General features: G+C 63.0%; 52 protein-coding genes, 1 tRNA gene and 2 pseudogenes (1 of these 55 running past the window's edge). 28 read left to right on the top strand and 27 right to left on the bottom strand.

The window, feature by feature from the left end:
• The first annotated feature begins 271 nt into the window (after positions 1-271).
• From NLY43_RS24635 to NLY43_RS24620, 4 genes and pseudogenes are all read left to right on the top strand, one after another.
• A complete protein-coding gene (locus tag NLY43_RS24635) occupies positions 272-1,231 on the top strand; it encodes an alpha/beta fold hydrolase (RefSeq protein WP_023704020.1) in 960 nt (319 codons plus the stop codon).
• A gap of 164 nt (positions 1,232-1,395) precedes the next feature.
• Positions 1,396-1,551, top strand: coding sequence for a hypothetical protein (locus NLY43_RS24630; protein ID WP_023704021.1), 156 nt, complete (start codon positions 1,396-1,398; stop codon positions 1,549-1,551).
• Positions 1,552-1,554: 3 nt separating this feature from the next.
• Positions 1,555-1,794 carry a DUF1127 domain-containing protein gene (locus NLY43_RS24625; RefSeq protein ID WP_023686421.1) on the top strand — a complete coding sequence of 80 codons (240 nt, stop codon included), beginning with the start codon at positions 1,555-1,557 and terminating at the stop codon, positions 1,792-1,794.
• Positions 1,795-1,920: 126 nt separating this feature from the next.
• A pseudogene (locus NLY43_RS24620) lies at positions 1,921-2,750 on the top strand (helix-turn-helix transcriptional regulator).
• 12 nt (positions 2,751-2,762) lie between these two features.
• On the opposite strand, the gene hisN reads toward NLY43_RS24620, so the two are convergent.
• Together hisN and NLY43_RS24610 are read right to left on the bottom strand one after the other, a co-directional pair.
• Entirely contained in the window at positions 2,763-3,536 is a 774-nt protein-coding gene (hisN, locus tag NLY43_RS24615; protein WP_023691771.1) for a histidinol-phosphatase, read from the bottom strand.
• Positions 3,537-3,873: 337 nt separating this feature from the next.
• Positions 3,874-4,815, bottom strand: coding sequence for an N-formylglutamate amidohydrolase (locus NLY43_RS24610; protein WP_023710935.1), 942 nt, complete (start codon positions 4,813-4,815; stop codon positions 3,874-3,876).
• Between the two features lie 164 nt (positions 4,816-4,979).
• Here NLY43_RS24610 and cpdR point away from each other — a divergent pair, with 164 nt between their 5' ends.
• Together cpdR and NLY43_RS24600 are read left to right on the top strand one after the other, a co-directional pair.
• The gene (cpdR, locus tag NLY43_RS24605) at positions 4,980-5,342 is read left to right on the top strand and encodes a cell cycle two-component system response regulator CpdR (RefSeq protein ID WP_023671195.1); all 363 of its coding nucleotides are present in this window, start codon (positions 4,980-4,982) and stop codon (positions 5,340-5,342) included.
• Between the two features lie 116 nt (positions 5,343-5,458).
• Positions 5,459-5,533 (top strand) — tRNA-Val (locus NLY43_RS24600).
• A gap of 206 nt (positions 5,534-5,739) precedes the next feature.
• On the opposite strand, the gene NLY43_RS24595 is transcribed toward NLY43_RS24600, so the two are convergent.
• From NLY43_RS24595 to NLY43_RS24565, 7 genes are all read right to left on the bottom strand, one after another.
• Positions 5,740-6,027, bottom strand: a complete 288-nt coding sequence (locus tag NLY43_RS24595; protein WP_245260022.1) for a DUF982 domain-containing protein — start codon at positions 6,025-6,027, stop codon at positions 5,740-5,742.
• A 112-nt stretch (positions 6,028-6,139) separates the two neighbouring features.
• Positions 6,140-6,562, bottom strand: coding sequence for a DUF982 domain-containing protein (locus NLY43_RS24590; protein ID WP_306413578.1), 423 nt, complete (start codon positions 6,560-6,562; stop codon positions 6,140-6,142).
• A 64-nt stretch (positions 6,563-6,626) separates the two neighbouring features.
• Positions 6,627-7,091, bottom strand: coding sequence for an Hsp20 family protein (locus tag NLY43_RS24585; protein ID WP_023671192.1), 465 nt, complete (start codon positions 7,089-7,091; stop codon positions 6,627-6,629).
• A gap of 406 nt (positions 7,092-7,497) precedes the next feature.
• Positions 7,498-7,704, bottom strand: a complete 207-nt coding sequence (locus NLY43_RS24580; protein WP_023710933.1) for a hypothetical protein — start codon at positions 7,702-7,704, stop codon at positions 7,498-7,500.
• Between the two features lie 81 nt (positions 7,705-7,785).
• On the bottom strand, positions 7,786-8,754 hold the full coding sequence (fcl, locus tag NLY43_RS24575) for a GDP-L-fucose synthase (RefSeq protein ID WP_023691823.1): 969 nt from the start codon (positions 8,752-8,754) through the stop codon (positions 7,786-7,788).
• A gap of 9 nt (positions 8,755-8,763) precedes the next feature.
• Positions 8,764-9,834 carry a GDP-mannose 4,6-dehydratase gene (gmd, locus tag NLY43_RS24570; protein WP_023686427.1) on the bottom strand — a complete coding sequence of 357 codons (1,071 nt, stop codon included), beginning with the start codon at positions 9,832-9,834 and terminating at the stop codon, positions 8,764-8,766.
• A gap of 104 nt (positions 9,835-9,938) precedes the next feature.
• Positions 9,939-11,093: a dihydrodipicolinate synthase family protein gene (locus tag NLY43_RS24565; protein ID WP_023691824.1), complete on the bottom strand. Its 1,155-nt coding sequence runs from the start codon at positions 11,091-11,093 to the stop codon at positions 9,939-9,941.
• 230 nt (positions 11,094-11,323) lie between these two features.
• Between NLY43_RS24565 and NLY43_RS24560 the strand changes: the two genes are divergently transcribed.
• The 14 genes and pseudogenes from NLY43_RS24560 to NLY43_RS24495 all read left to right on the top strand — a co-directional run bounded on the left by NLY43_RS24560 (position 11,324) and on the right by NLY43_RS24495 (position 27,445).
• Positions 11,324-12,382 carry a LacI family DNA-binding transcriptional regulator gene (locus NLY43_RS24560; RefSeq protein ID WP_023683225.1) on the top strand — a complete coding sequence of 353 codons (1,059 nt, stop codon included), beginning with the start codon at positions 11,324-11,326 and terminating at the stop codon, positions 12,380-12,382.
• On the top strand, positions 12,379-13,395 hold the full coding sequence (locus NLY43_RS24555) for a Gfo/Idh/MocA family protein (RefSeq protein WP_023710932.1): 1,017 nt from the start codon (positions 12,379-12,381) through the stop codon (positions 13,393-13,395). Before NLY43_RS24560 ends, NLY43_RS24555 begins: the two co-directional genes overlap by 4 nt.
• Positions 13,392-14,993 carry an acyl CoA:acetate/3-ketoacid CoA transferase gene (locus NLY43_RS24550; RefSeq protein ID WP_023710931.1) on the top strand — a complete coding sequence of 534 codons (1,602 nt, stop codon included), beginning with the start codon at positions 13,392-13,394 and terminating at the stop codon, positions 14,991-14,993. Before NLY43_RS24555 ends, NLY43_RS24550 begins: the two co-directional genes overlap by 4 nt.
• Positions 14,986-15,762, top strand: a complete 777-nt coding sequence (locus NLY43_RS24545) for an enoyl-CoA hydratase/isomerase family protein (protein ID WP_023710930.1) — start codon at positions 14,986-14,988, stop codon at positions 15,760-15,762. The genes NLY43_RS24550 and NLY43_RS24545 overlap by 8 nt, the downstream gene beginning before the upstream one ends.
• Before the next feature lie 10 nt (positions 15,763-15,772).
• Positions 15,773-17,284, top strand: a complete 1,512-nt coding sequence (locus tag NLY43_RS24540; RefSeq protein WP_023710929.1) for an aldehyde dehydrogenase family protein — start codon at positions 15,773-15,775, stop codon at positions 17,282-17,284.
• A gap of 58 nt (positions 17,285-17,342) precedes the next feature.
• Positions 17,343-18,596 carry an ABC transporter substrate-binding protein gene (locus tag NLY43_RS24535; protein ID WP_027049809.1) on the top strand — a complete coding sequence of 418 codons (1,254 nt, stop codon included), beginning with the start codon at positions 17,343-17,345 and terminating at the stop codon, positions 18,594-18,596.
• Between the two features lie 254 nt (positions 18,597-18,850).
• Entirely contained in the window at positions 18,851-19,801 is a 951-nt protein-coding gene (locus tag NLY43_RS24530) for a carbohydrate ABC transporter permease (protein ID WP_023671182.1), read from the top strand.
• Positions 19,798-20,757: a carbohydrate ABC transporter permease gene (locus NLY43_RS24525; protein WP_023710928.1), complete on the top strand. Its 960-nt coding sequence runs from the start codon at positions 19,798-19,800 to the stop codon at positions 20,755-20,757. The genes NLY43_RS24530 and NLY43_RS24525 overlap by 4 nt, the downstream gene beginning before the upstream one ends.
• A gap of 20 nt (positions 20,758-20,777) precedes the next feature.
• On the top strand, positions 20,778-21,893 hold the full coding sequence (locus NLY43_RS24520) for an ABC transporter ATP-binding protein (RefSeq protein WP_023671180.1): 1,116 nt from the start codon (positions 20,778-20,780) through the stop codon (positions 21,891-21,893).
• 5 nt (positions 21,894-21,898) lie between these two features.
• Positions 21,899-23,401, top strand: a complete 1,503-nt coding sequence (locus NLY43_RS24515; protein WP_023710927.1) for a GMC oxidoreductase — start codon at positions 21,899-21,901, stop codon at positions 23,399-23,401.
• A complete protein-coding gene (locus tag NLY43_RS24510) occupies positions 23,398-24,159 on the top strand; it encodes a 3-ketoacyl-ACP reductase (protein WP_023710926.1) in 762 nt (253 codons plus the stop codon). Before NLY43_RS24515 ends, NLY43_RS24510 begins: the two co-directional genes overlap by 4 nt.
• A gap of 12 nt (positions 24,160-24,171) precedes the next feature.
• On the top strand, positions 24,172-25,800 hold the full coding sequence (locus NLY43_RS24505) for a GMC family oxidoreductase (protein ID WP_023710925.1): 1,629 nt from the start codon (positions 24,172-24,174) through the stop codon (positions 25,798-25,800).
• A gap of 20 nt (positions 25,801-25,820) precedes the next feature.
• Complete coding sequence (locus NLY43_RS24500; RefSeq protein ID WP_023710924.1) at positions 25,821-26,138, top strand: Dabb family protein; 318 nt, start codon at positions 25,821-25,823, stop codon at positions 26,136-26,138.
• Between the two features lie 55 nt (positions 26,139-26,193).
• Positions 26,194-27,445 (top strand): annotated as a pseudogene (locus NLY43_RS24495) (MFS transporter).
• Between the two features lie 12 nt (positions 27,446-27,457).
• Here NLY43_RS24495 and NLY43_RS24490 read toward each other — a convergent pair.
• From NLY43_RS24490 to NLY43_RS24420, 15 genes are all read right to left on the bottom strand, one after another.
• Positions 27,458-28,303 carry an EamA family transporter gene (locus tag NLY43_RS24490; protein ID WP_023710923.1) on the bottom strand — a complete coding sequence of 282 codons (846 nt, stop codon included), beginning with the start codon at positions 28,301-28,303 and terminating at the stop codon, positions 27,458-27,460.
• Between the two features lie 7 nt (positions 28,304-28,310).
• Positions 28,311-29,219, bottom strand: a complete 909-nt coding sequence (locus tag NLY43_RS24485; RefSeq protein WP_023710922.1) for an endonuclease/exonuclease/phosphatase family protein — start codon at positions 29,217-29,219, stop codon at positions 28,311-28,313.
• Positions 29,220-29,307: 88 nt separating this feature from the next.
• Positions 29,308-30,861 (bottom strand): cation:proton antiporter, encoded by a 1,554-nt coding sequence (locus tag NLY43_RS24480; RefSeq protein ID WP_023695635.1) that lies wholly within the window; start codon positions 30,859-30,861, stop codon positions 29,308-29,310.
• Between the two features lie 149 nt (positions 30,862-31,010).
• The gene (locus NLY43_RS24475) at positions 31,011-32,075 is read right to left on the bottom strand and encodes an ABC transporter ATP-binding protein (protein WP_023686439.1); all 1,065 of its coding nucleotides are present in this window, start codon (positions 32,073-32,075) and stop codon (positions 31,011-31,013) included.
• A gap of 30 nt (positions 32,076-32,105) precedes the next feature.
• On the bottom strand, positions 32,106-32,897 hold the full coding sequence (locus NLY43_RS24470; RefSeq protein WP_023671171.1) for an ABC transporter permease: 792 nt from the start codon (positions 32,895-32,897) through the stop codon (positions 32,106-32,108).
• Positions 32,894-33,808, bottom strand: a complete 915-nt coding sequence (locus tag NLY43_RS24465) for an ABC transporter permease (protein ID WP_023671170.1) — start codon at positions 33,806-33,808, stop codon at positions 32,894-32,896. Before NLY43_RS24465 ends, NLY43_RS24470 begins: the two co-directional genes overlap by 4 nt.
• A gap of 63 nt (positions 33,809-33,871) precedes the next feature.
• Entirely contained in the window at positions 33,872-34,978 is a 1,107-nt protein-coding gene (locus NLY43_RS24460) for an ABC transporter substrate-binding protein (protein ID WP_023671169.1), read from the bottom strand.
• 239 nt (positions 34,979-35,217) lie between these two features.
• Entirely contained in the window at positions 35,218-36,390 is a 1,173-nt protein-coding gene (locus tag NLY43_RS24455) for an iron-containing alcohol dehydrogenase (RefSeq protein WP_023710921.1), read from the bottom strand.
• A gap of 18 nt (positions 36,391-36,408) precedes the next feature.
• Positions 36,409-37,794 carry an aldehyde dehydrogenase family protein gene (locus NLY43_RS24450; protein ID WP_023691838.1) on the bottom strand — a complete coding sequence of 462 codons (1,386 nt, stop codon included), beginning with the start codon at positions 37,792-37,794 and terminating at the stop codon, positions 36,409-36,411.
• A gap of 13 nt (positions 37,795-37,807) precedes the next feature.
• The gene (locus NLY43_RS24445; RefSeq protein ID WP_031196520.1) at positions 37,808-38,227 is read right to left on the bottom strand and encodes a type II toxin-antitoxin system VapC family toxin; all 420 of its coding nucleotides are present in this window, start codon (positions 38,225-38,227) and stop codon (positions 37,808-37,810) included.
• A complete protein-coding gene (locus tag NLY43_RS24440) occupies positions 38,224-38,679 on the bottom strand; it encodes a DUF7662 domain-containing protein (protein WP_023691839.1) in 456 nt (151 codons plus the stop codon). The genes NLY43_RS24445 and NLY43_RS24440 overlap by 4 nt, the downstream gene beginning before the upstream one ends.
• A gap of 90 nt (positions 38,680-38,769) precedes the next feature.
• Entirely contained in the window at positions 38,770-40,140 is a 1,371-nt protein-coding gene (locus NLY43_RS24435) for a glutamine synthetase family protein (protein ID WP_023691840.1), read from the bottom strand.
• Between the two features lie 79 nt (positions 40,141-40,219).
• A complete protein-coding gene (locus NLY43_RS24430) occupies positions 40,220-41,776 on the bottom strand; it encodes an amino acid permease (RefSeq protein ID WP_023691841.1) in 1,557 nt (518 codons plus the stop codon).
• Positions 41,777-41,854: 78 nt separating this feature from the next.
• Positions 41,855-43,399, bottom strand: coding sequence for an amino acid permease (locus NLY43_RS24425; RefSeq protein WP_023671162.1), 1,545 nt, complete (start codon positions 43,397-43,399; stop codon positions 41,855-41,857).
• Between the two features lie 17 nt (positions 43,400-43,416).
• Entirely contained in the window at positions 43,417-44,235 is an 819-nt protein-coding gene (locus tag NLY43_RS24420; RefSeq protein WP_023671161.1) for an N-formylglutamate amidohydrolase, read from the bottom strand.
• A 147-nt stretch (positions 44,236-44,382) separates the two neighbouring features.
• On the opposite strand from NLY43_RS24420, the gene NLY43_RS24415 reads away from it, so the two are divergent.
• From NLY43_RS24415 to NLY43_RS24405, 3 genes are all read left to right on the top strand, one after another.
• Positions 44,383-45,207 carry a MurR/RpiR family transcriptional regulator gene (locus tag NLY43_RS24415; protein WP_023671160.1) on the top strand — a complete coding sequence of 275 codons (825 nt, stop codon included), beginning with the start codon at positions 44,383-44,385 and terminating at the stop codon, positions 45,205-45,207.
• 171 nt (positions 45,208-45,378) lie between these two features.
• Positions 45,379-46,542, top strand: coding sequence for an efflux RND transporter periplasmic adaptor subunit (locus tag NLY43_RS24410; protein ID WP_023691844.1), 1,164 nt, complete (start codon positions 45,379-45,381; stop codon positions 46,540-46,542).
• Positions 46,539-49,670, top strand: coding sequence for an efflux RND transporter permease subunit (locus NLY43_RS24405; RefSeq protein ID WP_023704042.1), 3,132 nt, complete (start codon positions 46,539-46,541; stop codon positions 49,668-49,670). The genes NLY43_RS24410 and NLY43_RS24405 overlap by 4 nt, the downstream gene beginning before the upstream one ends.
• A gap of 181 nt (positions 49,671-49,851) precedes the next feature.
• Here NLY43_RS24405 and NLY43_RS24400 read toward each other — a convergent pair whose 3' ends face one another.
• Together NLY43_RS24400 and NLY43_RS24395 are read right to left on the bottom strand one after the other, a co-directional pair.
• The gene (locus tag NLY43_RS24400; protein ID WP_023710919.1) at positions 49,852-50,889 is read right to left on the bottom strand and encodes a zinc-binding dehydrogenase; all 1,038 of its coding nucleotides are present in this window, start codon (positions 50,887-50,889) and stop codon (positions 49,852-49,854) included.
• Between the two features lie 204 nt (positions 50,890-51,093).
• Positions 51,094-52,335 carry an acyl-CoA dehydrogenase family protein gene (locus NLY43_RS24395; protein ID WP_023691847.1) on the bottom strand — a complete coding sequence of 414 codons (1,242 nt, stop codon included), beginning with the start codon at positions 52,333-52,335 and terminating at the stop codon, positions 51,094-51,096.
• Positions 52,336-52,462: 127 nt separating this feature from the next.
• Here NLY43_RS24395 and NLY43_RS24390 point away from each other — a divergent pair, with 127 nt between their 5' ends.
• The 3 genes from NLY43_RS24390 to NLY43_RS24380 are packed head-to-tail and all read left to right on the top strand — an operon-like array spanning position 52,463 to position 54,821.
• Entirely contained in the window at positions 52,463-53,278 is an 816-nt protein-coding gene (locus NLY43_RS24390; protein WP_023710918.1) for an SDR family oxidoreductase, read from the top strand.
• A complete protein-coding gene (locus NLY43_RS24385) occupies positions 53,275-53,790 on the top strand; it encodes a MaoC family dehydratase (RefSeq protein WP_280800299.1) in 516 nt (171 codons plus the stop codon). Before NLY43_RS24390 ends, NLY43_RS24385 begins: the two co-directional genes overlap by 4 nt.
• Positions 53,787-54,821 (top strand): phosphotransferase, encoded by a 1,035-nt coding sequence (locus NLY43_RS24380; protein WP_023710916.1) that lies wholly within the window; start codon positions 53,787-53,789, stop codon positions 54,819-54,821. The genes NLY43_RS24385 and NLY43_RS24380 overlap by 4 nt, the downstream gene beginning before the upstream one ends.
• A gap of 250 nt (positions 54,822-55,071) precedes the next feature.
• Here the strand turns inward: NLY43_RS24380 and NLY43_RS24375 are convergent, their stop codons facing one another.
• Entirely contained in the window at positions 55,072-55,773 is a 702-nt protein-coding gene (locus NLY43_RS24375) for a hypothetical protein (protein ID WP_023691850.1), read from the bottom strand.
• A gap of 247 nt (positions 55,774-56,020) precedes the next feature.
• On the opposite strand from NLY43_RS24375, the gene NLY43_RS24370 reads away from it, so the two are divergent.
• Together NLY43_RS24370 and NLY43_RS24365 are read left to right on the top strand one after the other, a co-directional pair.
• Positions 56,021-56,665, top strand: a complete 645-nt coding sequence (locus NLY43_RS24370) for a TetR/AcrR family transcriptional regulator (RefSeq protein WP_023671149.1) — start codon at positions 56,021-56,023, stop codon at positions 56,663-56,665.
• Between the two features lie 186 nt (positions 56,666-56,851).
• A protein-coding gene (locus NLY43_RS24365) for a DUF680 domain-containing protein (protein ID WP_023671148.1) crosses the window boundary here: on the top strand, positions 56,852-56,977 show its 5' portion. 108 nt of this gene lie beyond the right edge of the window; only the first 126 of its 234 coding nucleotides appear in the window; the start codon lies at positions 56,852-56,854; its stop codon lies off the right edge, out of view.

Raw genomic sequence — 56,977 nt, 5'->3', positions numbered from 1 at the left:
TTCGGCGCCCGTTCAGCCGGCCGGCGCTAGAGTGCCCCCAGGATAAAGAACCAGGCGGCGCCGGATGAAAGCGCCGCGACGAGGCCGACCGGGTGTAACGTCCCTTCCTCCCGGATCGACAGAGGCCGGAAGCACGCCGCCGCAGGCTGCTTCCGGCCTTGCTTGTCGTTCGTCCGCCCCCTTGGCGTCCTCCCTTTGCTTTTCATCCATTGGCGTCTATCACCATGCCGACGCCCTGCCGGGTGAGACACCACGAAGACGCAAGCGCCTAATGACGGATCTCTTCCATCCCACGCCAGGCAATCCGCCGCCGCAAAATGTCGCCGGCGGCTTTTTCACCACGCGCGACGGCAAGAAGATCCGCTACGGCCTGTTTGCCGCGGTCACTCGGCCGCTGAAAGGCACCGTCGTGCTGCTGCCCGGCCGCAACGAGTGCATCGAGAAGTATTTCGAAACCATCCGCAACCTGACCGACCGCGGCCTCGGCGTCGCCACGCTCGACTGGCGCGGCCAGGGCGATTCCGACCGGCTGATCGCCGACCCGCAACGCGGCTATGTCCGCTCCTTCTACGATTACACCGGCGACCTCGAACAGTTCTTCGAGGACATCGTGCTGCCCGACTGCCGCGGCCCGTATTACATCCTCGCCCATTCGATGGGCGCCGTGATCGCGCTGCTCGCGGCGCCGTCGATGGTCAACCGGGTGCGTCGAATGGTGCTGATTGCGCCTTTCCTGACGGTGCCCGACTCGCCCGTGTCGGCAAAAACGGCGCGCCGCGTCTGCTCGGTATTGTGCTTTCTCGGCCTCGGTCGGCTCTACGCCGCCTGGGGTCCGCGTCCCAGGGAAACCCTGCCCTTCGCCCTCAACAAGGTGACATCGGACCCCGGGCGCTATCAGCGCAACACGAAAATCTACGAGCACTATCCGCAACTGGCGCTCGGCGGGCCGACGATCCGCTGGCTGCAGGCGGCAATCAAGGCAGGCGAAGCCATCAGCGAGCCCGACTTCATGGCCAGGATCCAGGTGCCGCTGCTGATGATCGCCGCCGGCGCCGATCAGGTCGTCTCGACCAAGGCCGTGGAAGCCTACGCCAGGCGTCTGCGCCTCGGCTCGCTGCTGATGATCGATGGCTCGAAACACGAGATCCTGCAGGAGGCCGATGTCTATCGCGAGCAGTTGCTCGCCGCCTTCGACGCCTTCATACCCGGCAACGACGACCCCACAGCCTGATGCCGCCGGCGCTGCATGTTACGGCGCCTTGAGCTTGCGCCTGCTGACAGCCTTCTGTCAGGAGCAGCGCCGGCAGCACACAAAGAGCTAAAGATTCTGACAGCCGGTGCCGCCCCGGAATGCTCATCTCTCCGTGTCGAACCGAACGCCAAGGAGATGACGTCATGACCGAGAAAACCTGCGCTGCCTGCGATTGCCAGCTGGACGCCAATCCGATCCGCGTCAAGGTCGGCGGCAAGACCGTCGAGGTCTGCTGTGAGGAATGCGCGATTGCGCTGAACGAAGCCGGCGCATCAGTGGCCGGCAACGGGGAAGCCTGAGCGATGCGCCCCGATCATGCAGCGGCGGCGCAATGCCTCGCACATCAGCCGACAACTCAAACCGCGACGTTCCGGCGGTCCTTGCGGACACAAGGCATCGCGGCGGCCAACTGGATCGGCCGTCAACTGGAAAGGCGCCGAAGCCGCCTTGCCTTGCTCGAAATGACCGACGAACAGCTCAAGGACATCGGTCTGTCGCGCAGCGACGCTCACTGCGAATACATGCGCCGTTTGTGGGACTGAGCCATGGCCGTTACAAAGGGCCCGACAGGTGAAGTCTCCTGACAGGTTTGGACAGGCCAATCGCCTAATGTGCCGGAGCAGCTTTCGGTGCAAGGGTAGAATGCCACGGCCATGTCTCAGCTCACCATGTCGCAGTTCACGGTACAGACACTTCTGGACACCGGCACCGTCATGGTGAGGGATGTCCTCTGCAGCGGCGAATGCCGGCACAAGAGCGAAGAAGAGTGCACCGCTGAACGCATCTTGTGTTTCCCTATCGCGGCGTCTTCGTGCGCCATGTCGGCCGCAACGATGCGGTCGCCGAAGCCAACCAGTTGTTGTTCTTCAACAACGCCGAAGGCTACCGGATCAGCCATCCCGTCGAGGGTGGCGATTCCTGCCTCGATCTCGTTGTCGAGGAGGCGCAACTGCAGGAGCTGACGCCGAAGGAGCAGTTGCGCTCGGGCAGCGCCGTGGCGTTTCGTCGTCAGCGCCGCCGCATCGACCCGCGGGCTCAGGCGCTGGTGGCGGTGCTGCGCCACAGCCTGAGCCGCAACATTGCCGAAACGCTGGAGGCCGAAACCCTGGCGCTGACGCTGGTGCGGCGCTCCCTCGGCGAGGGCACCTCGCATGCCGCCGGCGCCAGCGCTGGCCGGCAGAAGCTGGTCGATCGCGCCAAGCTCGTCCTGTCCTCGGATCTTTCGCGGCGCTGGACGCTGGCCGAGATCGCCACTGAAGTCGGGGTATCACCGGTTTATCTCACGCAGGTTTTCCAGCAGGTCGAGGCGATGCCGCTCTATCGCTACCATCTGCGCCTGCGGCTGGCGCGCGCGCTCGACCTGCTTGGCTGCTACGACAATCTGACCACGCTCGGCCTGGACCTCGGCTTCTCCAGCCACAGTCATTTCAGCTCAGCGTTCAGGCAGGTCTACGGGCGAACGCCGGCGGAATTCCAGCGCTCGATCAAGCCGCGCTGATCGGGTCGACTATCAGCCGCGCAAGGCTGCCATTGCAGCCGCGTGAAGCTCCGGCGTTGCGGCGGCCAGGATGTCGCCGCCCTTTTCCGCCGGACCGCCCTCGAATGTGGTGACGACGCCGCCGGCCTTTTCGATGATCGGGATCAGCGCCACGATGTCGTAGGGTTTCAATCCGGGATCGGCGACGATGTCGACGCTGCCGGATGCGATCATGGCAAAGGCGTAGCAATCGGCTCCGTAGCGGGCGAGCTGGATCTGTTTCTCGAACGCGTCGTAGCGGGTGCGCGCCTCGCCCTTGAAAAGCGCCGGCGTGGTGGTGAACAAGGTCGCCTCGTCAAGCTTCGTCCTCTTGCGGGTCGACAGCTTCCGCAGCCCACCGGGGCCTTCGTAGTGGGAGCCGGAAGCGTTGGCGTAGAACAGCTCGCCGGTGAACGGCTGCGCCATCATGCCGGCGACGGCGTCACCGTCGACCGTCAACCCGACCAGCGTTCCCCACACCGGCAGGCCTGAGATGAAGGCGCGGGTACCATCGATCGGATCGATCACCCAGACATGCCTTGAGGAGATGTTTTCGCTGCCATGTTCTTCGCCAAGGATACCGTGATCGGGATACTCAGCCGAGATCAGCGCCCGAATGGCGCGCTCGGCCTCGCGGTCGGCCTCGGTGACCGGGTCGAAACTGCCTTTTTCCTTGTTGGCCACGGCGCCCTGTGCGCGGAAACGCGGCAAGGTTTCAGCCGCCGCCGCTTGCGCGATCCGGCGCATGAAATCGATGCTGATGTCCACGTGATTCTCCCGCATTACAGAGTTCCAACCCGGTCTGCCGGCACTTTCCCGCCAAAACAAGCGGGCTTATCGATTTATCAGAGACATCAGCGTTGCCGAAATGTCACACATCGGGACCATCGAAACGCATTTTCACATCAGAGTGAATTAAAAAAGCGTGGGATCGATTGACATTTGTGCATCGCACAATAAATTTGTTCTCGGACAGGTTTTCCTGTCCATGCCCTCCTTGGGCGTTTCCTCCCTAGACTTCGACCGTGTCGTGCAAACGATGCGGTCTTTTTTTACGCTGCGGGATGGCCAGCGCGGGATTGCATGAACAGCCGCCGCTCCGGCGTCATTCGGCGGCCAGTGGCAGGTCGACGAAGTGGTGGTCGGGCATCGCCATCAGGTCGGCCGAAAAGCGCGCCATATCGTCGGCCAGCGCATCGAAGCCGGCCGATTTCTGGAACGTCCGCTCATTCATGTAGAGGCCGCGATTGACCTCGATCTGCAGCGCATGCAGGTGGCGCGCCGGCCGGCCGTAATGCTCGGTGATGAAACCGCCTGCATAGGGTTTGTTGTGGGCGACGGTGTAGCCCATGCCGATGAGCAGGCCGATCGCCGTTTCGGTCAGGGCCGCCGTGGCCGAGATGCCGAAACGGTCGCCGACGATGAAATCCGGCCGCAGGCCGCTGTCGCCCACCCTGATGCTCGCCGGCATCGAATGGCAGTCGATCAGCACGGCATAGCCGAACCTGGCATGGGTTCTGGTCAAAAGCCGCTTCAGCGTCTCGTGATAGGGTTTGTAGACCGCCTCTATGCGCTGGACGGCCTCCGCCAGCGGCAGACGGCCGGAATAGATGTCGAGCCCCTCACCCACCAGCTTGGGCACGGTGCCGAGCCCGCCGGCAACGCGCGCCGAGCGGATGTTGCAGAAGGACGGGACCGGCTCGGCGAACATGCGCGGGTCGAGTTCCCAGGGCTCGCGGTTGACGTCGAGGTAGGCGCGCGGAAAATTCGCCGCCAGTATCGGCGCGCCCAGCGCCACCGCGCCGCCGAACAGCTCGTCGACATAGCAGTCCTCGGAGCGGCGGATGGCGTTCCGGTCGAGCCGCGCCATGGCCAGGAAGCGGTCTGGATAATAGCGGCCGCTATGCGGTGAGTTGAAGACGAAGGGAACGCGCTGCTCGGCGCCCGATCGGATTTCGAAGGGTGGAACGACCGAAAAATCTTCGGCTGCCGTCGTCAATTTGAACGAACCCGGAAACAGCAATGCATCATGATGGGAAACTGCCACCTCATCGGCCGCATGTCCAGCATTTCGGCATGTCAGGAACCCCGTCTAATCAGGATTAATGCAGCCAACGTTCACTTGATGTTTACCGTCAGCTCCTCATATACAGGATGGTTAACGGGCTTGCCGGACGGCAGGCTCGGCTGGGGTGATTCGGACGGGACAAGATGGCACGCATTCTGCTGGCGGAAGACGACGACGACATGCGCCGGTTCCTGGTCAAGGCACTGGAGCGGGCCGGCTATCACGTCAGCGATTTCGACAATGGCGCCAGCGCCTACGAGCGGCTGCGCGAAGAACCTTTCTCCCTGCTGCTGACCGATATCGTCATGCCGGAGATGGACGGCATCGAACTCGCCCGCCGCGCCACCGAGATCGATCCCGACCTCAAGGTGATGTTCATCACCGGTTTCGCGGCCGTCGCGCTCAACCCCGATTCCAAGGCGCCGAAAGACGCCAAGGTGCTGTCCAAGCCCTTCCACCTGCGCGATCTCGTCAACGAGGTCGAAAAAATGCTGCAGGCCGCCTGAAGCGCGCGCACTGTGTGATCTCGCCGGTTCTTCGGCGGCGCGACAAAACGAGCCTTTCTTTCCCCGTCCTGCTATTGACGCGCTGGACCAAAAATGGTGTATGCGCGGCTTCGGATGGGCGTGTAGCTCAGCGGGAGAGCACTGCATTGACATTGCAGGGGTCACAGGTTCAATCCCTGTCACGCCCACCATCCTTTCAATAACTTAGCCAAGCCCGTTTTTGGCGCACCCCTTCGACGACTTAGCCGGTAAGGCGGCCACCGCTTGTGGCAGCCGCCTCGTGTTTGTGGACATTCTAATGCATGGCGCTCAAAAGTGGTCCCGGTTTGAGACAACGACATGCATAAAAACAAAGACCTATAGCGCGTCGCCTGAGTCCGTTCAAACGCGACGCGCTTTAGACGTGGTGCGGGCTTAGCGTCCTTGAAGGCGCAGGCTCGATGCCGTCCTCCATAAGAATATCCTTCTTGCGAGCGAACGCGACGAAGACGCCTCGTGCTGTCTCGGGTTCCACATCACCAATCAGAGCGGCTTTGCAAGCGCGAATAGCAGCTCTCTGCTCCGGGCTGTTGCCACACCATTCGGCTGCGAATTGATAAGCATCCGCGACCGTGTTGAGTTGGCGGGGAAAGCCCAATCCCACCCACACCCGGACTGGCTTTTCAAAAGGTTTCGATAGCATCATGACCTCCTTTCCTAATGCATGTCACCCAGAAGTATGCCGCGGTTCTGGGACAACGACATGCATCAAAACAAAGACTTAAAGCGTGTCGCATGAATCCGTTTCGCGACGCGCTTTAGGCAGTCACTCCTCCGCCTTCGCCACCTCTGCCCATCATCCACGGCATTGTCGTGGATACTTCCTCAAGGATTCTGGCTGCTTTCGCAAAACCGCTGAACGCGTCTCTGGCTGCGGAAAGCGGATAATCGCTATCGAAAGCTCGCTGGCAGGCCCGCAATGCCGTTTGGTGAATGGGGCCGCGCCTGTCCTTCGGCCATTCATAGAGGAACTCCAGAGCGTCCTCGAGACACGTGATTTCCTGAACAAGGTTGTCGCCGCTTTTCACGAAAACGGCGCTGTCAAACATCCGATCGTTCATATGATCCTCCAAATTGAACGAACCATTGAGTTTCATGGTTTGCGCGGTCCAGGCCAACTGCAGGCGCGCGACAGAGGCGCGCCAGTACGTCCTGCAGTGATCATCTTCGTTTCTCCGCAATCACAGCCTCCCGGCCGGAACCGGGAGGCGGACCCGCAGTTCAAAGTGTGACAGATCGACAGGATTACGCGGCTTTACGCGCGCGGTCCGTGTCTTGCGTGATCTGAGTGGCGGCCGTCGGCGTGTCGCCGACGCCGATGCTAATGCGGCGCGGTTTCAGCTCTTCGGGAATCTCACGGACGATGTCGATCGAGAGGAGGCCATTCTCCAGTTTGGCTGCCTTGATCTTCATGTGGTCGGCAAGCTTGAACGTCTGCCTGAAACTGCGATAGGCGATGCCCTGGTGCAGCAGCTGGCGTCCGCTCTGATCATCAGCCTTCTGGCCTACCACGACCAGTTCGGGTCCATGCTGGGTCAGCTCAACCTCATCCTGGCTGAAGCCTGCGATGGCCATCGAGATACGGTAATCGTTCTCGTCGACCTTCTCGATGTTATAGGGCGGCCAGTCTGGACGCGTGCCGCTGTCGAGCATGTCGAAAAGCCGGTCGAAACCGACGGTGGTCCGATAGAGGGTATCAAAGGTTCTCATAGCCACATCCTCCTTGAAGCAACATGGGTACAAGGACGCCGCCCCGTGCGGCGCCGCCATTTTTTGCCGAGCCTTATGGCCTTGGCGGAAATCGAATTAGGAGGCGCCCCAAATGAGTTCAAGAGCATCTCGAATTTTTTTTAGTAGCATCCTTCGCATCGACGGAAAGCGAAATCTGAGTTTCTACGGGACCTTCCCTTCGAACAGTCGAACAGCCCCTTGAAGTACAGATCCGGCGGGAAGTTTTCGCGCGATCTGCGCGACCGCATCGTCTACTGCCCCGCCGTCCCGTTTCGTATTCAAATGCCGGCCAGCAAGGAACCGGGTAGCGGCCTTCCGATCCGTAAATCCACCCTGTCGGGGGCGAGACGTCCCGGCACGTGCCGGGACGTTTCTGGCTCGCGGATCACTGTGGCCGCGGATCGGGCCTGTCGGGCTTGTCATGAGGGGTGTTGTTGCCTTCACGGCACGGTGTGCCGATGCCGCAGCATTTGCCGTTGTAGGTGACACCGGGCTTGGTCTTCTCGCATTCCCTCGGCGGTGCCGTCTGACACCCTGCCAGCACCGAAACCGCGATGGCGGCGAGAAATGCGTTTCTTGAAGTGATAAACATTGACGTTCTCCTTGATGGACCGTGTTTGCTACACACCGCTTGGTCGCGGGCGGCAGCGAAATGGTTCAAGGAAAATTGGAATCAGGCCGCGCCGAGGCGGACATCACCCTTCTCAATATGGTTGAGAAACCACGCATATGTCTGTTCCAATCCATCGCGAAGCGCGTAGCGCGGGCGCCATCCCGTCGCAAACAGCCGCGAAACATCCATCAACTTGCGCGGGGTGCCATCTGGCTTGGTCGTATCGAAGGCGATATCAGCCTCGACGCCGGCGACCGATGCGACGGTCTGGGCAAGCTCGGCAATGGTGACATCCTCGCCCGAACCGACATTGACGTGGCTGTCGCCGGCATAATTCTTCAACAGCCAGACCAAGGCATCGGCGGCGTCGTCGACATGCAGGAATTCACGCCGTGGCGTGCCCGAGCCCCAGACCTCGAGGCTGTTGCCGCCGCTCAGCGCCAGCGCATGCGCCTTTCGCATCAGGGCCGGCACGACATGGCTGGACTGGAGATCGAAATTGTCGCCAGGACCGTAAAGGTTGGCCGGCATCGCTGAGATGTAGTCGACGCCATGCTGGCGCCGATAGGCCTGGCACAGTTTGAGCCCGGCGATCTTGGCGATCGCATACCATTCATTGGTGGGTTCGAGCGGACCGGTCAGCAGGGCGTCTTCCCTGATCGGCTGCGGCGCGAGCTTTGGATAGATGCAGGACGAGCCGAGAAACAAAAGCTTGCCGACCTCGCTGCGAAAGGCGCCGTCAATGACATTGCCCTGCATAACCAGGTTTTGCTGCAGGAAATCGACAGGGAACCGGTCATTGGCCAGGATACCGCCGACTTTGGCGGCCGCCATCACCACCGCATCCGGCCTGTGCTCGGCCATCCAGCGCCGCACCCCTGCCTGGTCAAGCAGGTCGAGCCCGTCGCGCGATACGGTGAGTATCTCGCAGTCCTCGCTCGCCAGCCGGCGCACGACGGCCGAACCGACCATGCCGCGATGCCCGGCGACGAAGACACGCTTGCCTTTCAGATCAAATGTCGCGTCCATGAACCTGCCTCACGCAGAACGGCTGTTCTGCCGCGTGCCGCCGGCGGTGCGCGCCAGATCGGCCTGCACCATTTCCGCCACCAGATCCCTGAAGCCGGTCGTGTGCGACCACCCCAGCCTGGCTTTGGCCTTGGCGGGGTCGCCGAGCAGCAGGTCGACCTCGGTCGGCCGGAAATAGCGCGGATCGATGCGCACCAGGACAGTGCCCGAACCGGCATCGACACCGACTTCATCGACACCCTCGCCTTGCCAGCGGATGGTGCGTCCGGTCTCGGCAAAAGCCAGTTCGACGAATTCGCGCACCGAATGCGCCTCACCGGTCGCCAGCACGAAATCGTCGGCTTCACTGTGCTGCAGAATGCGCCACATGCCCTCCACATAGTCGCGCGCATGGCCCCAGTCACGCTTGGCGTCGAGATTGCCGAGATAGAGCGTGGCCTGAAGGCCGTGATGGATCGAGGCGACGGCCCGCGTGATCTTGCGGGTGACGAAGGTTTCGCCGCGTGTCGGGCTTTCGTGGTTGAACAGGATTCCGTTGGCGGCGAACATGCCGTAAGCCTCGCGGTAGTTGACCGTGATCCAGTAGGCGTAAAGCTTGGCCGCGGCATAGGGCGAGCGCGGATGGAAGGGCGTCGCCTCGCTTTGCGGGACCTCGCGCGCCTTGCCGTAAAGCTCCGACGTCGATGCCTGATAGAAGCGCACCGACTTCTCCAGGCGCAGGATGCGGATCGCCTCGAGCAGCCTGAGTGTTCCCAGCGCATCGGCATTGCCGGTGTATTCCGGCGTCTCGAAACTCACCTGGACATGACTCTGGGCGCCGAGATTGTAGATCTCGCCGGGCTGTGTCTCCTGCACCAGGCGAATAAGGTTGGTCGCGTCGGTCAGGTCGCCATAATGCAGGAAGAAACGCGCACCGCGCTCGTGCGGATCGACATAGATGTCGTCAACGCGCTCGGTGTTGAACGAGGACGAGCGGCGTTTGACGCCATGGACAATATAGCCCTTCTGCAGAAGCAATTCTGCGAGATAGGCCCCGTCCTGCCCGGTAACCCCGGTGATGAGCGCCACTTTTTCCGTCATTGCCGCTCCGTCCGCATCCAATCCCGGCAACCGAATACAGATTTGGCGCGAGAACGCAAATCCCCCATACGGGGGACAGGTTTCAGCCAGCGATTGTGTCGTTCTCAGGCACCTGCAATCGCGCAGAAATGCTTCATCCTGGCCAGCGCACGCTCGGGATCGGCGAGCAACCCTGCCTGGTCGGCAAGGCGGAAGATGTCGGCATAGTGCAGGATACCGCGCGCCGACTGCATGCCGCCGACCATGGCGAAATGGTCCTGATGGCCGTTGAGCCAGGCCATGAAGACGATGCCGGCCTTGTAATACTCGGTCGGCGCCTCGAAGATCTTGCGCGACAACGGCACGGTCGGCGCCATCAGCGCGTCATAGCCGGCGCGGTCTCCGTCAGCCAGTTTTGCGAGCGCCGCATTGGCGACCGGCGCGATGGCGTCGAAGATGCCGAGCAAGGCGTGCGAGTGCCGCTTCCCGTCGCCGGCAATCAGTTCGGGATAGTTGAAATCGTCGCCGGTGAACATGACGACGCCTTCCGGCAACCGGTTGCGCAAGGCAACTTCCTTGCCGGCATCGAGCAGGGAAATCTTTATCCCCTCGACCTTGCCGGCATGACGCTCGATGATGGCGACGACGGTGTCGAGCGCGGCCTCGAAATTGCCGCTGCCCCAATAACCTTTCAGTGCAGGATCGAACATGTCGCCCAGCCAGTGCAGGATGACCTTGCCGGATGCCTGGCTGAGGATGCGATCGTAGACCCTGATATAGTCGTCCGGACCCTTTGCGACCGCTGCCAGCGCCCGGCTGGCCATCATGATCGCCTTGCCGCCCTCGCCTTCAATGAAAGCGAACTGCTCCTCATAGGCGGCGATCACATCTTCGAGTGATCTCGAATTGGCCGGCGCCAGATGATCGGTGCCGGCGCCCGAGGCGAGGTCTGCGCATTCGACGCTGCGCGCCTCGGCGATCGAGCGCCGGATCAATTCCTGCGCATTCGCCCAGTCGAAACCCATGCCGCGCTGCGAGGTGTCCATCGCCTCGGCGATGCGGAAGCCAAGCCGCCACAAATGATGCCGAAACGCCATCGTCTTGTCCCAGTCGACCGCAGGCTTCGACCAGGGGTCGGTCATCGCGAAAGGGTCGGCGACGACATGGGCCGCGGCATAGGCGATGCGCGGGAAAACCGCACCGATTACGGGCTCGACCGGACTGCCCGCGAGCTTGTAGCTGACGCGGCCGCCATTCTGCGTAGGCAGGGTGATATCCATGGCAACCTCCGTTTTCGGCATCCTACTAAATGGAACGTTCCAATAAATCAAGAAACTTTATGATTCCGGCGATTGGACCGGCCCAAACGTTGAAGAAGGCTAAGAGTCCTTGCTAGGAACCACATTCATCACCTTTTCGATCTCCGCAAGAATCCCGATTGACTCTCGTTTGGCAGAGTGATTAGAACGTTCCAATAGATTTTCTCATTTAGGCGGAGGAAACCACCGACATGGCCAGCCGGGCCAAGGCAACGATCCTGGACATCGCCCGCGAGGCTGGTGTGTCCAAATCGACGGTGTCGCTTGTGCTGCAAGGCTCAGGGCTGATCCGGCCTGAAACCGCGGTCAAGGTTCGCAAGGCGATCGAGGATGTCGGCTATGTCTACAACCGCGGCGCCGCCAATCTGCGCAAAGCCCATTCCAACGTCATCGGCATGGTCATCAACGATCTCACCAACCCCTTTTTCGCCGAGCTGGCGGTCGGCATGGAGCGCGTCTTCCAGTCGGCCGGCATCGTGCCCTTCATCGCCAACACGGCGGAGAACCCGGTGCGCCAGGAAGAAGTGCTGAAGTCGCTGATGGAACAGGGCGTCGCAGGCCTGATCGTGTCACCGGCACGCGGCACCACGCCGGGCGCCTTCCGTCGCCTCGAGATGGCGGGCGTGCCGGTCGTCTTCGCCATGCGCCGCCTGCCGGACAGCCGCATCCCGGTGATCGCTCCTGACAACCATCGCGGCGCGTATCTCGCCGCCGCCCATCTGATCGGCAAGGGCCATCGCCGGCTGGCCTTCTTCGGCGGCACCTCCGACCTGGTCGTCTATCAGGAGCGCCTGGGCGGTTTTCGTGAAGCTTGCGAAACATTGGGCATTGCCAGGCGCGACGTGCTTGTCGTCGAAGGCGAGACCAGCCGCAGGGGCGGCATCGCGTGCCTGGAAACCGCCCTTGCCATGGCCGAGCCGCCGACGGCGGCACTGTGCTTCAACGATGCCGTCGCCTTCGGCGTCATGCTGGCGCTGCGCAAGCGCGGGCTGGAGCCCGGCGCGGACTTTGCCGTCGTCGGCTTCGACGACGTGGTCGAGGCCGAGCATTATATGCCGGCGCTGACCAGCGTCTCGGTCGACACACCCGGCCTCGGTGAACGCGCCGCCCACGTCATGCTGAAGATGATCCAGTCGCGCACCACGCATGCCGAGGACCATATCGGCGCCGTCAATCTGGTCGTCAGGGACAGCTGCGGTCCCGGTCGCCGCGCCCAGAACACATCAGCAGGAATGGGAGACGCGGCATGAGCATCAGATGGGGACTGATCGGCGCCAGCACGATCGCCAAACAGTTCATGATCAACGCCATCCGCGCACAAAAGGATGGCGAGATATCAGCGGTGATGAGCTCCAACCCGGAGCGCGCCAAGACCTATGCCGCAGAAAACAACATTCCTCTCGCCGTCTCGACGCTTGACGATTTGCTCGGCGCCGACATCGACGTCGTCTACATCTCGACCACCAATGAACTGCATCTCGAACAGGCGCTGGCCGCGATCAAGGCGGGAAAGCATGTTCTGTGCGAAAAGCCGCTGGCGCTGAACAGCACTGATGCGCGCACGATGGTCGCCGCCGCCAAGGAAGCCGGCGTGGTGCTTGGCACCAACCATCATCTGCGCAATGCCGGCGCCCACCGCGCCATGCGCGACGCCATATCAGCCGGCCGCATCGGCAAGCCGATTGCCGCGCGTGTGTTCCATGCCGTCTATCTGCCGGAGAACCTGCAGGGCTGGCGCATCACCAAGCCTGAGGCCGGCGGCGGCGTGATGCTCGACATCACCGTGCACGATGCCGACACGCTGCGCTTCGTGCTCGGCGACGACCCGATCGAGATTTCGGCCTTCACCCAGTCGGCCGGCATGGCCGGCAGCGGGCTGGAAGACGGTGCCATGTGCATCTGGCGCTTCAGGTCCGGTTTGATTGCCCAGTCGCATGAAGGCTTCACCACGAAGTTCGCCGATACCGGCTTCGAGGTGCATGGTTCCGAAGGCTCGCTGATCGCTAAAAATGTGATGACGCAGAAGCCGGTCGGTTCGGTGCTGCTACGCACCGCCAAGGGCGAGGAGGAACTGAGCTTCGACCGCGAAGACCTCTACGTCAGGTCGCTGCGCCAGTTCCATGCCGCTATTAGCGGCGCGGGCCAGCCCTCCGCAACCGGCGAGGACGGCGTCTGGTCACTAGCCTGCGCCGAAGCAGCGTTGCTGTCCGGGAAATCCGGCAAGGCGGTTGCCATCGAGCCGAAACTCGGGAGCGCCAAGTGAGCAAGCTCGTCTCCGCTCAGCAGGCCGCCAGCCTCATCAAGGACGGCATGACCGTCTCCGTCTCCTCATCGAGCGGCCTCGGCTGCCCGGATGCCGTGCTGGCTGCCATCGGCCAGCGCTTCGACGCTGAAGGCCATCCGAAAGACATCACCACGCTGCATCCGATCGCCGCCGGCGACATGTATGGCATCAAGGGCATCGACCATCTGGCTAAGCCTGGCCTGTTGAAGCGCACGCTCTGCGGCTCCTATCCCTCGGGCCCCTCCTCGTCCGAGCCGCCGCAGATATGGAAGATGATCGGCGACAATTCGGTCGCCGCCTACAATGTGCCGTCCGGCATCCTGTTCGACATGCACCGCGAAGCTGCCGCCAAGCGGCCGGGCGTGCTGACCAAGGTCGGCCTCGACACTTTTGCCGACCCGCGCCACCAGGGCTGCGCCATGAATGAGGCTGCAAGCGAGCCGATCGTCTCGGTGCAGCAGTTCGACGGCGAGGAATGGCTCTATTTCCGCTCGATCGTGCCCAACGTTTCGATCATCCGCGCCACCACCGCCGACGAGCGCGGCAACCTCACTTACGAGCATGAAGGCGCCTATTTGGGCGGCCTCGAACAGGCGCTCGCCGCCCGCAACAATGGCGGCATCGTCATTGCGCAGGTCAAGCGCGTCGTCGAGAACGGCACGCTGAAGCCGCATGACGTGCGCGTGCCCGGCGTCCTGGTCGACCACATCGTGGTGGCGCCGGACCAGTTGCAGACGACGTTGACGCCTTACGACCCGGCGATTTCGGGCGAGATCTTCCGGCCGTTGTCCAGCTTCCGCAACGCTGAGATGAACGTCCAGAAAGTAATCGCGCGCCGCGTCGCCATGGAATTGCGCGACGGCATGGCGGTCAACATTGGCTTCGGCATCTCGGCAAACGTGCCGCGTATCCTTCTCGAGGAAGGCCAGCACGGCAAGGTCACCTGGGTGATCGAGCAGGGCGCCGTCGGCGGCGTGCCGCTGCTCGACTTCAAGTTCGGCTGCGCTTCCAATGCCGAGGCGATCATGCCCTCGCCGCACCAGTTCATCTATTTCCAGGCCGGCGGCTTCGATGCCTCGCTGCTCTCCTTCTTGCAGATCGACCGCCATGGCTCCGTCAACGTGTCGAAACTCTCGGCCCGGCCACATGTCACCGCCGGGGCCGGCGGCTTTGTCGACATCACGGCACGGGCGAAAAAGATCGTCTTCTCCGGCTTCTTCAATGCCGGCGCAAAACTGTCGCTCGCCGATGGCGGCATCCGCATCGATGCAGAAGGCAAGGTCAAGAAGGTGGTCAACGAGGTCGAACACATCTCCTTCTCCGGCAAGCGCGCCGTCGCGCAAGGGCAGGACATCACCTACGTCACCGAGCGCTGCGTGATGAAGCTGACGCCGGACGGTCTGATGGTGACGGAACTGGCGCCCGGCATCGACCTCGAACGCGATGTGCTGGCGCAGTCAGAGATTCCGCTCGGCATCGCCAACGATCTCAAGTTCACGCCGGCGGCTCTCTATCAGGACCGGCCGATCGGCCTGTCGCTGAATGGTGGCGCTTCTCTCGGAGGCGCGCATGGCTGAGCGCCTCGTCACCTTCGAGCAGGACGGCGCCATCGGCATCGTCACGCTGCGCCGGCCGGAGAAGTTCAACGCGCTGGACATTCCGATGCTGCGCGCGCTCGAGACAGCGCTCGACGAAGCCGAAATGGCTGAAGGCGTGCGCGTCGTGCTGATCCGCGGCGAAGGCAAAGGCTTTTGCGCCGGCGGCGACGTCGAGGCCTGGGCACAAATGAGCGCTGCCGACTTTCAGGTGCAATGGGTGCGCTACGGCCACCGTGTCTTCGACCGACTGGCGCGGCTGCGGCAGCCGACCATCGCGGTGCTTTCCGGCCATGCGCTGGGTGGCGGGCTGGAGCTGGCGGTCGCCTGCGACTTCCGTGTCGCCGAAACGCAGGTGAAGCTCGGCTTCCCCGAGACATCGATCGGCGTCGTCCCCGGTTGGTCCGGCACGCAGCGCGCCGTGCGCCGCTTTGGGGCCCAGATCGTGCGCCGCATGGCACTCGGCGGCGAGCTCTTTGCCGCCTCCGACGCGCTTGCCCTCGGCGTCGTTGACCGCGTGGTCGAGACCGGCCAGGCGCCGGCAGAGGCCAGGACTTGGGCCGAAAAAATCGCCGGGCGCGGGCCGCTCGCAACCGAAGCCGCCAAGCTGATGATCGCAGTCGCCGAAGGCGAGGAAAGTGCGGCCGCCACCGAGGCGCTCGCCAGCGGCTTCGTTGCGCTGACCGGCGACCTCAAAGCCGGCGTGAGCGCCTTCAAGGCCAAGCAGAGGCCGGCCTTTTCCAGATCTTAGAGAAAGCATGATGAACGCACCGCTCAACATTTCCATACCGGCCGAGGCGTCCAAGGCGCCGAAGGCTTACAAGCTCCTGATCGACGGCAAGCATGTCGATGCCCGTGACGGCCGCACGATTGCGCGCAACAGCCCCGGCCATGGCTTCACCGTTTCGCGCTATGCGCAGGCCGGCGAGGCCGAGGTGGAGGCGGCCATGCAGGCCGCGCACAAGGCATTCGAGACCGGCCCGTGGCCGCGCACGAAGGCGGCCGAGCGCGCAGCCATCCTGCTCAAGACGGCCGACCTGATCGAGGCCCAGCTCGAAGACATCGCCCGACTCGATGCGCTGGAATCCGGCAAGCCGATCGCCCAGGCGCGCGGCGAGATCGGCGGCGCCATCGACATCTGGCGCTATGCCGCCTCGCTCGCCCGCACGCTGCACGGCGAAAGCTACGCCAATCTCGGCGACGCCATGCTGGGCGTCGTCCTGCGCGAGCCGATCGGCGTCGTCTCGATCATCACCCCGTGGAATTTCCCGTTCCTGATCGTCAGCCAGAAATTGCCCTTCGCGCTCGCCGCCGGCTGCACCGCGGTGGTTAAGCCGAGCGAAATGACCTCGGCCTCGACCTTCGTGCTCGGCGACATCCTGATGCAGGCCGGCCTGCCCGCGGGCGTCGTCAACATCCTGGCCGGCCTCGGCGCCGATGTCGGGGGGCCGATGGTCAGCCATCCGCTGGTCGAGATGGTGTCGTTCACCGGCTCTACCCGCGTCGGCAAGATGACCATGGCTTCCGCCGCGCAGTCGCTGAAGAAAGTCTCGATGGAGCTCGGCGGCAAGAACGGCCAGATCGTCTTCCCCGATGCCGATCTCGAGGCGGCCGCTGACGCAGCAGTGTTCGGCGGCTTCTTCAACGCCGGCGAATGCTGCAATGCCGGCAGCCGGCTGATCGTGCATGAAGCCATCGCCGACGATTTCCTCGCCACCGTCAAGGCGCTCACCGCCATGGTAACGGTCGGCGACCCACTCGACGACCGAACCAAGGTTGGCGCGATGATATCAGCCGACCATCTGACCAAGGTCGCGGGTTACGTCGCGGTGGCAGCAAAAGACGGCAGCAATGTCTATTGCGGTGGCGGCCAGCTGGCGTCCAATGCCGGCCAGTATCTCGATCCGACCATCATCCGCGGCGTTACCGAAGACATGGCTATTGCGCGCGAGGAAGTGTTCGGCCCGGTGCTCTCCGTCCTGACTTTTGGATCGATTGAAAAGGCGTTGCACATCGCCAACAACACGCCCTATGGTCTGTCTGCAGGGGTGTGGAGCGCCAGCATCGACACTTGTATGTCGGTGGCGCGTGGTGTGCGTTCGGGGACCGTTTGGGTGAACACATTCATGGAAGGCTTTCCCGAGTTGCCATTCGGGGGCTACAAGCAGTCCGGCATCGGACGCGAACTCGGCAAACGCGCTGTCGAGGATTATACCGAGGAAAAGACAATCCAGTTTCATCGCGGCCAGCGCACCGGTTGGTGGGTCGGCTGAGTTTGGAAGAACCCGGTGGGCTTCCACCGGTCGTGTAATGCAACAAGGGAGGTAGTACATGTTGCGCAAACTGCTTATCGGAACGGCTCTTGCGACGGCCTTTGCTTTCTCGGCCCATGCCGAGGACGTCAAGGAAGTGCAGATGCTGCATTGGTGGACGTCGGGCGGCGAAGCGGCTGCTCTCAACGTCCTCAAGGGCGACCTTGCCAAGGAAGGCTATGCCTGGAAGGACGTGCCGGTGGCCGGTGGTGGCGGCGACGCCGCCATGACTGCGCTGAAGGCGATGGTCGCGGCCGGAAATTACCCGACCGCGTCGCAGATGCTCGGCTACACCGTGCTCGATTATGCGGCGGCCGGCGTCATGGGCGACCTGACCGAGACGGCGAAGAAGGAAGGCTGGGACAAGTCGGTTCCGGCAGCCCTGCAGAAGTTCTCCGTCTACGACGGCAAGTGGGTCGCTGCTCCAGTCAACGTCCACTCCGTCAACTGGCTGTGGATCAACAAGGCGGTGATGGACAAGATCGGCGGCACCGAGCCAAAGACCTTCGACGACTTCGTCGCCCTGCTCGACAAAGCCAAGGCGGCTGGCGTCATTCCGCTCGCCCTTGGCGGCCAGAACTGGCAGGAAGCCACCATGTTCGACTCGGTTGTGCTGTCGACCGGCGGACCTGAGTTCTACAAGAAGGCCTTCAACGACCTCGACGACGAGTCCCTCAAGTCGGACACGATGAAGAAGTCGTTCGACAACCTCGCCAAGCTCGTCACCTATGTCGACCCGAACTTCTCGGGCCGCGACTGGAACCTTGCCACCGCCATGGTCATCAAGGGCGATGCCCTGGTGCAGGTGATGGGTGACTGGGCCAAGGGCGAGTTCAACGCCGCCAAGAAAACGCCGGGCACCGACTTCCTGTGCTATCGCTTCCCGGGCACGGAAGGCTCGGTGGTCTACAACTCCGACATGTTCGGCATGTTCAACGTTCCGGACGACCGCAAGGCCGCCCAGGTCGCGTTGGCCACCGCCACCCTGTCGAAGAGCTTCCAGTCGGCCTTCAACGTCGTCAAGGGTTCGGTTCCCGCCCGTACCGACGTTCCCGACACCGACTTCGACGCGTGCGGCAAGAAGGGCATCGCCGACCTGAAGGCTGCCAACGAAGGCGGCACACTGTTCGGCTCGCTTGCCCAGGGCTATGGCGCGCCTCCGGCGGTCGCCAATGCCTACAAGGACGTCGTTTCGAAGTTCGTTCACGGTCAGATCAAGACCTCGGACGAAGCCGTGACCGAACTGGTCAAGGCAATCGACGACGCCAAGTAAGCGCTGGCCAGAAACACACCTTCCCCGCTTCGGCGGGGAAGGTGTCACCTAAGGATTGGCCAGCTGGCGCAATTCCAGGAAAGTGTGAGCGGTTTTCCGGCCGGAATTGCGTAAAAGAAAGAGTTAGAGAGGTTCGCCGTTTCCGTGAAACGGTGAAAACGCTCTTGAACACCATGCCGACCAGAGACCCGTATGCACGGGGCCGCCTTGCCTCCTGACGGCAGAGCACGGACGACCCGAACGGGAGGAGCCTCATGAGCAGTGTAGCGACGACCCAGATCAAGCTGACACCCGAGCGGTCTCGCCCCTCCGTGCGCGCGCGACTGCAGGACGCGCTGCCGAAGATCGTGCTGGCGCCGAGCTTCGCCATCACCATCGTCTTCGTCTATGGCTTCATCCTGTGGACAGTCTATCTGTCCTTCACCAATTCCAAGACCTTCCCGTCCTATGTCATTACCGGACCACGCGCGTATCTACGGCTGTGGGGCTGGACGTTCGACTCCGACCCGCCATCGAGCTGGTACACGTCGATCGTCAATATGGGCATTTTTGGCTTTCTCTACATCGCCATCTGCCTGGCGCTCGGCCTGTTCCTGGCCATCCTGCTCGACCAGAAGATTCGCGGCGAAGGCGTGTTGCGGCCGATCTATCTCTACCCGATGGCGCTGTCCTTCATCGTCACCGGCGTCGCCTGGAAATGGTTCCTCGACCCCGGCCTCGGTCTTGAGCAGACCCTGCATCAGTGGGGCTGGACGAGCTTCCATTTCGACTGGATCAAGAACAAGGATTTCGTCATCTACACGGTGGTCATTGCCGGCGTCTGGCAGGCCTCCGGCTTCATCATGGCGATGTTCCTGGCCGGCCTGCGCGGCATCGACGGCGAGATCATGAAGGCGGCGCAGATCGACGGTGCCACCACCTTCCAGCTCTATCGCCGCATCGTCATTCCGCTGCTGCGGCCAATCTTCCTGTCGGCCTTCATCGTGCTCGCCCACCTCGCCATCAAGTCGTACGATCTGGTGGTGGCGCTGACCAGCGGCGGCCCCGGTGGCTCGGCCTGGCTGCCGTCCAACTTCATGTATGAGTACACGTTCAAGCGCAACGAAATGGCTGTCGGCTCGGCCAGTGCCGTGATCATGCTGATGACCATCGTTGCCATCATCGTGCCTTATCTCTATTCGGAACTCAGGGAGAAGCCGCGATGAGCGCTGTCGCCGCCCCTGCCCGCCCCGCTGCTTCCCAAAAGGCCTCCGGCGGCATGAGCACCAAGACCCTCAACCGCATCGTCATCTACGGGCTTCTGGCGCTGTTTGCGCTGTTTTATCTGATGCCCCTGTTCGTCATGCTGGTGACCTCGTTCAAGACCATGGACGAGATCCAGAACGGCAACATGCTGGCGTTGCCCACGGCGCCGACCTTCGACCCGTGGCTGAAGGCCTGGGGCGAGACCTGCGTCGGCCTCACCTGCGCCGGCATCAAGGGCTATTTCTGGAACTCGATCAAGATGGTGGTTCCAGCCGTACTGATCTCGACCATGCTCGGCGCGCTCAACGGCTACGTCTTGACCAAATGGCGTTTTCGCGGCGCCACGCTGGTGTTCGGGCTGATGCTGTTTGCCTGCTTCATTCCGTTCCAGTCGGTGCTGCTGCCGATGGCGACCATCCTCGGCAGCCTGGGACGTTTCGGCGTGAAGCTGCAGAATGCGACGGGTACGAGTTTCGGTCTCGGCAATCCGACGGTCAACCTGGTCTTCGTCCATGTCGTCTACGGCATCGGCTTCACCACACTGTTTTTCCGCAACTATTACGAGGCATTCCCGAACGAGCTGATCAAGGCCGCACAGGTCGACGGCGCCTCCTTCTTCCAGATCTTCCGCCGCATCATGCTGCCGAACTCGATGCCGATCTTCGTCGTCACCGTCATCTACCAGTTCACCAACATCTGGAACGACTTCCTGTTCGCTTCGGCTTACGCCGGCACAGGCGACTCCATGCCGATGACGGTGGCGCTCAACAACGTCGTCAACACCTCGACCGGCGTCGTCGAATACAACGTCAACATGGCGGCCGCGATGATCGCGGCTCTGCCCACCCTGATCGTCTATGTCGTCGCCGGCCGCTATTTCGTGCGCGGGCTGATGGCTGGCGCGGTCAAGGGCTGATCAATTCGGAAGGAACGACCATGGCTTTTCTGGAAATTGATGGGCTGAAGAAGCGCTTCGGGAATGTCGAGATCCTGAAGGGCATCGATGTCGAGCTCGAAAAGGGCGGCTTCCTGGTGCTGGTCGGCCCGTCCGGCTGCGGCAAGTCCACCTTGCTCAACACGATTGCCGGCCTGGAGCAGATCACCGAGGGCGAAATCCGCGTCGACGGCCGCGCCATCAACGATCTGCACCCATCCAAGCGCGACATCGCCATGGTGTTCCAGAGCTATGCGCTCTATCCGAACATGACGGTGGCCGGAAACATCTCCTTCGGCATGGAGATGCGCGGCGTGCCGGCCGACGAACGCCAAAAGGCGATCGACAAGGTGGCCAAGGTCCTGCAGATCGGCCACCTCCTGCAGCGCAAGCCGAGCCAGCTTTCCGGCGGCCAGCGCCAGCGCGTCGCCATGGGCCGGGCGCTGGTGCGCGACCCCAAGCTGTTCCTGTTCGACGAGCCTTTGTCCAACCTCGACGCCAAATTGCGCGTTGACATGCGCATCGAGATCAAGCGCCTGCATGCCACCACCGGCACAACCATCGTCTACGTCACCCACGACCAGATCGAGGCGATGACGCTGGCTACCAAGATCGCCGTCATGCGCGACGGCGAGGTGCAGCAGTTCGGCACCCCGGCCGAGATCTACAACAACCCGACCAATTTGTTCGTCGCCGACTTCATGGGTTCGCCGGCGATGAACCTGATCCCGGCGACCATTGCCACGTCGGGCAATGCGCTGTCCGTCGTGTTGGAGCGCGAGGCGCGCGAGCCGATCACGCTGCCGATGGCCAACGCGCCGGCGGGTCTTTCGGCATTCCAGGGCAAGCCGATCATCTTCGGCGTGCGCCCGGAAGCGCTGACCGATCCGGAAGGTGCGGAACGCAACGCCTCCAACATTGCCACTGCCGACCTGCACATCGAAGTGGTCGAGCCGGCAGGGTCCGACACGTTCGCGGTGACCAACCTCGGCGGCAAGGGCGTGGTGGCGCGGTTGCGGGCCGACGCCAACATCCAGCCGGGCACCAGCACGCCGCTCGCCTTCAACCTGACCAAGGCCGTGTTCTTCGATCCGGCGACCGAACACCGCATCCGCTGATCGAGATGGTCAGCCCCGATATCGTCATCATCGGCTCCGGCATCGGCGGCGCTACGATCGCTTCCGGCCTGGCCGGCAGCGGCGCCTCGGTCCTGATGCTGGAGCGCGGCGAGCCCTTGCCGGCAACGCCGCATGCCCGCGACACGCGCTCGATCTTCGTCGATGGCCACTACCGTCCGAAGGAGATGTGGCGGGAGCCCGGCGGCGGCGCCTTCAACCCCGGCAATTACTACTATGTCGGCGGCAATTCGAAATTCTACGGCGCGGTGCTGATCCGCTACCGCAAAGAGGATTTCGCCGCCATGGAGCACTTCGGTGGCGTCTCGCCGGCATGGCCGTTTTCCTACGATGAATTCGAGCCCTGGTATTCGAAAGCCGAGCAGCTGTTTCGCGTCCGCGGCTCACTCGGCGAGGACCCGACCGAACCGTTCCACTCGATCCCCTATGCTTTCAAGCCGGTGCCCGACGAAGCGCCGATTGCGCGCGCCCGCGCCGAGCTGAAGGGACTGGGCCTGCACCCCGCCTCGCTGCCGCTCGGCGTCGACATCGACACCTGGCTGAAAGAGGGCAAGACCGGCTGGGACGCATTCCCCAACACCGCCCAGGGCAAGGTTGATGCGCAGACCGGACCGCTGACGGCTGCACTTAAGGACAGCAATATCCGACTCGAAACCGGCTGCCATGTCGAATATCTCGAAGCGTCGTCCGACGGCAAAAGCATCGCTGCCGTTCACTACCGTCAGAATGGCGAGCTGAAGAAAGTCGCGCCGAAGCTGGTTATCCTGTCGGCCGGCGCGGTCAATTCCGCCGTCATCCTGCTGCGCTCGCCTTCATCAGACGGTAAAGGCCTCGCCAACAGCTCCGACCAGGTCGGCCGCAATTTCATGAACCATAATTCGAGCGCCATGCTGGCGATCGATCCGCGCCGCAGGAACGACAGCGTCTACCAGAAGACGCTTATGCTGAATGACTACTATCTCTCCGACGGCAAAGGCGGCAAGCCGCTCGGCAACGTCCAACTGCTCGGCAAGATCGACGGCAACATGTTGAAGGCCAACGTCAAACGCGTGCCGAAATTCGCGCTCGATTACATGGCCGGTCGCGCCGTCGACTGGTATCTGATGTGCGAGGATCTGCCCGATCCGGAAAGCCGCATCATGGTCGATGGCAAGGACATCGTCATGCAATGGCGGCGCTCCAACATGCAGTCGCTGGACGGGCTGACCAGGGTGATGCGTGAGAACTTCCGCGCCTGCGGTTATCCCATCGTGCTGTCGCGTCCCTTCGACAAGCGCACGCCCTCGCACCAGTGCGGCACGGTGAAAATGGGCGATGACCCGGCGACGTCGCCGCTCGACCCCTTCTGCCGCGCCTTCGACCACCCGAACCTGTTCGTCGTCGACGCCAGTTTTCTGCCGAACTCCGCAGCCGTGAATCCGGCGCTGTCGATCGCCGCCCAGGCGCTGCGCGTGGCCGAGCATATTCGCCGAACGGACCTCGCGGCATGACCCGCCCCGCAGCAATCGTCACCGGCGGTGCGCGCGGCATTGGGCTCGCCTGCGCCGAGGCGCTGGCCGGGGACGGCTTCGACATTTTGATCGCCGACCTTGCCGAACAAGCGCCGGACGAACTGGCCGCCAACATCACCGCACGGGGTGCGGAGTTCGCCTATGTCCGTTGTGATATCGCCAACCTCGAGGATCACACGGCCCTCGTCGACGCCGCCATACGTGCCTTCAGCCGCATCGACTGCCTCGTCAACAATGCCGGCATCGGCGCCGTGGTGCGCGGCGATCTGCTGGAGCTGAAGCCCGAGAATTTCGACCGTGCGCTGGACGTCAATCTGCGCGGCACAGTCTTCCTTAGCCAGGCCGTCGCCAAGGCGATGCTGGCGGCTCCCAGCAATCATCCGCGCTCGATCATCACCATCACCTCGGTCAGCGCCGATATGGCCTCGCCGGAACGCGCCGACTACTGCATCTCGAAAGCCGGCCTTTCGATGTGGGTGAAGAACCTGGCGCTACGGCTTGCGCCGGAAAACATCGGCGTGTTCGAACTGCGGCCCGGCATCATTCGCACCGACATGACCGCGAGCGTATCAGCCAAATACGACGCGCTTATCGACAGCGGCCTGGTGCCGGCAAAACGCTGGGGCGAAGCATCGGACATCGGCGCCGTGGTGGCGACGCTTGCCGTCGGCAAGCTCGGCTTTTCCACAGGCTCGATTATCAATGTCGACGGCGCGCTCTCCGTGCCTCGACTGTAGGTGGATAGAGTTATGACCGACTACATCATCGTAGGTGCCGGCCCGGCCGGCTGCGTTCTGGCCAACCGGCTGAGCGAGGATCCAGCGAATTCCGTGCTGCTGCTCGAGGCCGGCGGCAAGGACTGGCACCCCTACATCCACATGCCGGCGGGCTTTGCCAAGATGACCAAGGGCATCGCTTCCTGGGGCTGGTCGACTGTGCCGCAGAGGCACATGCAGGACCGCGTCTTCTGGTATACGCAGGCGAAGGTGGTCGGCGGCGGCTCGTCCATCAATGCCCAGATATACACGCGCGGCAACGCTCGCGACTACGACGCATGGGAGAAGGAAGAGGGCCTCGCGGGCTGGGGCTATCGCGACGTGCTGCCCTATTTCAAGCGCGCCGAGAACAACCAGCGCTTCGCCAACGATTTTCACGGCGACCAGGGGCCGCTCGGCGTGTCGAACCCGATTTCGCCGCTGCCGATTTGCGAGGCCTATTTCCGCGCCGCCCAAGAGATGGGCATCCCCTTCAACCCGGATTTCAACGGCGCTAGCCAGGAAGGCGTCGGCTACTACCAGCTGACCCAGAAGGACGCCCGGCGCTCATCCGCTTCGGTCGCCTATTTGAAGCCCATCCGCGCCCGCAAGAACCTGACGGTCCGAACCGATGTGCTGGTCACCCGCATCGTCGTCGAGAAAGGCCGCGCCATCGGCGTCGAGATCGCCGACAAACCCGGCGGCGAGAAGACCATCATGCGCGCCGAGCGCGAAGTGATCGTCTCGTCCGGCGCCATCGGTTCGCCGAAGCTGTTGATGCAGTCGGGCATCGGCCCGGCTGATCACCTGAAATCGGTCGGCGTGACGCCGGTGCATGATCTGCCCGGTGTCGGCTCCAACATGCAGGACCATCTCGATTTGTTCGTCATCGCCGAATGCACCGGCGACCACACCTATGACAACTACGCCAAGCTGCACCGCACCGCGTGGGCCGGCTTGCAGTATCTGCTGCTGAAGAGAGGGCCGGTCGCCTCCAGCCTGTTCGAGACCGGCGGCTTCTGGTACGCCGATCCGACCGCCGCCTCGCCCGACATCCAGTTCCACCTCGGACTCGGCTCCGGCATCGAGGCCGGCGTCGAGAGGTTGAAGAACCCCGGCGTGACCTTGAACTCGGCCTTCCTGCGCCCGCGCTCGCGCGGCACGGTGCGGCTGAGCAGCGCCGACCCGGCCGACCACCCGCTGATCGATCCCAACTATTGGTCGGACCCTTATGACCGCGCCATGTCGATCAAGGGCCTCAGGCTTGCGCGCGAGATCATGCGGCAGAAGGCGCTTGCACCTTACGTGTTGCGCGAGGTGCTGCCCGGACCATCGCTCGCCAGCGATGACGAGCTGATCGACTATGCCTGCCGCACCGCCAAGACCGACCATCACCCCGTGGGTACCTGCCGCATGGGCCATGACGATATGGCGGTGGTCACACCGGACCTGCGCCTGCGCGGCATCGAGGGCCTGCGCGTCTGCGATGCCTCGGTGATGCCGCGCGTGCCTTCCTCCAACACCAATGCGCCGACCATCATGGTCGGCGAAAAAGGCGCCGACATCATCCTCGGCCGCGAGCCGCTTCCGCCGGCGGTGTTCTCCGGCAATCGGGCCGCATAGCCACTTAGGAGAACGAACCAATGATCAGACACTGCGTCTTCGTACGCTTCCGCAGCGATGTGCCCGCCACCGAGCGCACGGCAATCCACGCCGATCTCGAAGCACTGCGCTCCGTTGTCGACGGCATGGACGCGGTCCACTTCAGCGCCAATGTCAGCCCGGAGCCGTTCGCGCGCGGCTTCAGCCATGCCTTCACCATCGACTTCCGCGATGCCGCCGCCCGCGACGCCTATCTCGTGCATGAAGCGCATCAGCGCGCCGGCGCCCGGATGGTCGCAGCGCTCGAAGGCGGCACCGACGGGCTGATGGTGTTCGATCTCGACATTACGAAAAAGTGACCGCGCTTCTTTCGAAAGCCGGCTGACGCCTGTTCTCTTTTGCGCCCCAAGGAACATATCGTTCCCCGGGGCGCTTAGGAGGAACGTCGTGGCTCTCACCGCGCAACAGAAGAAAACCGTCCTTGCCTCCTTCCTCGGCTGGACGCTCGACGCTTTTGATTTCTTCCTTCTGACGTTCCTGCTCACCGATATCGCAACCGGATTCAACACTGACGTTCCGGCAGTCTCCAAAGCGTTGTTCCTGACGCTGGCGACACGCTTCATCGGCGCCTTCTTCTTCGGCAGGCTGGCCGACAAATATGGGGCGCAAGCCCATTCTGATGCTCAACATCGTCAGCTATTCGGTGATCGGCGCGCTGGCTGCCTTCTCGCCCAATCTCGGCATTTTCCTCGCGCTGCGCGCTCTGTTCGGCATCGCCATGGGCGGCGAATGGGGGCTGGGCAGTTCGCTCGCCATGGAGTCCATTCCGTCCAGTGCCCGCGGCATGGTCTCGGGCATCCTGCAATGCGGCTATCCTACCGGCTACCTTCTGGCGGCCGTGGTTTACGGCGTGCTCTACCAGCAGACGATCGGTGGTTACACGATCGGCTGGCGCGCCATGTTCCTGCTCTCCTTCCTGCCGGCACTGATCGTGCTCTTCATCCGCTCGCATGTGCCGGAATCGCCGGCCTTCGTCGAGGCGCAGAAATCCGTCAGACCTGGCCTTCTTGAAACGCTGCGGAAGCACTGGGGCGTCGCCGTCTATGCGGTCGTGCTGATGATGTTCTTCAATTTCTTCAGCCACGGCACGCAGGACCTCTACCCGACCTTCCTCAAGAAGCAGCATGGCTTCGACCCGCACACGGTGAGCTGGATCACCATCGTCGCCAATATCGGCGCCATCGTCGGCGGGTTGGCGTTCGGCGCACTGTCGGAGAAGATCGGCCGCGTCAACGCGATAACGCTCGCCTGCCTGATTGCCTTGCCCTCGATTCCGCTCTGGGCCTTCAGCTCGACACCGTTCATGCTGGCCATCGGCGCCTTCGTCATGCAGGTCGCGGTGCAGGGCGCCTGGGGCGTCATCCCGGTGCATCTTAACGAGCTGTCGCCCGGCGCCGTGCGGGCAACCTTGCCCGGCTTCATCTACCAGGCCGGCAATCTCGCGGCGTCCTATGGCGGTCCCTACCAGGCCGGCATCGCCGAGGCGTCTGGAGGCAGCTATGGCTACGCGCTGGCGCTGTTTGCCGGCGTGGTCGCCGTCTGCATCATCGTCGTCATCCGCTTCAGTCCGGAACGGCGCGGACAGGCGATGACCGTGCTCGGCTGAAGTATCAGGCTCTCAGCCCAGTCTGAGGGCCACCACACCGGCAACGATGCTGAGCGCGGCGGCGCCGCGCCAGCCTGTCATTTTCTCGCCGAGCGCGAAAACCGAGATCATCATGGCAAACAGGATCGACGTCTCCCGCAACGACGCCACCGAGGCGATCGGCGCCTTGGTCATCGCCCACATGACGATCCAGTAGGCCGCGCCGCTGAGCACGCCGGTGAACAGGCCTGCCTTCCAGTCACGCGCCAGCACGGGCAGCGCCTTGGGCCCGCGAAAGATGAGGCACAGCACCAGCGCCCACGTGGCATCGCAGATGAACAGCCATGCGGCATAGCTCTGCGCCGTCGCCGCCAGCCGCGCGCCGCTGCCGTCGGAGAGCGTGTAGCTGGATATGAAGATCGAAGTGCCGAGCGCAAAGCCGACCGCCCGCACATTGATCCGCTCCAGATGCGCGCCGCCGCGAAACGACATCACCAGCGTGCCGGCCGACAGCAGCAGGATGCCGAGGATGGCGAAAGGCGCCGGCATCTCCTGCACCACGACAACGCCGCCGAGGGCGGTCAAAAGCGGCGCCGTGCCGCGCGCCAGCGGATAGGTCTGGGCGAAATCGCCGGCCTTGTAGGCGCCGATCAGGAAGGTCCGGTAGCCCATGTGAAAGAGCACCGAGGCGATTATAAAGGGCCATACCGCGGCCTTTGGAAACTCGACGAAGGGCAGCACGAACAGTGCGGCAAAACCCATGCCCAGTGTCATCAGCGTGATCGACAGGAAGCGATCGAGATGGACCTTGACCAGCGCGTTCCAGATCGCGTGCATGGCGGCGGCGGCAAGCACCGCGAAGAAGACGAAAAGCGTCATCGAGGGCTCACCGATCTCCTGAGCTCAAAGGCGTTTCGAGATCGATATCGATCCGGACCGGAAAATGGTCTGAAGCGATCTCGCCTATATCGGCACTGACCGAGCGCACACGGTCCGCGAACATACCGCCGACGAAGCAATGGTCGAGCCGGCGTTTTGCCACTTTCCCGTCGATCGTTTTCACATGGGTGTGGAAATCGGCAGCCGGCTCGCTAGCGACGGCAGCGGCATCAACAAAGCCGTCGAGATAAGCTGCCCCGCGATGATAGGGCGTGCTGCCGACGATGCGGCTGTATTCGGCGCTGCCAGGCTCCATGTTGAAATCGCCCATCCAGATCGCAGCTGTCGGGTTCTCCGGCTCGGCCTCGCCGCTGGTCCAGTTGCGCGAAGGCTCATCGTCCGCGCCGCTCCACGGGCCGCCCTCGGACGGCGCGCGGCGATGCTCGGCCAAGAGATAGTCGATCTGCTCCAGCCGCTCCTCCGCCGCGACATGGGCGAGGTGCAGCGACAGGACCCTTACCGGTCCGGCGGGTGTGCGGATCATGCATTCGAGCGCCGCATTGCGGGTGTTGAGCGGCTTGAGCGTGCGGCGCATGGGCAGCGCGTGCAGCCGCGACCAGGCGATCGGCAGCTTCGACAGCAGCATGGTGCCGAACTGGCGGCGGCGGTTGACGACCCGGCCGTCGCGCCGCTCACTGGCGTCCATGTCGAAGGCCGGGCCATAGACCCAGTAATAGCTAGGCAGCAGCTTGGACAGGACCTCCGGCTGGTCGTCCTCATTGGTGCGCTGCCAATGCCGCTCGACCTCCTGCAGCGCGATGATATCGGCGCCGTCGACCAGCTTGGTGCAGCGCGAAAGATCGTAACGGCCATCGCCGCCGAACCCGTACTGGATGTTGTAGCTGACCAGCTTCATTGCTTATCCGGCTCAATTTCGCTTTGGCAGTAGCGGTTCGGCAGATGGGTTGCAATGTACCGGCACGACGGCGGAACTGGGCCAGCGTCTATGATGTGGTCAGCGGCTGGAACCGGCCCGCCGGCGATGCCGCCAGTTCGGCCCAGTCGATCTCTTCCTCCAGCCGGTGGTAGGCTTCGTCGCCGATCGTGCCGTTGCTGCGCAACTCCTCGAGCGTGTCGCGCTGGCGGTTGATGGCATAGAGGCGCAGCCGGTCGTATTCGGTCGCGGCCTGAGCGTCCTCCGGGTTTTCCGCAATCAGGCGCTGCGCTTCATACTGTTCGCGCACGACGGCGGCGGCCGCAGATGTCTTGCGGCTCAGCACGTCCAGTGCTGCCTGCATGATGGCGACGCGCGCTTGCGCCACCTCATTGTCGACGGTTCTATCGGGGTCGAAGTTGATCCAGCGCAGCAGCGGCTTCAGCGTCATGCCTTGCAGCACCAGCGTGCCCAGCACCACCGCGAAGGCGGCAAGCACGATCGGGTCTCGGCCGGGAAAATCGGCCGGCAGCGCAATGGCGACCACCAGCGTCACCAACCCACGCATGCCGCACCAGCCGACAATGACGGCGCCGCCGAACGTCGGCAATTCCCGCCTTGCCTCTTGGCTGCCGAAGCGGGCAAGCCACCGGATGATCGCGACGTAACTCGCCACCCAGACAAGGCGCGCGACGATAACGACGACCAGCACCGTTGCGGCGAAAAGGAATGCTTCGCCTTGCCCGTCGCCGGCCAGCCTGCCAACGATCGTGCGTGCCTGCAGGCCCATCAGCACGAAAGCCAGCACGTTGAGCACGAACACGGCCGACTCCCAGACCGAATAGGTGCTGACGCGGCGTCTCGCCGACGACTGGCGCGGCGCCCTGCGCGCAATGGTCATGGCATAGACGACGATGGTGATGATGGCGGAAAGGCCCAGCCTGTCGGCGATGATCCACACGGCGAAGGTTCCGGCAAACTGCACCACCGTGCTGCTCGCCGCATCCTCGATGCGGCCGAGCGACAGCAGCGAGACGCGGCCAAACAGATAGCCCGCGATCACACTGCCGATCGTTGCCAGCAGGATCACCGGAACGGCGTTGCTGAGCATGATCGTGCCAAGCGCCGCCGAAACCGCCAGCCGGTAGATCAGCAGCGCCGTGGCATCGTTGAGCAGGCTCTCGCCCTGCAGGATGGCGGTAATGCGGTGCGGTACCTTGAACTGGCTGAGCACGGCGGATGCGGCCACCGCATCCGGTGGCGCGACGATGGCGCCGAGCGCGATTGCCGCCGCGATCGGCAGGCCGGCCATCTTCCAGCCGACCAAGGCAACCACCACGGTGGTGAAGACCACGGCGCCTAGCGCCAGCAGCGCGAGCGACAGCCGGTAGCGCTTGAGGTCGCGCAGCGACGTGTCATAGGCGGCGTCGAGAAGCACCGGCGCGATGAACAGGGCAAGCGCCAACTCCGGATCGATCTCGATCGTCGGCGCACCGGGTACGAAGGCAATCGCGACGCCGGCCAGAGCCAGCAGGGACGGATAGGGAATTTCCAGCCGCCGCGACAGCGCCGTCAGCGCGACGGCAGCCAGAAGCAGGATGAGGGTAAGTTCGAATAGCGCCATGGCCCATCGTAACGGCGAAGCGGCATCATGGGCAGTGGCTGGATGGCAAGATGCTGTTGATTATCCAGCACTCGGGGTCCGGCAATGATACGGCCGTTCATCGCGCCAGCTTGAATCGACCGCCTCGGTCGCCCCAGGATGCTGCTTTGCTAGTGCAGCACCAGCATATCGCTCGATGAGAACGATATGTCGGCCTTCTCGCCGACAGCCGGCGGTGGCGTTGCCGGGCTGTTGAAGGTGTCGAGCGACACCGTGTTGCCGCCGATGCCGACGCGAACGCGAATGACCGAGCCGAGGAAGTGCACTTCGGAGATTTCGCCCGACAGGCTTGAATCGCGACCGGGCTGGCGTCCGAGCGAGATCGCCTCGGGACGCAGCGCCAGCGACAGCGTGTCGCCCGACTTCGAGCCGTTGAGCTTGCCCTTGAGCGAGACTTCCTGCGTGTTGACTTGCACCGTGCCGGCCGCGGCGTCAGTGACCTTGCCTTCGAGCACGTTCAGCGTGCCGACGAAGTTGGCGACGAACTTGGTCGCCGGCCGGTTGTAGATCTCGAACGGCGTGCCGACCTGCTCGGCCTTGCCGCCATACATCACCGCGATGCGGTCGGAGATCGACAGCGCCTCTTCCTGGTCATGGGTGACGAAGATGGTGGTGATGCCGAGCTTCTTCTGGATCGAGCGGATTTCCTCGCGCAACGACACACGTACCTTGGCGTCGAGCGCCGACAGCGGCTCGTCGAGCAAAAGCAGCTTCGGCTTCGGCGCGATGGCACGCGCCAGCGCGATGCGCTGCTGCTGGCCGCCGGAGAGCTGGTAGGGATAGCGGTCGGCCATCTGCGGCAGCTTGATGATGTCGAGCATCTCGGCCACGCGTCTGTCGATGTCCGCCTTGGGCATGCCGGCGACCTTCAGGCCAAAGCCGATGTTTTGCGCCACCGTCAGGTTGGGGAACAGCGCATAGGCTTGGAACACCATGCCGACATTGCGCTGGTTGGGCTTTAGCCTCGTGATGTCCTTGCCTGCGACGACGATCTTGCCCGCCGACGGCTCTTCGAAACCGGCGACCATGCGCAGCACGGTGGTCTTGCCGCAACCCGATGGCCCAAGGAAGGATACGAACTCGCCCGGCTCGACATCAAGATTGAAATCTTCGACCACGGTGGTGGCGCCGAAGGATTTTCGCACATGCTGGATGGAGAGGAATGGTTCGGCCATGGCTTTTTCTTTCGATCAGTACTTTGTCGATCAGTTCGGGCGGTTCGCCGATCTCGGCGCGAAACGGGACAGGATCTGGATCAGCGACATACAGCCCCAGGTGATGGCGAAGGCGATGATGGCAAGCGCCGCCGGCTCATAGGCGCGGTTGGCGCCAACGTTTTGCAGATAGGGGCCGAAGGCGGGCCGGTTGAGCAAGCTGGCCATGGTGAATTCGCCAATGACGATGGCGAAGGTAAGGAAGGCGCCCGACAGCACGGCGATCAGCACATTGGGCAGGATCACACGACCAATGATCGTGCCCCAACCGGCGCCAAGGATCTGCGCCGCTTCGGTCAGCGTCCTGACGTCGATGGTGCGCAGTCCGGTATCGACCGCGCGATACATGTAGGGCAGCGCCAGCATTGCATAGCCGATGACCAGCAAGGCATTTGTGCCCATGTCGGTCGCCAGGAACGGCAGCGGCGAATTCGAACCGTACATCCTGATATAGCCGAAGACGATGACGATGGCGGGAATGACCAGCGGCAGCAGCGTGATGAACTCTACGATCGGCCGCAGTTGCGGCAGGCGCAGTCGAATCCAGTAGGCGGCGGGCACCACGATCAACACGCCCAGAATGATGGTGAAGATGGCGGCAAGCACTGAGTAGCCAAAGGTCGCCTGAAAACGAGGGTCGCCAAGCACGATCTGATAGGCGTCGAAGGAATAAGCGCCGCGCCGCATGCGCAAGGAAAATTCCACCGTCGCGATCAGCGGAATGAAGAAATAGGCCGCGCCCAGCCCGAAGACGACCCAGGCCCAGAATTTTCCGGACTTCATTTCAGCCACCTCTCCGAGCGCGTCCGGAACCAAATGTAGAAGACATTGGCCAGCCCGGTGATGACGATCATGCCGAAGGCGATCGCATAGCCGAGATGGGCATTGTGCAGCACGTCACCGCGTATCTGCGCATAGAGCAGGATCGGTACGATGTTGAGTGAAGAGCCGGTCAGCGCATAGGCGGTGGCGATGGCGCCGAAGGCATTGGCGAAGAGCAGGATGACCGTGCCGAGGAAACTCGGCCAGATCACCGGGATGACCACCATGCGCCAGTATTGCGTCTGGGTGGCGCCAAGCGTCGCCGCAGCCTCGCCCCACTCCTTCTTCAAGCCGTCGATCGCCGGCGTGATGATGACCACCATTAGGGGAATCTGGAAATAGACATAGGTCAGCGTCAGGCCCCAGAACGATAGGATGTTGAAGCCGTGCGCATAAATGTTGAGGCCGAACACGGTGTTGAGCAGCACCGTGGCGAGACCGAGGCGTCCGAGCGTGGCGATGAAGGCGAAGGCCAGCGGTACGCCGGCGAAATTGGAAGCCACGCCGGAGAATGTCAGCGTCGCCGAACGTATCCACTCCGGCAGGCCGCCGCGCACGATGGCGATGGCGATGCCGAGACCTGCGAAGGCGCCGATCAGCGACGAGGAAAGGCTGACCTTGAGCGAGATCCAGTAGGCGGCGACAATCGATGGCTGCGCCAGTGCTGCTATGTTTTCGAACGTGAATTCGCCGGCATCGTTCTGGAATGCACCCAGCATCAGATAGAGCGTGGGTAGGATCAGGAACATGATGGCGAAGATGAAGAATGGCGCAACGCCGAGCCATTGCGTCGGCAGTCGCATTGCACGCGCCTCGCTGGGGGGCGCGGTCTTCCCGGCAACTGCGTGATCGGAAAGCGAGATATCTGTCATGCGCCGGCTACCGTCTCCGAGGAACACCGGGCGGCCGCGAGGCCGCCCGGTTGGTTTCAAGCCTTACTTGACGTTGGCGCCGACGACGGCATCCCAGTTCTTGGTGACGGCTTCCTTTGCCTTGCCCTGCTCGTCCAGCGTCGGGAACACCGCGGCAGCGTAAGCCTCGGCCGGCGGCAGCTTGGCCATCACGTCCGCCGGGAGCTTGCCGTTCTTGGCAAGATCGTTGAAGCGGATCGGGTGGCAATAGCCCTTCAGCCAGCCGATCTGGCCTTCGTCGGAGTAGAGATACTCCAGCCAGAGCTTGGCAGCGTTCGGATGCGGTGCGAAAGCACTGATCGCCTGCACATAGACGCCGGCAACGACACCGGTCTTGGGCACGACGACGTCGACGGGCGGATTGCCCTTCAGCGTGTCGCGACCGGCAAGTGCATTGTAATCCCAGGTCACCAGGATCGGCGTCTGGCCTTGTGCCAGGGTCGCCGGTTTGCCGATGACCGGCACGAAATTGCCGGCGGCGTTAAGCTTCTTGAAGAAGTCGAGACCAGCAGTGCCAGCAGCTTCGCCGGCAGCCGCACCACCGGAAATGCCGGCCGCGTAGACGGCCTGGATGGCCTGGTTCGAGGCGCGCGGGTCGCCGGCAAGCGCCACGGTGTTGGCGAATTCCGGCTTCAGCAGGTCAGCCCAGTCAGCAGGCGCTTCCTTGACGAGGTCCTTGTTCACCAGGAAGGATAGCACGCCATAGTAGTCGCCGGTCCAGTAACCATCGGCATCCTTGGCGCTGTCGGGGATCGAGTCCCAGGTCGACACTTTGTAGGGCTGGATCAGGCCGTCAGCCTTGGCGGTCGGGCCGAAGGACAGGCCAACGTCGATGACGTCGGGCGCCTGCGGGCCCTTGTTGTCCTTGTTGGCCTTGATCGCCTCGACCTCGTCGCCGGAGCCGGCATCGGGGTTGAGTTCGTTGATGGTGATCTCAGGATACTTTGCCTTGAAGCCGTCGATGACGGCGCCGTAGCCGCACCAGTCATGCGGCAGCGCGATTGTCGTGAGCTGGCCTTCCTTCTTCGCAGCGGCAACCAGTTCATCCATGGACTGGGCCGACGAGATAGCAGAGGTCGCCATGAGGGCGACGGCCGAAAGGGAAAGCACTTTCCCTGTGAACTTGAACATGTGTTCTCTCCGTTGAACTGGCGTCCTGGACGCCTGCGATGCGGTATCGGTTTCATATGACAGCCAGATGAAAGCTTTTTGAAACTGGCCCCCGGCGGTACGAAAAGTTAACTCTTTTTAACCGGCTGTAGCAATTAGCCTCGACTTAATTTCCCGGCTAATGGTTTATTGCCTTGCTTTTTGCCCCCTTGCCCTTCCTTTCCCTTCGTTTTTAGATCACGTCCGGCGCAGAAACCGCCTCAGACAGTGCCGGCGATAGTGTTCTCGAGCAGCGTCAGCGCTGCTTTCTTGGTCAGCTTGACCGGGTTGCCGCCGGCTGTCGGATCGACCACCGCCATGTCGGCGATCAGCCCCTTGCGCTTCTTGTCCATGTCGAGCCCCTTGATCAGATCGGGCAGCGCATGCGGCACCTTCAATTCCTTGCGCAGCTTGATGATCGCTTTGGCAAAGCCGTCGAAGCCACCCTTGATGCCGCAATAGGCAGCGAGCCGGGCAATCCGCTCCTCGATGGAGTCGCGATTGAAGGCCAAGACATAGGGCATGAACACCGCATTCGTCATGCCGTGATGGGTGTCGTAGAGCGCGCCGATCGGATGCGACAGCGAGTGGATGGCGCCAAGACCCTTCTGGAAGGCGGCAGCACCCATGGCGGCCGCACTCATCATGTGGGCGCGCGCGACAAGGTCCTTGCCTTTGACGTAGGCCCTGGGCAGGTTCTCGAACACCAGGCGCACACCTTCCACCGCAATGCCGTCGGCCATCGGATGGTAGCCCGGCGCGCAATAGGCTTCGAGGCAATGTGCCAGCGCATCCATGCCGGTGCCGGCGGTGATGAAGCCGGGCATGCCGACCGACAGTTCCGGATCGGCAATGACGATTGCCGGCAAAAGCTTCGGATGGAAGATGACCTTCTTGGTGTGCGTCGCCTCATTGGTGATGACGCCGGCACGCCCGACTTCCGAGCCTGTGCCGGCAGTGGTCGGCACGGCGATGATCGGCGCGATGGCATCCGAATTGGCGCGCGTCCACCAGTCGCCGACATCCTCAAAGTCCCAGATCGGTCGCGTCTGGCCGGCCTGGAACGCGATCAGCTTGCCGAGATCGAGCGCTGAACCGCCGCCGAAGGCGATGACGCCGTCATGCTTGCCCTTCTTGAACACGGCGATGCCGGCGGTGAGGTTGGAATCGACCGGGTTCGGCTTCACCTCGGAGAACACGCCATAGGATACCTTGGCGTCGTCGAGGATTTTCAGCGTCGAAGCGACGACCGGCAGTTTCGCCAACCCCGGATCGGTGACGAATAGCGGCCGCTTAATGCCGGTGGCAGCGAGCACGTCAGGCAGTTCCTTGATGCGCCCCGCGCCGAAGCGGACGGTGGTCGGGTAGTTCCATTTGGAGATCAGCTTGGACATGTCTTGTCTTTCAAAAAATCAGATGGCTTCGCGCAGATGGAAGGATTTCGGCCGGGTCAGATTGTCGTAGCCGAGCGCCGAAAGGGCGACGCCTTTGCCGGTGTCCTTGACGCCGGTCCAGACCAGCGCCGGATCGAGGTAGTCGCAGCGGTTCATGAACACGGTGCCGGTCTCGACGCGGTCGCCGATCGCCACCGCATGCTCGATATCGTCGGTCCAGATCGAAGCGGTCAGCCCGTAGGGGCTGTCGTTCATCAGCGCGATCGCCTCCTCGTCGTTGCGCACCTTCATGATGCCGACGATCGGGCCAAAACTTTCCTCGCGCATGACGCTCATCTGGTGGTCGACGCCGGTCAGCACTTCCGGCGCCAGATAGGGCGAGCCGGCCTTGTCGTTAGCCACCTTCATATTGATGTGTGCGATTGCACCCTTGCGCAGCGCCTCGGCCTTCTGCTCGCGGATCAGGTCGGCAAAGCGCGCCTGCGCCATCGGCCCCATTGTCGTCGCCTGTTCTAGCGGATTGCCGACGGCATAATTCTTCGTCTCGGCGATGAAACCTTCGACGAACTGGTCGTAGACCTTCTCATGCACATAGACGCGCTCGATGCCGCAGCAGCACTGGCCGGAATTGTAGAAGGCGCCGTCGACCAGATTGGCCACCGCATGGTCGAGCTTGGCGTCGGGCAGCACATAGGCCGGATCCTTGCCGCCGAGTTCGAGCCCGAGCGTCATGAAGGTGCCGGCCGCCGCCTTCTCGATGGCGCGGCCGCCGCCGACCGAACCGGTGAAATTGACATGGTCGATCTTGCCCGAGCCGAGCAGCTTCTCGGTCTGGGCATGGTTCAGCACGACATTCTGGAACACGCCCTTGGGCAGCCCAACCTTGTCGAACGCCTGCTGGAACCGTTCGCCAACCAGCAGCGTCTGCGCCGCATGTTTGAGGATAACGGTATTGCCGGCCATCAGTGCCGGCACGATGGTGTTGACGGCGGTCAGATAGGGATAGTTCCACGGCGCGATCACCATGACGACGCCGAGCGGATCCTTCTTCACATAGCGTCGGAAGCCGTCCTTCGGGTTGGATGCCGGCACGGATTTCAGCGCGGCTTCAGCGATCTCGACCATGTAATTGGTGCGTTCCCTGACGCCGCCGAACTCGCCGCCATAGCGCACCGGTCGCCCCATCTGCCAGGCGATCTCCGGCACGATCTCGTCGGTCATCGCGACCAGCGCTTCGAGCATCGCCAGCATAAATTTGCCGCGCTCGACGATCGGCGTCAGCGCCCACTTCTCCTGCGCCGCCTTGGCGCGCTCGACCGCGGCATTGATCGCCTGGTCGGTCGCGATTGGCCGCTCGGCGTAAATCGAACCATCGATGGGCGACTTGAGTTTTACGGTTTCCAAAGGATACTCCAAGTTAGCAGGCTAGGGTGCGCAGATGGCCATTGCGGCCATAGCGAAGGATGGGCTCGTCACGCGTCACCAGAACCATGTCCAACGCTCTCGCACTTGCCATCAGTATCCGATCCATGGGATCACCATGAGGCGGACCGGGCAGGTTGGATGACGCAATCAGAATGGCTGGTGAGATAGCGCTGAGCTTTGCCGACATTCGCTCGATGAATCGCTCCACGAAGTCGAGTGGCGCCAATGGCAGATTGAGCCGGCCCTTGGCTACGCCAATTCCGATCTCCCATGCCGACATCGGCGAAAGATACAGACGGCCGTCATAGGCCGCTTCCGAAATCTCCCGGCTTGCGTGCGGATCGATCAGACTATCGTTGGCGACAAAGATCATCGCACATGTATCCAGAAGCAGGTTTGGCTCTTCGCTCATTTACGCACCGCAAGTTTGCCGTCACGCGCGTCAGCCTCACCGCCCAGATAGCCCCGGTCCCATGGCTCGTCATCGAAAGGTTTGGTGATATCAAATCCGGCTTCGATTGTTATCAGGCCCTTCATGAAACCAAAACCGGGGTGGCGATCCGCGCGCGCCTCCTTTGGCGCGGCAGGCACGCTACCACTGGGCGGCGCCGAAATGGGTACTTTGCGAACGCGGCGAAATACCAGTTTCCCACTCCCTATATTGACGGATTCGGTCTCGAACCCAGCCTCAAGCCACTCCCTTGTCATGGGATTGTTGCTCGGATTGTTGCTCCACCATGCAGGGTATTGCTTCGATGCGGGCAGCGGCAGATTGAGCACTCTCTCGATTTCGGCGAATGACATCGGAATGCGATCGACATTTTGGGCAATGAGAAAGTCCTTGAGCGGCGCATATTTGGACATTGCAAACTCCTCAATGTAGCGCACTGCAGTTTACAGGTACCATATGGTACTAACTTCACTACATTGTCAACATTAAAGCTGTATAAAGTTTTAATACCGCTCGAACCCCCTGTGCAGTTCCCAATCCGTAATGCGGCGGTCGTATTCGAACTGCTCCCACTTTGCGGTGTGGACATAATGTTCGAGCACATCGTCGCCGAGCGCCTGCTTCAGCATCTTCGACTTGGCCAGCGTCTCGGTGGCGTCGCGCAGCGTCTTCGGGATCTCCGGCAGGCGCGAGGCCTGGTAGGCATCGCCGACGAACGGCTTCTGCAGTTCGAGCTTCTCGTCGATGCCGGCAAGGCCGGCGGCGATCAGCGCCGCGAAAGCGAGATAGGGGTTCAGGTCGGCGCCGCCGATGCGGCATTCCATGCGGATGCCCTTGGTGCCCTCACCGCACAGGCGGAAGCCGGCGGTGCGGTTGTCCTCGCTCCACATGATCTTGGTCGGTGCGAAGGTGCCGGCCTGGAAGCGCTTGTAGGAGTTGATGTAGGGCGCCAGGAACCAGGTAAACTCCCTGGCATATTTCAGTTGCCCAGCCGCCCATTGCTGGCCAAGCGTGGACAAAGTCCAGTCCGCCTTCTTGTCGAAGAACAATGGCGTCTTGCCATCGGCGCTCCACAGCGAATTGTGGATGTGGCTGGAATTACCGGCGAGCCCGTAATTGTATTTCGACATGAAGGAAATCGACTTGCCTTCGGACTCGGCAATCTCCTTGGCGCCGTTCTTCAGGATGACGTGGCGGTCCGCCATGTCGAGCGCCTCGGCATAGCGCACATTGATCTCTTCCTGCCCCGGGCCCCATTCGCCCTTGGAGTTTTCGATCGGAATGCCCGCCGCTTCCATCTCGTTGCGAAGCCGGCGCATGACGCCTTCTTCCTTGGTGGTGATGCCGATCTGGTAGTCGCCGATATAGGGCGACGCGGTGTCGAGCCCCTGCCAGTGTTTCTTGCGGGCGGAATCGTAGGTCTCGTTGAACAGGTAGAATTCGAGCTCGGAGGCGAAGTAGCCGATATAGCCGCGTTCGGTGAGCCGCTTGACCTGCTTTTTCAGCATCGCGCGCGGCGAATGCGGAAGGTCGTCATGGGTGTGGTGGTCGAGCACGTCGCAGATCACCAGCGCGGTCTTTTCCAGCCACGGAACCCGCCGCAGCGTGGCAAGGTCCGGCTTCATGACGAAGTCGCCATAGCCCTTCGACCAGCTTGCCGCCTTGTAGCCCGGCACCGGCTCCATATCGATGTCGGCGGCGAGCAGATAGTTGCAGCCATGCGTCTCGTCATGAGCAGAATCCACAAAGTACTGCGCCAGGAAACGCTTTCCCGCGAGCCGCCCCTGCATGTCGACGATGCAGGCCAGCACCGTGTCGATCTCGCCACTGGAGACCGCTTTCTTCAACTGATCGAACGAGAAATTTCCGGCCATTCCTTTGGCACTCCAGTGCTTGGTCGTTGAGGACGAAACCATAGCCGGCTGCACGCCGGCCATGGCCATGATGGTGACGTCAGTGGCCGGTTTCGCCGACAGCTTGTTCGGCAGCCTTGATCGCTGCCTGACGCGCCGCGATGATGTCGCCCAGCGGCGGGCCCTGGAAGCGATTGCGCTCGAAGGCGAACCAGACAATCGCCGTCAGGATGAAGAAGCCGACGGTGATGTACAGCGCCCAGTCGTTCGGCGGCTGGATGCCGATGATGAAGATCAGGATCATCGACACTATGGAAAGGACCCCGAACAGCATGAAGATGCCACGGCCCAGGTTCCACGGTCCCATCTTGTCCCACTTCGGCGTGCCCCAGGCCACCATGCCGAGCACGATCGGCACGGTGAAGGACAGGAACAGGAAGATGACGGTGCACGAGACGACGATGGTGTAGGCCGAAGTGCCGGCGACCGAAACCAGCGTCGAACCCCAAACGAACAGCACCGACAGGACCGACGCCGTCCAGATGGCCGCCACTGGCGTGCGATAGGTCGGGCTGACCTTGGCCAGTGCCGACGAGCCCGGCAGGCCGCCGTCACGCGAGAAGGCAAAGATCATGCGCGAAGCCGAGGTGACGGTTGCGAGGCCGCACAACAGCTGGGCGATGAACACGACGAGGTAGACGAACTCCTTGAGGCCGGGACTGACGCGCTGGTCGAAGGCCCAGAAGAACACGTTCCAACCCTGCTTGGCGGCGTCGTCCATGTTGGGGATCATCAGCACGAAGGCGGCCAGGAACAAATAGCCGAAGACCGCCGACCAGATAACCGACATCACCATCGCACGCGGCACCGATGAGGCCGCCTTGATGGTTTCCTCGGAAGTGTGTGCCGAAGCATCGTAGCCGGTGATGGTGTAGATCGGCAGCAAGAGGCCGAGAGCGAACACCCAGGCGTTCGAGACGGACGGCCAGACGCTGGCGCCGGCCTCACCCGAGTAGTTGTGGAAGGTGAAGAGCCGGCTGAAATCCCAGGTCTCGGCGGAGAACAGGCAGACGACCGCAATCAGGATCGAGCCGAAGAAGATCAGGTAGCCCGAAAAATCGGTCAACTTCGCCGTCAGCTTGATGCCGAGATGGTTGATCAGGGCCTGGGCGCCAGTGATGATGACCAGGAAGATCATCTGATTGGTCAGCGTACCCTCGATGCCGAGCGTCGGCCCGAAGGCGCCGATGAAGAACGTCCAGGTGCCGACATTGATGGCGCCAAGCACGGTGATCAGGCCGAGCAGGTTGAGCCAGGCCGTCACCCAGCCGGTGCCGCGATTGCCGAGGATCGAACCCCAGTGATAGAGGCCGCCGGCCGTCGGATAGGCCGAGCTGATCTGCGACATGGCGACCGCGAAGGTGAGCGAAACGAAGCAGCCGACCAGCCAGCCGATGCCGATACCGATACCGCCGGCGCCCGACGTTGCCTGCGCTAGCGAATTGATGCCGCCGGACAGGATGCAGATGATGGAGAAGGAAACGGCGAAGTTGGAGAAGCGGCTTAGCCGCCGCTCAAGTTCCTGGGCGTAGCCCATGGAATGGAGGTGCTTTACGTCTTCCGCCTTGTCTGTGTCTGAATAACCCGGTGCTGCCATTGTAGTCCCCTTTGCGTTCTTAGCTGGCCGGCCCTGCCCCGGTCGGCTTGCGCCGGCCGGAGCATCTCGTCTTTGCTGTTAGCCTGCCGTCTGGCCGACGGCTGCTTCCGCGGCCGCGATCTCCGAAGCGCGGCGAGCAATGTCGGCGCCGATCGGCGGGCCCTTGAAGCGGCGCGATTCGATGCCGAACCACAGCACCATGAGCAGAACGATCAGGCCGATGGCATAGTTGATCAGGATGTCGAAGGGCGGCTGGATGCCGGCATACATCAGCACCAGAACGCCAAGCACCGTGATGACGGCGAACGGCTTGGACCAGATGCCGAGGCGGAACGGGCCGAATTCGGTCCAGCTCTTGCCCTCGGCAAGCAGGCCGGCGGCCACGGGCATGGCGTAGGACACGTAGAGGAACAATGCACAGCCGGCCGCCAGTGCGGCAAAAGCCGGCGAGTACAATGTCGCTGCGACCGCGAGCACCGCTCCGAGCCAGATTGCCGCCACCGGCGTGCGCCATGTCGGGCTGACGGTTTTCCACACCGACGAACCGGGCAGGCCGCCGTCACGCGCGAAGGCAAAGATCATGCGCGAGGTCGACGTCAGTCCGGCGAGAGCGCAGATGAAGTTCGCCAGCACGATTGCGATGGCAATGATGCTCTTCAGCAGGAATGGTGCCGGCAGCTTGTTGAAGAGATTGAACCAGGCATTGGCGCCATCCTTGGCCGTCGCTGCCAGATCGGGGCTGGCCAGTACGAACGAAACGGCCATGACGAAGCCGAACACCAGCGACCACAGGACCGAATGGATCATGCCGCGCGGCACCGCCACGCGGGCATTGTGGGTCTCTTCGGACGTGTGGGCCGAAGCGTCGAAGCCGGTGATGGTGTAGAGTGGGTAGAGCAGGCCGATCAGGAAGGCGACGAGTGCCGTCCGTGCGGTCGGAACGTAGCCTGCGCCTGGATCACCGGTGTTGTTGACGAAGGTGGTGAGCCGCGAGAAATCCCAGCTTGCGCCCCAGATCAGGAACATCGCGGTCAACACGACGGCGACGACCAGAATGAGGTAGCCCGAGAAATCCGTCAGCATGGTGGTGAGCCTGATACCGAAATGGTTGATCAGCGCCTGTGCGACCGTGATGATCACAACGCCGATCACCTGCTCCTGATAGCCCCACGCGGAGACGTCGTTGCCGAACACGCCGGACCAGACAAGGTCCTTGAACAGCGCGTAGACGCCGACATTGACCGAGGCGACGACGAAGACCAGGCCGAGCAAGTTGATCCAGGCCGTGGCCCAGCCCCAGCCGCGCCCGCCGAGAATTGACGACCAGTGGTAGAGACCGCCGGCCGTTGGGTAGGCCGAGCCGATCTGGCCAAGGGACGCGGCAACGACAAGTGCAAAGACGCCGCCGATGACCCAGCCGACAGTCGCCTCGAAGCCGCTGCCGGTCGCCATGGCCAGCGGGAAGGACGTGATGCCGCCCGCCAGAATACAAATGATCGAAAAGGAAATTGCGAAATTCGAGAAGCCGCTCATGCGGCGAGCCAACTCCTGGGCATAGCCCATGCTATGGAGGGTTTTTACATCCTCCGATCTTTCAGCGTCTGATTTGTCCGGTCCTGCCATTTTCGTCCCCTGTTTTTCTAGCTGGCCGATTGAACTGACTTTCCCATTGCGTGTCGCCGGGAACCCTTGGCCTCCTCGGGTTCCAGGTCAGAAAAAATGCCCGTGAGCAGATCCGCCCATTTCCGCTGCCCGGTCTCGCCGGAGATCTCGTCGTTGCGGATTTCGATCATTGCGCAGGCAAGGCCGCGCGAGCGTGCATGGCGCTCCAAAGTGAAATATACGCGGTCGGCCGGCGAATAGGGCTCGTTGATGCCGACAGTGACGCCGGAGAGCCGCTGCAGCGCCGCTATCAGCGGCGACGCCAGCCGGCGGTCGTCATCATGGATGATGCCGATATGCCAGGGCCGGTTCTTGCCCTTGTAGACCGGCGTGAAGGAATGCACCGACACCAGCCGGGTGTCCTGCCCACGCGCCTGCCGGTCGTCGATGATCGATGCGATCGTGTCGTGGAACGGCCGCCACGACAAAGCGATGCGCTCGGCGCGCTCACTGTCCGACAGGCCGGCATTGCCCGGAATGGCCGTCGTCTCGCTGACCGGCGGCACCAGGTCCGGTGCGTCGAGCGGACGGTTGCAGTCGATTATCAGGCGCGAGATGCGGGTTTCGATGAGCGTCGCATCGAGGGCGGTCGCGATGCGGCGCGCCACCGGCAGCGCGCCGGGGTCCCAGGCGATGTGGCGGGAGAGGTCCTCGGCCGGCAGGCCAAGCGTGCCGAATTCGGACGGCAGGAAGTTGGAAGCGTGGTCGCAGGTCAGCACGAAAGGGCTGGACCCGCCGGGGTTCGTCACCCCTACGGTATCAGACGATGCAAGGCTGGCGGGCCGTGCTCTCTCCATAGTCTGCCGTCCCCTGGGGAGCGCTGTATCTTATGTTACGTATTTTGCCTCATTGCGTCCCTGTGGATGATTTCATACAGTTTGTCCGGCTTTGTCAAATGCGATTTCGGGGAAGCGGTCTGGACGGGCTCAGGGGTGGGGAAAACGATGATTTCCAGCATTGCCGAACTGATTTCGGACCGCATCGGCACGATGCCGGCCGGCGAGCGCCGCGCCGCGCAGACACTGATTGCGAACTATCCGCTGATCGGGCTGAAGACGGTCGCCGAGTTCTCGACCGCCGCCGGCGTATCGTCGCCGACCATCCTGCGCTTTGTCTCCAGGCTGGGGTTCCAGAACTATCCCGAATTCCAGTCGGCGCTGCAGGACGAACTGGCGGCGCAATTGCAGTCGCCGGCATCGCGCACGCTCAACCCGGCCTCCCCAAGCGGTGCAGTATCGCCAATGCTGGAGGCGACGCTGGACAATATGCGCGAGACCTTCAGGCATCTCTCCGACAGACAGCTTGCCGACATCGCCGCAAGGCTTGCCGACCGGCGCGGCAAGACATTCCTGATCGGCGGCCGCTTCACCGATCCGTTGGCACGCTACATGGCCGCCCATCTCGCCATCATCCAGCCCGATGTCTATCACCTTGCCGGCCAGGAGAGCATCTGGCGCGACCGGCTGATCGACATGGGCAAGCGCGACGTGCTGGTGATCTTCGACATCAGGCGCTATCAGGACAGTCTGGTCCGCTTTGCCCAGACCGCGCATCAGCGCGGCGTTCAGATCGTGCTGTTCACCGACCAGTGGCTATCGCCGATCGCCCGCTTCGCCCGCCATGTCATTGCCGGACGCACCGCCGTGCCTTCGGCGTGGGACTCTTCCGCCGCTCTGTTCGTTGTCGCCGAGACGCTGATCGGCGCCGTCACCAGGCAGCTCGAGGCCGACAGCGCCAGGCGCATCCGCGACCTCGAAAGCCTGCGCTGACACGCTCAATCCCCGCCGCAAGTGCGCAAAATTACGCAGATTTAATGTGCATGGAAGCGGCAGAATTGCCATAAAGCCATGATATTGCGGCGGCTTCGCACATACCGGGTGCGTCGCTGCGCGTTTTTTTGCTTGGCGAAACCGGTAGACGTTTTGCCAACCGGAGTGTCGATGGCCGCCTGGAAACAGATCGTTTTTGCGCTTGTGATCCTGGTCGCGGCTGTCCTCGCCTGGGCGCGATTCTTCCCGGGCGCGCCGGAGGTTCTAGCACGCTGGGGCATCGACTGGACCTATGCTTCGGCGCCCGCCACAACCGGTGCGGTCGACACGACAAAACAGGCAGGCGGCCGCAACGCTGCCGGCCGCCCGGCAAATGTCGTCGCCTTGCCGGCGACCACCGCCACCATCAACGATCGCCTGCAGGCGATCGGCACCGGCCGCGCCAACGCCTCGGTGACGGTCAACCCATACAGCTCTGGGCGCCTCGTTGAATTTCTCGTCCAATCCGGCACCCGCGTCGACAAGGGGCAGATCATCGCTGTTCTCGATTCCGAGACCGAGGTGATCTCGCAAGATCGTGCCAAGCTTGCCTTGCAGGATGCCCAGGACAAGCTCGAGCGGGTGAAATCATTGAGGGCCTCCAACGCCGCGACCCCGGTCGCCGTCGCCGATGCCCAAGTGGTGCTGGCCGGCGCCAAACTGGCGCTGCAGGATGCCGAACTCGCCTTGCAGCGTCGTTCGATCGTCGCCCCTATCGCCGGCACGGTCGGCATCCTGCCGATATCGGCCGGCAATTACGTCACCAGCCAGTCGGCGATCGCCACGCTTGACGACCGCTCCTCCATCCTGGTCGATTTCCTGGTGCCCGAGCGCTTCGCCGCCGCCGTCAAGGTCGGCGCGCAACTGTCGGCGACGCCGATCGCCAATCCGAGCAAGGCCTATACCGGCACTGTGTCGGCCATCGACAACCACATCGACGAAAAGAGCCGCACCCTGCTGGTCAAGGCTGCAATCGCCAATCCGGCGGATTCGCTGCGCGCCGGCATGTCGTTCGGCATCACCATGCGCTTCCCCGGCGACACCTATCCGGCCGTCAGCCCGCTGGCAATCCTGTGGGGTTCCGACGGCGCCTATGTCTGGCAGGTCGAGGACGGCAAGGCCAGGCGCGTTCCCGTGCGCATCATCCAGCGCAACACTGAGACGGTGCTGATCGACGCTGAGATCGAGGATGGCGACATGGTCGTCACCGAAGGCACCCAGAGCGTCAGCGAAGGCGGCGCGGTCCGCATCGCCGGCCAGGATCAGCGCGCCGCGGAAGCTGCCGAAGGCTCATGACTGCACCCGTCAGCACCGCCAGCGAAACCGGCTTCACCGCACTCTTCATCCGCAGGCCGGTTATGGCCTTCGTGCTGAACACGCTGATCGCAGTGGCCGGCCTTGCCGCTTTCTATGGCGTCGAAATCCGCGAACTGCCCGATGTCGACCGCGCCGTGGTCACCGTGTCGACGGCCTTCGAGGGTGCCGCCGCCGAAACCGTCGACCGTGAACTGACCGACACCATCGAGGGCGCGGTCGCCCGCGTCTCCGGCGTCAAGTCGATCTCGTCGACCTCTTCCTTCGGCCAGAGCCGCGTCACCATCGAGTTCAACGACGGCGTCGATTTGAACGTCGCCGCCTCCGACGTGCGCGACGCGGTCGGCCGTGTCGCCAACATGATACCGGAGACCGCCGACCCGCCGCGCATCGTCAAGGCCGATGCCAATTCCGATGCCGTGATGCGACTGGCCGTCACCTCCGACACCATGTCGGTGCAGGACATGACGGTGATCGTCCAGGACCAGATCGAGGACGAACTGGCTGCCGTGCCTGGCGTCGCCGACGTTCAGGTCTATGGCGACCGCGACAAGATCTTCCGCATCGATGTCGACCAGAACAAGCTCGCCAGCCTCGGCTTCACTGTCGCCGATCTGAGGGCAGCGCTTGCCTCGGTCGCTTTCGATTCACCAGCCGGTTCGATCACCACCACCAACCAGGATCTCATCGTCCGCACCACGGCCGATGTGACGACGCCGGAAGAATTCGAAAACATCATCATCGGCGGCACGACGCGCATCCGCGACGTCGCCACCGTCACGCTCGGTCCCGACATCGGCCAGACCTCGTTGCGCTCCGACGGCAAGACCGGCATTGGCCTTGGCATCATCCGTCAGGCGGAATCGAACACGCTGGATATTTCCACCGGAGTGAAAGCAGCCGTCGCCAAGCTGCAGGAAAACCTGCCCAAGGGCATGTCGATCAAGATCACCAGCGACGACGCAGTCTTCGTCAACGGCGCCGTGCACGAGGTCGAGATCGCGCTCGGCCTGTCGATCTCCATGGTGCTGATCGTCATCTACATCTTCCTGCTCGACTGGCGCGCGACGCTGATCCCTGGTCTGTCAATGCCGGTCGCCATGATCGGCACCATCGCCGCCATCTATCTCGCAGGCTTCTCCATCAACATTCTGACGCTTCTGGCGCTGGTGCTGGCGACCGGCCTTGTCGTCGACGACGCCATCGTCGTTTTGGAAAACATCGTGCGACGGCGCAACGAAGGCATGGGGCCTCGTGCCGCCGCCGTGCTCGGCGCCCAAGAAGTGTTCTTCGCAGTCATCGCCACGACGCTGACGCTCGTTGCCGTTTTCGTGCCGATCTCCTTCCTGCCGGGACAGACCGGCGGCCTGTTTCGCGAATTCGGCTTCGTCCTCGCCATGTCGGTGCTGCTCTCCTGCGTGGTGGCGCTGACGCTGTGCCCGATGCTGGCCTCGCGCATGTTGACCGGCGCATCGCTCCACCATGAAGGCGGTCACGGCATTGGCGCGCGCGTCGGTGGCGCGCTGAACGCGGCCTACAAGCGCGCCTTGCATGCCTGCCTCGGCGCGCCGTGGATCGTGCTGCTGGTTGCGGTGCTGTTTGCGGGCGTCGCCTTCAGCCTGTTCGGCACCATCCGCCAGGAACTGACGCCGAGCGAGGACCGCGCCGTCGTGCTGTTGCGCATCAACGCGCCGCAAGGCGTCAGCCTCGATTACACCACGCAGCAGATGCAGAAGATCGAGCGGCTGATCCAGCCGCTGCGCGATTCCGGCGAGATCGTCTCGACCTTCGAAAACGCCGGCCAGAACGGCGCCTACAATTCCGGCTTCATGGTGATGACGCTGGCGCCGTGGGACGAGCGCACGCGCAGCCAGCAGGAGATCATGGCGCAGATAAGCCAGCTGACCCGGCAGGTGCCATCCGTGCGCATCTTCCCGGTGCAGGCCAATAGCCTCGGCATTCGCGGCGCCGGCAACGGCCTGCAATTCGCGCTGGTCGGCAACGACCGCAAGGCGCTCGGCGACGCGGCGGTGAAGATCATCGCCCGGATGCAGGCCGATCCGCGCTTCCAGACGCCGCGGCTTTCCATCGACCCGACGCAGCCGCAGCTGGCGGTGGCCATAGACCGCGAGCGCGCCTCCGATCTCGGCATCGACATATCAGGGCTCGCCAACACCTTGCAGGCGATGCTCGACGGCAACGATGTCGTCGATGTCTACATCGCCGACCGCAGCTATGGCGTGAAGCTGGTCTCGACCACCAACCCGATCAATGATCCGACCGATCTGGAAAACATCTTCCTGAAGACCGCCGACGGCCGCTTCGTGCCAATGTCGACCATCGCCACGCTGACCGAGCGCGCCGTGCCGCCGTCGCTGACCCGCGAACAGCAGCAGCCTTCGGTGGCGATCACCTCGAACCTGAACGGCAATTTCGCACTGGGTGACGCGCTCGGCGTTGCCGAGCAGATCGCCGCCCCGCTGCTGCCGCCGGGCAGCCGCGTCCTGCCGCTGGCCGAAGCCGCGACGCTCGGCGAGACCAACAGCGCCATGATCACCATTTTCGGCTTCGCGCTGGTCATCATCCTCCTGGTGCTTGCCGCCCAGTTCGAAAGCTTCGTCAGCGCCGTCATCATCATGGCGACGGTCCCGCTCGGCCTTGCCTGCGCAATCTTTGCGCTGCTTTTGTCAGGCACCAGCCTCAATGCCTACAGCCAGATCGGCCTCGTGCTTCTGGTCGGCGTCATGGCCAAGAACGGCATCCTCATCGTCGAATTCGCCAACCAGCTGCGCGACCGCGGCCTCGGCGTGCGCGAGGCGATCGAGCAGGCCTCGATCATCCGCCTGCGGCCGGTGATGATGACGATGATCTGCACCATCCTCGGCGGGGTCCCGCTGGTGCTGGCCGCCGGCGCCGGTGCCGAAGCGCGCATCGCGCTCGGCTGGGTCATCGTCGGCGGGCTGGGTCTCGCCACCGTCTCGACGCTTTTCCTGACCCCGGTCGCCTACCTCCTGCTCGGCCGCTTCGTCACGCCGAAGACGCATGAGGAAGCGAGGCTGAAGCGGGAGCTTGAGGAAGCGGCGTACGCCAATGTCGAGCCGGCGGAGTAGCTCCGCTTACCCTCCCCCTTGTGGGGAGGGTCGGACCGCAGGTCCGGGGTGGGGGTGCAGCGCCAACTAACGTCGGTCCAGCGCTCCCGCGAATAACAGAGGTAGGAGCCAAGACCCCCACCCCGACGAAAGAGCAAAATTGCTCTTCGTCGACCCTCCCCACAAGGGGGAGGGTAGAAAGTCACGGCCTGATAAACACCTTCCCGTTCGGCTTGGCCAGCTCCGCCGGGACCTTCGCCATCGCCTCATCCAGCGGTAGCACCGCCGTCACGTCGGTTGACCAGCGCCCATCCGAAAAGCGCTTCTGTGCTTCCATGATCGCCGGGCCGCGCTTGTCGCGGAACTGGCGCATCCATTCGACCAGCCAGAAGCCTTCAATGTGCTTGTGTTGGAAGATCATCTGGCCGGGCTCACGGATGACAGTGGTGTCCGGATCGAGCCGTCCATAGATGATCCAGCGCGAGCGCTTCGGCATGGCGTCGAAGATCGCCGAGGCCAGCGGCCCGGTCACGGCATCGAGGAAGATGCGCGGCTGCTCGGCCTTGACCACATCGCGTAGTGCTGCCTTGAAATCCGGCGCCTTCTCGTTGAGCACATGGGCAGCCCCGATCTCCTTCAACAGCGGAATCTGCTCGTCGCGGCGCACGGTGACGATCGGCCGGAACCCAGCCTCCTTGGCGAGACCCGCGATCAGCTTGCAAATCTGGCTGGCGCCGGCGGTCATGATGAAGGCTTTTTCGCCCGTCTCCTTGACGATGTCGAACATGGCGAGCGCCGTGAGCGGGTTGACGATCATCGCCGCGCCATCCTCGTCGCGGACCGTGTCGAGCAGCGGAATGCAGCCGGCAGCTTCGGCAACTGCATAGTCCGCCCACGCGCCCCAATTGGTGACGCCTGTGGTGAAGGCGATGCGCTTGCCGATCAGGCTTTTCGCATAGGGCTCGTCGCCGCTGGCAACGACCGTGCCGACACCCTCGAAGCCGGCCGGCTGGCCCTTGGCGCGCGGCTGACCGTACTGGCCCTTGATGAACATGACGTCGGACGGGTTGATCGAGGCGAGGCTGACCTTGATCAGCACCTGGCTCGGTCCGGGCGTCGGCACGCCGATGCTGCCAAGCTTGAGATACGGCTCCATCGCCTCCAGCGCACTGCCGGAGGGCGTCCTGGTGTAGCCGTCGCCGGTCAGCAGCAGTGCTTTCATGTCTGAGGGGATCGCCATGGCGGGGCTCCTTACAGTTTGAGGATGAGCTTGCCGGATGCGCCACGGCCAAGCACGCGCGGCGGCATCGGCCAGCGGATAAGTGCCTTCGATGACCGGCCGAACCTTGCCGGCGCGATGCCAGCCGACCCAGCTCCTTCAGATTGTCGGCATAGACGAGGTGGCCGAGCGGCGCGATCGCGGGCGATGAGGGTTTTCATCCACTCAGACCTTTTCCTGCGTGTATTTCCTGAGCTCCGTGCGCGCCACCTGCCGGCGGTGCACGGCGTCCGGCCCGTCGGCGAGGCGCAGGGTTCGCAGATGCGTCCATGAGCGTGCCAGCGGCGTGTCCTGGCTGATGCCTTGCGCGCCGAACATCTGCACTGCCTCGTCGGTGACCTTGAGCGCGACGCGCGGTGCGATGACCTTGATCTGGCTGATCCAGGGCGCGGCTGCGCGCGCATCGCCCTGGTCGATCATCCACGCCGCCTTGAGGCAGAGCAGCCGCGCCATCTCGATCTCCATGCGGCACTCCGCGATGATGTCGAAATTGGCGCCGAGCTTGGCCAATGGCTGGCCGAAGGCCTCGCGGCGCACCGAGCGCTGGCACAGCAGCTCCAGCGCCATTTCGGCCTGGCCGATGGCGCGCATGCAATGGTGGATGCGGCCGGGGCCAAGCCGCCCCTGGGCGATCTCGAACCCCCTGCCCTCGCCGAGGATCAGGTTTCCGGCCGGCACCCGCACATTGTCGAAGCGAAGATGCATGTGGCCATGCGGCGCGTCGTCGTCGCCATAAACCTGCATCGGCCGCAGCTTGGTCACGCCCTTGGTACCGGACGGCACCAAGATCATCGAATGGCGGCGGTGCTGCGGCTCGGCTTCGCCGCCGGTCCGAACCATGACAATGTAGATGGCGCAGCGCGGGTCCCCGGCCCCCGACGCCCACCATTTCTCGCCGTTGAGTGCATAGTCGTCGCCTCGCCGTTCGCAGCGCATGGCGATGTTGGTGGCGTCGGAGGAAGCGACGTCCGGCTCGGTCATCAGATAGGCCGAGCGCATTTTCCCCTCGAGCAGCGGCGCCAGCCATGCCTGCTTGTGATCCTCCGAGCCATAGCGCTCCAGCACCTCCATATTGCCGGTGTCGGGCGCCGAGCAGTTGAAGGTCTCGGCGCCGAGATGCGCCTTGCCCATCTCCTCGGCGAGATAGGCATATTCAACGGTCGAGAGCCCGTAGCCGCGCTCGGACCCGGTCAGCCAGAAATTCCACAGACCGCGCTCCTTGGCCGTCTTCTTCAACCCTTCGAGGATCTCGGTCTGCCGCGCGGTGTAGACCCAGCGGTCGCCGCCCTTGCCGACCTCGCTCAAAAACTCATGATCGAGCGGCATGATCTCATCGCGCACCATGGTGGCGACGCGGGCGTGGATCGGCTTCAGCCGCTCGGTCATGCCGAGATTCATGTCCGCCATCGGTCTCCAACCCTTTCACGCATCTGGGGCACTTTACCCGTGGCAAGGATGACCGTACTTCGGGTAGCCTTGTCAACGCGAGCCCTTTCGCCCCAGACCGTGAGCAGAGAGGCGCGGAGGAATTGCGATGAGCTATCTGGAAGAACTGTTCTCAGTCGCCGGCAAGACAGCGCTGGTGACGGGAGCCGCGACCGGCATCGGCCGCATGGTGGCGACCGCTTTGGTCCAAGCCGGCGCTACCGTGATGATCGCCTCGCGCAAGGGCGAGGATTGCATCAAGGTCGCCGCTGAGTTGAACGGGCTCGGCGGCTCCGGCAGTGCCGAAGGTTTCGCCGGTGACGTCTCGAGCGAAGCAGGCATTGCCGCGCTGGTCAGCGAGGTCAAGGCGCGCACCGAGAAGCTGCACATCCTCGTCAACAATGCCGGCATATCCTGGGGCGCCTCGCTGGAGGATTTTCCCTATAGCGGCTGGGCCAAGGTGTTCGCCGTCAACGTCACCGCCGTCTTTCATCTGACGCGCGAATTGCTGCCGCTGCTGGAAGCCGCGGCCAGCGATGCCGATCCGGCTCGCGTCATCAATCTGGGCTCGGTGATGGGCACTCAGCCGCTGGCCGACGACGCCTATTCCTATACCGCGTCCAAGGGCGCCGTTCACCACCTGACGCGCACGCTGGCGATCGAACTCGCGGCGCGGCGCATCACCGTCAACGCCTTCGCGCCCGGTCCCTTCCAGAGCCGGATGACCGCCTTTGCCACGGGCACCGACGAAAAGGCCAGACATGTCGGCAGCCATGTCCCCATCGGCCGTATCGGCGTGGCGGATGACATCGGCGGCGCAACGCTCTATTTGTGCAGCCGTGCCGGTTCCTATGTCACCGGCGCCATCCTGCCGATCGACGGCGGGCAGTCGGTGCAGCATGGGCTGACATTGTTCAAGGAATGAGCCGCGGTCGGCGGCAAGGGGAGGACACCGCAGTGGAACCGATCAGTCTCGATGTGCTTCTGGCCAGCGTCGGCAAGGAAGTCGGCGTCTCGCCATGGCGCGAGGTCACACAGACCATGATCGACCAGTTCGCCGACGCCACCGACGACCACCAGTTCATCCATTGCGACCCCGAGCGGGCCAAAAACGAGACGCCGTTCGGCGGCACCATCGCGCATGGCTTCCTGTCGTTGTCGCTGCTCTCGGCGATGACCTTCGAGACCATGCCGCCGCTGGAAAAGGGCAAGATGGGCGTCAACCACGGTTTCGATTCGCTGCGCTTCATGGCGCCGGTGAAGACCGGCGCGCGCATCCGCACCCGCTTCGTGCTGGCCGACGTCAAGGTCAGGCCGTCGGGCTGGGTGCAGACGGCGCATGACGTGACCATCGAGATCGAAGGCTCGAAGAAGCCGGCGCTGACGGCGCGCTGGCTGACGCTGACGCTGATCGAGCGTGAGCCGGAGACCGCATGAGCGGCGACGCCAACGCGCTGGACCGGACGGCACTAGCGCCCTATCTCGAGGCGCACATCCCGGGTTTTGCCAGGCTTCATTCCATCGAAAAATTCAAATCCGGCCAGTCGAACCCGACCTATCTGCTGACCGCGGCCAGCGGCCGCTATGTCCTGCGCGCCAAGCCGCCGGGCCAGTTGCTGAAATCGGCGCATCAGGTCGACCGCGAATTCACGGTCATGAAGGCGCTGGCCGGCACCGCCGTGCCGGTGCCGGCGATGCTGCATCTGTCGGCGGAGGCGACGCCGATCGGCCGCATGTTCTACGTCATGGATTTTCTCGACGGCCGCATCTTCTGGGATCCGGCAGTGCCGGAGGCCACTGGCAACGATGAGCGCGCCGCCCTCTACGATGCTATGAACGCCACGCTGGCGGCCCTGCACGATGTCGATGTCGAGGCGGTCGGGCTCGGCGATTTCGGCAAACCCGGCAATTACTTCGAACGCCAGCTGGCACGCTGGACCAGCCAGTACCGCGCCTCGGAGACCGGCACGGTCGCCGACATGGACCGGCTGATCGCCTGGCTGGAGACGCATACGCCGGCCGATGACGGCCGGATATCCCTCGTGCATGGCGACTACCGGCTGGACAACATGATCTTCGCAGCCAGTGAGCCGAAAGTGCTGGCGGTGCTCGACTGGGAACTGTCGACACTCGGCGATCCCTTCGCCGACATCGCCTATCAATGCATGCAATGGCGCCTGCCGCACGCCTCGGGCTTTCGCGGTCTTGGCGGCGTCGACCGCGCCGCCCTCGGCCTTCCTTCCGAGGACGCGTACGTCGCCGCCTATTGCCGGCGGCGCGGGCTGGGCGGCATCGACAATTGGAGCTTCTTCCTCGCCTTCTCCTTCTTCCGCTTGGCGGCCATCTGCCAGGGTGTCTACAAACGGGCGCTCGACGGCAACGCCTCCAATCCCGAAAAGGCCAGGACCTATGGCGAAGCGGTGAAGCTGCTGTCGCACCTTGCCGCCAAGCTGATCGACCGAACCTGAGTAGACAATGAGATAGTGTGGTCGGCGCGATTTGATGACAGATCGGATCAGTTCCGTTCCCCGACCGGGGAGCAAGCCCACACGGAGGCGGTGGCAACCGGCCTGGAAACAGGACGCAAACCGATCACCGTCTGTAGACAGAGCATGATGCCGAAAAGTGTGAAGCGGTTTTCGGACGACATCATGCTCTATCTATTTGATTTAGAGCCGGATTCAGATTCAGGTCAATTCGACCTGAAATCATCCGGCTCTAGCGCGCATCGCTGGAAATGAACTTCATGTGCCGGCTGACTTGCAGGGCGATGTAGACGACCAGCGAGCATCCGATCGGAAACACGATCTCAATGAGGCCGGTGGCGACAGCCTGCGGCAATGCCAGCGCAATGTCCTTGGCTGCGGCGGTCTCGATCGTCAGCGCCGTGATCCCGCCGCCGAACACCGCGCCGGCCAAGGCACCCGCCAGCATGAAATGCAGCGAGCGAGGTTTTTCCTTGGATGCCAGCGAAGCCAGCATCCAGCCCAGCAAGCCATACTCGATCGCCCGCAACATACCGAGCGTGGTGAGCGACAGGATCACGGGCTTTGCCGATACATCAAGCGCGCTCACCATCACCTTTTGCGTACCTTTGGCGATGCCCATGGCCAGCGGCCCCGAGATCATGGCGATAAGGCCGCCAAGCGAGGCTCGCACCTTGGTGATCGCCGTGCCGAGGCTGACGCCGGCGCAGACGAAGAATGACCAGGTCACGCCTTGCGCCAAGTCTATCAGAACCTGGGTCGGGGCCGGGTGCGAACCTGCCGCAAATCCGGCAGTCAGAATAAGCGCTTCCATGGCGAAGCCGATTGCGATCGCCAGCCATGCGACTATCACGACTCGCCTGAGCGCCAGCCTTGCGCCATGAGAAAGTGGATGTGCGCCCGGCAGCCCGGACGAAAGCTCTATCGCAGCCATAGAGGCCCCCGAAAACCGAAATTTCTTGCAGAGCCGCCAAATAGGCTTTGTTTGTAACAGTCCGATGTTGCCTGCGTGCGCCCAGGTTACACATGCTGTGACATAGATGCCGGCGAAATGGACCAGACGGGCACGACTATTCGAGAGAAAGCTTGAGGTCGCTTTTTGATGTCCCTGACAGCGCCCTTGCCCGTTTCCGTACAGCGTATATATTCAGTCATGCACAACCAACCAAAGGCACCGGATCTTGCCACTGAGCGTTCAGAAACGCCGCGAGAAACAAAAGGCCGAACTGCGTTCCGAACTGCTCGACGCAGCCCACAAGCTCGTCAAGGAAGAGGGCTATGAAGGCCTGACCATCCGCAAGTTGGCCAAGCGGGTCGGCTATGCTCCGATGTCGGTCTATTCCTACTTCGCCGACAAGCAAGACATCCTGTTTGCGCTGGCCGAGGATGCCTTCGAAACACTTGCCCGCCGCATCGAGGAGCATCCTTCCGACGATCCGATCGAGGCCTTGCGTGCGGTGATGACCGAATATGCCGCCTTCGGGCTCGGCAACCCCAACGAATACCGCACCGTGTTCATGACCGAAAAGACCAAGCTGCCGGAAGGCAGAAGCTATGAGGACATGGAAGAGGCCAACCCGGCGATGAAAGCGCTGATATCCAGGGTCGAGGCCTGCGTTGCTGCAGGCAAGCTGCAGGGCGATCCGCGCGCCATCGCCACCATGCTTTGGGCAGTCGGCCACGGCACCATCTCGCTTTTGATCACGTTCCCGTTCTACCCCTTCGGGGATCCGCAGGCTTTCGTGACGCGGATGTGCGATTTCACACTCGCCACGCTCAGCACTCAGAATGTGCCGCCGCTGACCGAGACCCCGGTCGACTGCTGAGCATCCCCGCCCCTCCAATTCAACGTCCGGCCTGACAGCTTCGGCTGTGTCAGTGCGCCGCAATTTTCGGCATTCAAAAAAATTTTTCGTACGCGTACGCTTTTCGACTTGAAAACCCATCTCGGTGGGCGTATGTGTACGTTGTATCGTACATGTACGAAAAGAATTTAACCGATGGAGACAGACATGAACAAGACCCTTCTCGCTCTCGCCACCGTGCTGGCTCTCTCCGGCTCGGCTTTCGCCGCCAACAACACACACTCGACCAAGCAGGCCCCCGCCGCCACCTGCGTCGACACCACGACCAATGCC

Source organism: Mesorhizobium sp. C416B (genome assembly GCF_030323165.1).
Taxonomy (GTDB): Bacteria; Pseudomonadota; Alphaproteobacteria; order Rhizobiales; family Rhizobiaceae; genus Mesorhizobium.
This window is presented reverse-complemented; position numbering and strand designations above follow the sequence as displayed.

Bases quoted from the DNA above. Each gene is read 5' to 3' on its own strand.
- NLY43_RS24405 (WP_023704042.1), top strand. From the start codon at position 46,539: ATGACTGCACCCGTCAGCACCGCCAGCGAAACCGGCTTCACCGCACTC.
- NLY43_RS24540 (WP_023710929.1), top strand. From the start codon at position 15,773: ATGAACGCACCGCTCAACATTTCCATACCGGCCGAGGCGTCCAAGGCG.
- NLY43_RS24490 (WP_023710923.1), bottom strand. From the start codon at position 28,303: ATGACGCTTTTCGTCTTCTTCGCGGTGCTTGCCGCCGCCGCCATGCAC.
- NLY43_RS24470 (WP_023671171.1), bottom strand. From the start codon at position 32,897: ATGAAGTCCGGAAAATTCTGGGCCTGGGTCGTCTTCGGGCTGGGCGCG.
- NLY43_RS24430 (WP_023691841.1), bottom strand. From the start codon at position 41,776: ATGGCAGCACCGGGTTATTCAGACACAGACAAGGCGGAAGACGTAAAG.
- NLY43_RS24420 (WP_023671161.1), bottom strand. From the start codon at position 44,235: ATGGAGAGAGCACGGCCCGCCAGCCTTGCATCGTCTGATACCGTAGGG.
- NLY43_RS24440 (WP_023691839.1), bottom strand. From the start codon at position 38,679: ATGTCCAAATATGCGCCGCTCAAGGACTTTCTCATTGCCCAAAATGTC.
- NLY43_RS24380 (WP_023710916.1), top strand. From the start codon at position 53,787: ATGAGCGGCGACGCCAACGCGCTGGACCGGACGGCACTAGCGCCCTAT.
- NLY43_RS24455 (WP_023710921.1), bottom strand. From the start codon at position 36,390: ATGTCCAAGCTGATCTCCAAATGGAACTACCCGACCACCGTCCGCTTC.
- NLY43_RS24385 (WP_280800299.1), top strand. From the start codon at position 53,275: ATGAGCCGCGGTCGGCGGCAAGGGGAGGACACCGCAGTGGAACCGATC.
- NLY43_RS24375 (WP_023691850.1), bottom strand. From the start codon at position 55,773: ATGGCTGCGATAGAGCTTTCGTCCGGGCTGCCGGGCGCACATCCACTT.
- NLY43_RS24630 (WP_023704021.1), top strand. From the start codon at position 1,396: ATGACCGAGAAAACCTGCGCTGCCTGCGATTGCCAGCTGGACGCCAAT.
- NLY43_RS24435 (WP_023691840.1), bottom strand. From the start codon at position 40,140: ATGGCCGGAAATTTCTCGTTCGATCAGTTGAAGAAAGCGGTCTCCAGT.
- NLY43_RS24390 (WP_023710918.1), top strand. From the start codon at position 52,463: ATGAGCTATCTGGAAGAACTGTTCTCAGTCGCCGGCAAGACAGCGCTG.
- NLY43_RS24625 (WP_023686421.1), top strand. From the start codon at position 1,555: ATGCGCCCCGATCATGCAGCGGCGGCGCAATGCCTCGCACATCAGCCG.
- NLY43_RS24445 (WP_031196520.1), bottom strand. From the start codon at position 38,227: ATGAGCGAAGAGCCAAACCTGCTTCTGGATACATGTGCGATGATCTTT.
- NLY43_RS24525 (WP_023710928.1), top strand. From the start codon at position 19,798: ATGAGCGCTGTCGCCGCCCCTGCCCGCCCCGCTGCTTCCCAAAAGGCC.
- NLY43_RS24400 (WP_023710919.1), bottom strand. From the start codon at position 50,889: ATGGCGATCCCCTCAGACATGAAAGCACTGCTGCTGACCGGCGACGGC.
- NLY43_RS24505 (WP_023710925.1), top strand. From the start codon at position 24,172: ATGACCGACTACATCATCGTAGGTGCCGGCCCGGCCGGCTGCGTTCTG.
- NLY43_RS24555 (WP_023710932.1), top strand. From the start codon at position 12,379: ATGAGCATCAGATGGGGACTGATCGGCGCCAGCACGATCGCCAAACAG.
- NLY43_RS24520 (WP_023671180.1), top strand. From the start codon at position 20,778: ATGGCTTTTCTGGAAATTGATGGGCTGAAGAAGCGCTTCGGGAATGTC.
- NLY43_RS24585 (WP_023671192.1), bottom strand. From the start codon at position 7,091: ATGAGAACCTTTGATACCCTCTATCGGACCACCGTCGGTTTCGACCGG.
- NLY43_RS24545 (WP_023710930.1), top strand. From the start codon at position 14,986: ATGGCTGAGCGCCTCGTCACCTTCGAGCAGGACGGCGCCATCGGCATC.
- NLY43_RS24565 (WP_023691824.1), bottom strand. From the start codon at position 11,093: ATGGATATCACCCTGCCTACGCAGAATGGCGGCCGCGTCAGCTACAAG.
- NLY43_RS24460 (WP_023671169.1), bottom strand. From the start codon at position 34,978: ATGTTCAAGTTCACAGGGAAAGTGCTTTCCCTTTCGGCCGTCGCCCTC.
- NLY43_RS24515 (WP_023710927.1), top strand. From the start codon at position 21,899: ATGGTCAGCCCCGATATCGTCATCATCGGCTCCGGCATCGGCGGCGCT.
- NLY43_RS24595 (WP_245260022.1), bottom strand. From the start codon at position 6,027: ATGATGCTATCGAAACCTTTTGAAAAGCCAGTCCGGGTGTGGGTGGGA.
- NLY43_RS24425 (WP_023671162.1), bottom strand. From the start codon at position 43,399: ATGGCAGGACCGGACAAATCAGACGCTGAAAGATCGGAGGATGTAAAA.
- fcl (WP_023691823.1), bottom strand. From the start codon at position 8,754: ATGGACGCGACATTTGATCTGAAAGGCAAGCGTGTCTTCGTCGCCGGG.
- cpdR (WP_023671195.1), top strand. From the start codon at position 4,980: ATGGCACGCATTCTGCTGGCGGAAGACGACGACGACATGCGCCGGTTC.
- NLY43_RS24480 (WP_023695635.1), bottom strand. From the start codon at position 30,861: ATGGCGCTATTCGAACTTACCCTCATCCTGCTTCTGGCTGCCGTCGCG.
- gmd (WP_023686427.1), bottom strand. From the start codon at position 9,834: ATGACGGAAAAAGTGGCGCTCATCACCGGGGTTACCGGGCAGGACGGG.
- NLY43_RS24395 (WP_023691847.1), bottom strand. From the start codon at position 52,335: ATGGCGGACATGAATCTCGGCATGACCGAGCGGCTGAAGCCGATCCAC.
- NLY43_RS24510 (WP_023710926.1), top strand. From the start codon at position 23,398: ATGACCCGCCCCGCAGCAATCGTCACCGGCGGTGCGCGCGGCATTGGG.
- NLY43_RS24415 (WP_023671160.1), top strand. From the start codon at position 44,383: ATGATTTCCAGCATTGCCGAACTGATTTCGGACCGCATCGGCACGATG.
- NLY43_RS24475 (WP_023686439.1), bottom strand. From the start codon at position 32,075: ATGGCCGAACCATTCCTCTCCATCCAGCATGTGCGAAAATCCTTCGGC.
- NLY43_RS24485 (WP_023710922.1), bottom strand. From the start codon at position 29,219: ATGAAGCTGGTCAGCTACAACATCCAGTACGGGTTCGGCGGCGATGGC.
- NLY43_RS24530 (WP_023671182.1), top strand. From the start codon at position 18,851: ATGAGCAGTGTAGCGACGACCCAGATCAAGCTGACACCCGAGCGGTCT.
- NLY43_RS24410 (WP_023691844.1), top strand. From the start codon at position 45,379: ATGGCCGCCTGGAAACAGATCGTTTTTGCGCTTGTGATCCTGGTCGCG.
- NLY43_RS24465 (WP_023671170.1), bottom strand. From the start codon at position 33,808: ATGACAGATATCTCGCTTTCCGATCACGCAGTTGCCGGGAAGACCGCG.
- NLY43_RS24560 (WP_023683225.1), top strand. From the start codon at position 11,324: ATGGCCAGCCGGGCCAAGGCAACGATCCTGGACATCGCCCGCGAGGCT.
- NLY43_RS24500 (WP_023710924.1), top strand. From the start codon at position 25,821: ATGATCAGACACTGCGTCTTCGTACGCTTCCGCAGCGATGTGCCCGCC.
- NLY43_RS24635 (WP_023704020.1), top strand. From the start codon at position 272: ATGACGGATCTCTTCCATCCCACGCCAGGCAATCCGCCGCCGCAAAAT.
- NLY43_RS24580 (WP_023710933.1), bottom strand. From the start codon at position 7,704: ATGTTTATCACTTCAAGAAACGCATTTCTCGCCGCCATCGCGGTTTCG.
- NLY43_RS24535 (WP_027049809.1), top strand. From the start codon at position 17,343: ATGTTGCGCAAACTGCTTATCGGAACGGCTCTTGCGACGGCCTTTGCT.